This window comes from Nocardioides humilatus (genome assembly GCF_008373755.1).
GTDB lineage: Bacteria > Actinomycetota > Actinomycetes > Propionibacteriales > Nocardioidaceae > Nocardioides > Nocardioides humilatus.
Map to the genome: position 1 here is coordinate 1 of NZ_VUJV01000010.1, position 57300 is coordinate 57300.

Sequence of the window (57300 nt, forward strand, 5' to 3'; positions counted from 1 at the left end):
TGAGTTCTCAAACATCACACGCGCTCGGATCGCGCACCTCTCGGCGGCGCCTCCGGGGCAACCTGTGAAACGTTACCGGTGTCGGTTTGGCCCGTCAACTCCGCGTCACGAGTGTGAGCGGCGGTGTCTCGGGCTGCAGTTGTCAGCCGGTGTCGCTTGCTCGCTTCCCCCTCTCGGGATCCGCTCGCTGCGACGTGGAGAAAGTTAGCAGCACCCCCGGGTCCGCTTGCAAATCGGGGGTGCCCTTTCTGCAAAACCCCAGGTCAGAGGCCACTTGCGTGGGCATGACGACGGTACGGCGAGACAGTGGGGTCCCCCGTCGTCCAGAAGCGCCAGGCCCGCTCGGCCGCGTTGCGCACGCCGGTCCGCGGTCCGGAGGAGATGCGGGCCGGGCTCTCCCCGGGCGTCACGGTGACCTGCCCCGTGGCCAGGTCCGTGCCGTTGAGGTCGAGACGGAGCCCCAACGCACGGCCTAACCGTCCCGGTCCGCGCGCAAGATCGCGATCGGCGACCCCCGGCCGGAGCGCGCGCACCACGTCGATGCCGTCGACCAGCTCGCCGGCCCGCATCAACACACCACTGGCTGACCCCTCGGGCCCGACGCTGACGTTGCCACAGACGTGGATCCCATGGCTCAGGTAGCAGTACAGGTGCCCGGCCGGTCCGAACATGACCCGGTTGCGATCGGTCGGGCCACGAAACGCGTGCGAGGCGGGATCGTTGGCGCCGTCGTAGGCCTCCACCTCGGTGAGTCGTACGGCGACCGGCCCGTGACGCACCACCGCGCCGAGGAGCCGGGGGGCGACCTCCTCGACGGGTCCGTTCAACAGCTCAGCGAGCGCGCTCACGTACTCCCTCCAGCACGCCGCGCGCGCCGGCGACCCGGGAGCGCAGCTCCTGGAGCTGCTCGGCCACGCGGACCGGCGCGGTGCCGCCGCGACCGTCGCGCGAGGAGACCGAGCCCTCGGCTGTCAGCACGGACCTCACCGCGGGCGTCAGCGCCGGTGAGATCGCCGCGAACTGCTCGTCGGTGAGCTCGTGGAGCTCGATGCCGAGCCCCTCGCACTCACGGACACACGCACCCGCCACCTCGTGCGCGATCCGGAACGGCACGCCCTCCCGCACCAACCACTCGGCGATGTCGGTGGCGAGTGAGAAACCCTGAGGAGCCAGCTCCGCCATCCGCTCGGTGTTGAACACCAGCGTCGCGATCTGCCCCGTGAAGGCGGGCAGCAGCACCTCGAGGGTGTCGACGGAGTCGAACACCGGCTCCTTGTCCTCCTGCAGGTCGCGGTTGTAGGCGAGAGGCAACGCCTTCAGCGTGGTCAGCAGTCCGGTCAGGTTGCCGACCAGGCGACCGGCCTTGCCCCGGGCCAGCTCGGAGATGTCGGGGTTCTTCTTCTGCGGCATGATGCTCGACCCCGTCGACCAGGAGTCGTGCAGCGTCACGAATCCGAACTCCTTGGTCGCCCAGAGGATCACCTCCTCGGCGATCCGGCTGATGTCGACACCAGCCTGCGCCGCCACGAAGGCGATCTCGGAGACGAAGTCGCGCGACGCCGTACCGTCGATGGAGTTGGCCGTCGAACCCGTGAAGTTCAGCTCGCGAGCGACGAGCTCGGGGTCGAGCCCCAGGCTCTGACCGGCGAGCGCACCCGAGCCGTACGGCGAGTCGGACTCCACCCGTCGGCGCCAGTCGGCGAGCCGGTCGACGTTGCGCAGCAGCGCCCACGCGTGCGCGAGCAGGTGGTGGGACAGCAGCACCGGTTGGGCGTGCTGGAGATGCGTGCGCCCGGGCATGATCGCCCCGAGGTGGGCTTCGGCCTGGCCGGCGAGCGCGTCGACCAGGTCGAGCAGCAGGTCCGCGACGGTCAAGGAGTGGTCGAGCAGGTAGCAGCGGAAGAGCGTGGCGATCTGGTCGTTGCGTGAGCGTCCCGCCCGCAGCTTGCCGCCCACGTCGGGGCCGACCTCCTCGATGAGAAGCCGTTCGAGGGCGCCGTGGACGTCCTCGTCGCTGGGGTCTGGCAGCACCGTGCCGGCGGCCACGCCGTCGGACAGCACGTCGAGCCCGCGGTGCAGCTCGGCCTCTTCCGCGGCCGTGAGCAGGCCCGCGGCACCGAGTGCCTTGGCGTGCGCGTGCGAGCCGGCGATGTCGTAGTGCGCCAGTCGCCAGTCGAAGTGCGTCGACCGTGAGAGCGCCTCGAGCTCGGGGGAAGGCCCGCCCTCGAACCGCCCACCCCAGAGCTTGCCTGCTCCGGTGGTCCCCGCCGTGGTGCCGCTCATGTCGTTCCTCCCAGGACCGCCTCGATCGCGGTCACCATCATGTCGGGCATGTCGTCGGACGCGGCCGAGCCGTCGGCGCGCAGGTCCTCCGGCGTCCACCAGGCAGCCTGCAGGATGTTGCCGACCTCGGCCGGCTCGAGACCGCCGAAGTGCACCTCGGCGTCGCCGGGCACCGGGATCGCGTAGAAGGTCGAGTGCGACACGTAGTCGGTGCCCGCCCAGGAGAACGGATGGATGCCGGTGCCGATCGGTCCGACCAGGTCGGCGATGTCGCCGACGATCCCCGTCTCCTCGTGGAGCTCACGGACGGCCGCCTGCTCGTGGTTCTCCCCCGGGTCGACCGCTCCGCCGACGCTGACCCAGTGCAGGTCACCGGGGTGCGCAGGGTCCTGACCTTGGAGGAGCAGGACCCGGCCGTCCGGGGACACCGGGAGGAGCCTCACGGCGACCCGGTGGATCGGCTGCGCCGGATCTTGGGCAGTCATCAGTCGGCTCCGAGCTCCATCGCCGCGTCCTCGAGGAGCTCCTCCCCCTCGCCCGTGACGGCCGGGTTGGAGGCGATCTGGTCGAAGCCGCCGGCGGGCAGCTCGCCGAAGAGGGTGCCGTTCTCGACGAGCACCGTGCCCTGGTCGAGCGGCTGGCCGGCGTAGAGCTCGAGCTTGGCGCGCGAGTCGGCGATGTCGAGGTTGCGCATCGTCAGCTGGCCGATCCGGTCGGTGGGACCGAACGCGGCATTGGCGACGCGCTCCATCGAGAGCTTCTCCGGGTGGTAGGAGAACGCCGGGCCCTCGGTGTTGAGGATCGTGTAGTCGTCACCGCGCCGCAGCCGCACCGTCACCGTGCCGGTCACGAGCGACGCGATCCAGCGCTGGATCGACTCCCGCAGCATCAGTGCCTGCGGGTCGAGCCACCGGCCCTCGTAGAGCAGCCGGCCGAGCTTGCGGCCCTCGAGGTGGTAGTTGGCGAGGGTGTCCTCGTTGTGGATCGCGTTGAGCAGCCGCTCGTAGGCGATGAACAGCAGTGCCATGCCGGGGGCCTCGTAGATGCCCCGGGACTTCGCCTCGATGATCCGGTTCTCGATCTGGTCGGACATGCCGAGACCGTGACGCCCACCGACGGTGTTGGCCTCGAGCACGAGGGCGACCGGGTCGTCGTACCGCTTGCCGTTGATCGCGACAGGACGGCCGGCCTCGAACCTGATCGTGACGTCCTCGCTCGCGATCTCGACGGACGGGTCCCAGAACTTCACGCCCATGATCGGCTCGACGGTCTCCAACGAGACGTCGAGGTGCTCGAGCGTCTTCGCCTCGTGCGTCGCGCCCCAGATGTTGGCGTCGGTCGAGTAGGCCTTCTCGGTCGAGTCGCGATAGGGCAGACCGTGCGCGACCAGCCACTCGCTCATCTCGTGCCGACCGCCGAGCTCGTTGACGAAGTCGTTGTCGAGCCACGGCTTGTAGATCCGCAACTCGGGGTTGGCCAGCAGGCCGTAGCGGTAGAACCGCTCGATGTCGTTGCCCTTATAGGTCGAGCCGTCGCCCCAGATGTTGACGTCGTCGGCCTGCATCGCCCGCACCAGCATGGTGCCGGTGACGGCGCGACCCAGCGGGGTCGTGTTGAAGTAGGCCTTCGCCCCCGAACGGATGTGGAAGGCGCCGCACGCGAGGGCCGCAAGACCCTCCTCGACGAGCTGCGGCTTGATGTCGACGGCGCGCGCGATCTCGGCGCCGTACTCCTTCGCGCGCAGCGCGACGCCGGCGATGTCCGGCTCGTCGGGCTGCCCGATGTCGGCGGTGTAGGTGCACGGCACCGCACCCTTGTCGCGCATCCAGGCGACGGCGACCGAGGTGTCGAGACCGCCGGAGAAGGCGATACCGACGCGCTCACCCGTGGGAAGGGAGGTGAGGACCTTGCTCATTCTGCTGCGCTTCTTTCTGCGAGGGCGGTGAACTTCTGGGCGAGGGCTTGGCCCCCGGAGGGATCGCGACCGATCACCAGGACGGTGTCGTCGCCGGCGATGGTGCCGAGTACGTCGGGCAGGTCGACCTTGTCGATCGCGCTGGCCAGGAACTGGGCGGCTCCCGGCGGCGTGCGGAGGACGACCAGGTTGGCGCTGGCCTCAGCGCTGACCAGCAGCTCCGCGCTGAGGCGGGACAGCCGGTGGGAGGCCCCTGCGCTCTCGCCGTGGACGGGGGTCCGGTCGCCACCCTCGGCGGGGACGGCATAGACGAGCGATCCGGACGGGAGCCGGACCTTGACCGCGTCGAGCTCGACGAGGTCGCGGCTCAGCGTCGCCTGGGTGACGTGCACTCCCCTACGACCGAGCAGCTCGGCGAGCTCGGTCTGGGAGCGCACCTCACTGCCGCCGAGCAGGTCGGTGATGAGCTGGAGCCGGGCGCTCTTGGTGAGCGGCGTCAACGCGTGCTCACTCATGGCGGCGTGCCTCGAGCCAGACCAGGATCGCCTTCTGGGCGTGGCGGCGGTTCTCGGCCTCGTCCCACACGACGCTCTGTGGGCCGTCGAGAACCTCCGCGCTGATCTCCGAGCCGCGGTAGGCCGGGAGGCAGTGCAGCACGATCGCGTCAGGCTGGGCGTGGGCCATCAGCTCGGAGGTGACGGCGTAGGGCGCGAAGACCGCTCGACGGGCCTCGGCCTCCTCCTCCTTGCCCATCGAGATCCAGGTGTCGGTGACGACCACGTCGGCACCGGTGACCGCGGCCACCGGGTCGGTGGTCACTGCTGCGTCGCCGTAAGCGGGGGCGTAGCCCTCGGGGCAACCGAACACGACCTCCATGCCGGCGAGGCCGCCGGCCAGCGCCCACGAGTTGCCCATGTTGCAGGCGGCGTCGCCCACGAAGGCGACCTTGAGGCCAGCGAGGGTGCCCTTGTGCTCCTGCACCGTCAGCAGGTCGGCGAGCAGCTGGCAGGGGTGGAAGTCGTCGGTCAGCGCGTTGATGACGGGGACGCCGGCGTAGGCCGCCATCTCGTCGATCCGGCTCTGCTCGAAGGTGCGCCACACGATTGCCGAGGCCTGCCGCCCGAGCACACGGGCGACGTCGGCGACCGACTCGCGGTGGCCGATGCCGGCGAGCTTGCCCTCGACCAGCAGCGGGTGGCCGCCGAGCTCGGCGATGCCGGCCGCGAAGGACGCCTGGGTGCGCAGCGTCGGCTTGTCGAAGATCATCGCCACGGTCTGCGGCCCGGCGAACGGCTGGTGCTCGAACGGCTTGGCCTTGAGCGTCGCAGCGAGCGCCAGCACCTCGGCCTGCTCGGCAGCGGTCAGGTCGTCGTCACGGAGGAAGTGCCTCATCAGGAGTTCGCTCCTTCGGTGACGCCGGCGGCGTCGAGGATGGCTGGCCAGGCCGACAGGAAGGCGTCGACGTCGGCATCGGTCAGGACGAGTGGTGGCGCGAGCCGGATCCGCTCCGGTGTCGGGGCGTTGACGATGAACCCGGCGTCCTGGGCAGCGGCGGCGACATCGGCGGACTTCGGCTGCACGAGGTCGAGGCCGATCAGCAGGCCCTCTCCCCGCACCTCCACGACGCGGGGGTCGGCAGCAAGTCCGGCCTTGATCCGCGCACCGATCGCCGCGGTGTGCTCGAGCAGGCCGTCGGCGACCACGTCGAGGACGGCCAGCGCGGCCGCAGCCGCCACCGGGTTGCCGCCGAAGGTCGTCCCGTGGTTGCCCGGGTCGAAGAGCTTGCCCGACCCGCCCGTCGCGATGCAGGCGCCGATCGGGATGCCACCGGCCAGGCCCTTGGCGAGCGTGACGATGTCGGGCACCACCGAGCCCGACACGAGGGCCGGGTTCTGGTGGGCGAACCAGGCGCCCGTGCGGCCGATGCCGGTCTGGATCTCGTCGAGCCACAGCAACGCGCCGTGCTCGTGAGCGATCCGCTGAGCGGCCGGCAGGTAGTCGGTCGGAGGTACGACGACGCCCGCCTCCCCCTGCACCGGCTCCACCAGGACCGCGGCGGTCGCGTCGTCCACCGCCGCTTCCAGCGCGGCGACGTCTCCGAACGGGACGAAGACGACCTCGCCCGGGAGGGGCTCGAACGGCTCGCGATAGGCGAGCTTGGAGGTCAGCGCGAGGGCGCCCATGGTCCGACCGTGGAAGCCGCCCTCGGTGACGACGATCTTGGTGCGACCGGTCCGCCGGGTCAGCTTGAACGCCGCCTCATTGGCTTCGGCACCGGAGTTGGTGAAGAAGACGTGGGCGTCGGTGCCCAGCAGCGACACCAGCCGTTCGGCGAGCTCGATCTGCGGCGCGCTCGCGAAGAAGTTGGAGATGTGGCCGAGCGTCTGCAACTGCTCGGTGACGGCAGCCACCAACCGGGGGTGGCCGTGCCCGAGGACGTTGACTGCGATGCCGCCGAGCAGGTCGACGTACTCCCTGCCGTCGGCGTCCCAGACGTGCGCGCCCTCGCCCTTCGTCAGCACCAGCTTGGGTGCGCCGAAGGTGTTCATCAGGGCACCGGCGTAGCGCTCGGTCCAGCCAGCCGTGATGCTCATGAGCCGATCTCCCGGGCCTTGCGCGTCTTGGTCGTCACTCCCGGAAGTACCTGGGTGCCGACACCCTCGTCGGTGAACAGCTCGAGGAGCACGGCGTGGGCCTGCCGGCCGTCGACGACGGTGGCCCGCTTGACGCCACCCTTCACGGCCTGGAGGCAGGCGGCCATCTTCGGGATCATGCCGCTGGCCAGGGTCGGGAGGATCGCCTCGAGCGCCTCGGGAGCGATCTCGCCGATGACCTCCTCCGGGTCGGGCCAGTCGAGGTAGAGGCCCTCGACGTCGGTGAGCACGAGCAGCTTCTCCGCGCCGAGCGCAACCGCGAGCGACGCGGCCGCCGAGTCGGCGTTGACGTTGTGGACCACGCCGTCGACGTCGGGCGCGACGCTGGACACGACCGGGATCCGGCCGGCCTCGATGAGGTCGAGGACCGACTCGGGGCGCACCTTCGCCACCTCGCCGACGAGGCCGAGGTCGACCTCCTCGCCATCGACGATCGTGTTCGTCGCCTCCGCGGTGAAGAGACCGGCGTCCTCCCCGGAGAGACCGACCGCCAGCGGGCCGTGCTCGTTGATGAGGCCGACGAGCTCGCGCTGCACCTGGCCGACGAGCACCATCCGCACGACGTCCATCGCCTCGGGGGTGGTGACGCGCAGTCCGCCACGGAACTCCGACTCGATGCCGAGCCGGTCGAGCATCTGCGAGATCTGCGGACCGCCGCCGTGGACGACGACCGGCTTGAAGCCGGCGAACCGCAGGAACGCGATGTCCTCGGCGAACGCCTTCTTCAGCTCGGGGTCGGTCATGGCGTTGCCGCCGTACTTCACCACCACGACCTTGCCGTGGTACTCCTTCAGCCACGGAAGCGCCGCGGCCAGGGTGGTTGCCTTCTCGATGCTCATGAGGAGTACGCGCTGTTCTCGTGGACGTAGGCGTGGGTCAGGTCGTTGGTCCAGACCGTCGCCGAGGCGTCGCCGGACTTGAGGTCGATGGTCACCGACACCTTCCGAGGCGTCAGGTCGATCGCCGCCGGGTCCTCACCGGGACCCGAGTTGCGGCAGACCCACACGCCGTTCATGGCGACGTCGAGATCCGCCGGGTCGAAGGCGGCGTCGGTCGTGCCGATCGAGGCGAGCACCCGGCCCCAGTTGGGGTCCTTGCCGAAGACGGCGGCCTTGAAGAGGTTGCTCCGCGCGACGCTCCGGCCGACCTCGACCGCGTCGTCCTCGGTGGCTGCGTTGAGGGTGGTGATCGCGATCTCGTGGTCGGCGCCCTCGGCGTCAGCGAGCAGCTGCATCGCCAGGCTCGTGCAGACCTCGGTGAGCGCAGTAGTGAAGTCATCAGCAGTCGGCGTGACGCCGCTGGCTCCGCTCGCCATCAGCGTCACGGTGTCGTTGGTCGACATGCAGCCGTCGGAGTCGAGCCGGTCGAAGCTGACCTTGGTCGACGCCCGCAGCGCGAGGTCCAGCGTGGCCGCCGGGACGATCGCATCGGTGGTGATGACGACGAGCATCGTGGCCAGCTGCGGCGCGAGCATGCCCGCACCCTTGGCCATGCCGCCGATCGACCAGCCGTCCCGTTCGACGACGACCGTCTTGTTGACCGAGTCGGTGGTCATGATCGCCTGCGACGCGGCCTCGCCGCCGTCGGCCGAGAGCGCCGCGTGGACGGCGTCGACGCCGGCCAGCAACATCGGCCGGTCGTTCCTCAGGCCGATGAGACCGGTGGAGCAGACGACCACGTCGACGGCGCCGATGCCGAGGTGGGTGGCCACTCGCTCCGCGACCTCGTGGGTGGTCTGGAATCCCTCGGCGCCGGTGTAGCAATTGGCACCGCCGGAGTTGAGGACGACGGCCTTGACGACACCGTCCTTGACGACCTGCTCGCTCCAGAGCACGGGGTTGGCCTTGCACCGGTTAGCGGTGAAGACGGAGGCCGAGTCGTAGTGGGGACCCTGGTTGACGACGAGTGCGAGGTCCTTGTTGCCATTGGCCTTGAGGCCGCAGTGGACACCGCCAGCGACGAAGCCGGCAGGGGTGGTGACAGACATGTTGGTTCCTTGAGAAGTGGTCAGACGGGGACGGCGGGGGCTACGTCGTGCCCCGATCGTCGCCACGCCTCCTCCGCCTTCTCCGCTTGGCCCTTGGGGACCAGCATCCAGTCGGTGTCGAAGGTCGACAGCACGAACACGGGCACGCCCGCCTCGGCCAGCGGCGTCAACAGCGCCACCAGGATCCCGACCGCGCCAGCCGCGAGATCGAAGTCGGTCGAGCCCTCTGCGGGCACCACCGCGAAAGCGGTGTAGGGCGCCTGGTGCCGGGCCTTCTTCGGCACGCTCCGGGCCGCGCAGACCAGCGAGGTCTCGACCGCGGTCGCGGTGATCGAGAAGATCGACGACGACTCGGCCCAGTCGGGGATCTCGGCGCCGGGAGCGAGCCGCACGACAGCGAGGCTCTCGGGGAAACGAGCGATCTGGTAGGTCATGGCGCCACTCCGACTGCGGAAAGGCCCGTGGTCTCGTCGAAACCGAGGGCGAGGTTGAGGCACTGCACGGCGGCGCCGGCAGTGCCCTTGGCGAGGTTGTCGACAGCACCGACGGCGACCAGTCGGCCGGCGGCCTCGTCGACGGTGACCTGGAGGTGGATCGCGTTGGAACCGACGACCGACTTGGTCTGCGGCCACTGGCCGGCCGGGAGCACGTGGACGAACGGCTCGTCGGCGTAGGCCTTCACATAGACGTCGTAGGCCTCGGCCGCGGTGAGCGGCGCGGTCAACGGCGCCGAGCAGGTCGCGAGGATGCCCCGGGGCATCGGCACCAGGAGCGGCGTGAAGCTCACCTTGATCGGGGCGTCGGTGAGCCGGCCCAGGTTCTGGGTGATCTCAGGCGTGTGCCGGTGGACTCCCCCGACCCCGTAAGCCGACACGTTGCCCATGACCTCGCTGCCGAGGAGGTTGGTCTTCGCGGCCTTGCCGGCACCACTGGTGCCGGAGGCAGCGACCACGACCACGTCGGGCTCGATGAGCCCGGCCGCCACCGCCGGGGCGAGGGTCAGTGTCGAGACGGTCGGGTAGCACCCAGGCACCGCGACGCGCTTCGCGCCGGCCAGCACGTCGCGCTGACCGGGCAGCTCCGGGAGACCGTAGGGCCAGGTGCCGGCGTGCGGGCTGCCGTAGAACTTCTCCCACACCGCGGCGTCGTCGAGCCGGAAGTCAGCACCGCAGTCGATGACGACGACATCGTCGCCGAGCTGGGCGGCGAGCGGTCCCGACTGCCCGTGCGGGAGGGCCAGGAACACGACGTCGTGACCCGCGAGGGTCTCGAGGCTCGTCTCGACGAGTACCCGGTCAGCCAACGGGATCAGGTGCGGCTGGAGCGAGCCGAGGGTCTCGCCGGCGTTGCTGCCGGCCGTGAGCGCGCCGATCTCCACGGAGGGGTGCGCGAGCAGCAGCCGCAGCACCTCGCCGCCGGCGTAACCGCTCGCACCTGCGACGGCGACCCTGACCTTGTCCATATGCATGACTATACAGAACTCTGCATGTGTCCTCGCAACCGGGTATTAGTCGGAAAGTCGCTCGCCCTTGTCGGTGACCGGTCGTAGCGTCAAGGGCGTGCCCCGGCTCTCCTTCTCCGACTATCTCACCGCGATCCGACGCGAGTCCGCGCGGTTCCGCGACGTCCTGGCCGACTGCGACCCCGAAGCGCCGGTGGCGTCCTGCCCTGACTGGACGGCCGACGACCTGCTCTGGCACCTGGCCACCGTCCACCACTGGTGGTGCGCGATGGTGACCAACCGACCGCAGTCGCCCGACGCGATGGGCTACGAGGAGCCCCCGCGCCCCGAGGGCCATGCCGCGCTGCTGGCTGCGTTCGACGAGCAGCACGCTGCGTTCGTCGCCGCGATCGAGGAGGCCGACCCGTCCGAGCCGGCCTGGTCGTGGTCGGGCGACCTCGGCAACCACACCGTCGCCTTCACCTACCGTCGCCAGGCCCACGAGGCACTGATCCACCGGCTCGACGCCGAGCTGGCCGCGGGCGAGGTGACGCCGCTCGACCCCGCGCTCGCCGCCGACGGCGTCGACGAGACGCTCGACGTCATGTACGGCAACCTGCCCGCCTGGGGCACGTTCGAGGCACTCCCCCGCTACGTCGAGTTCCGGATGTCCGATGCCGGCACCTCGGTCTGGACCCAGCTCGGGATCTTCGCGGGCGTCGCACCGGACGGCGAGGCGTTCGCCGACGAGAAGGACATGCACGTGGTGCCCGATCCCGGCATCCCGGCCGACACCGTCGTCGAGGGCACCGCGGACGACCTCGACGCCTGGCTGTGGCACCGCCGCGACGACACCGGCATCACGGTGACGGGTGACCGGTCGGCCTACGACCACGCTCGCGTCGTCCTCGACCACCCCATCGACTGACGCTCGCTACCGTCTCCCCGTGATCCAGCGACTCGCGATCTTTCTCGGCTCCCGCGACGGCGCGGAGCCGCGCTTCGGCGAGGAGGCATACGCCGTCGGCACTCAGCTCGCCGAGCGTGAGATCGAGCTGGTCTACGGCGGCGGTGGCGGTGGGCTGATGGGCCAGGTGTCGCAGGGCGTGCTCGACGCCGGCGGCCGCGTCTACGGCGTGATCCCCCGCTTCATGGTCGAGCGCGAGTGGGGCCGGCTGCACGAGCCGGGCGTCCAGATGCACGTCGTCGAGACCATGCACCAGCGCAAGGCGATGATGGCCGAGCGGGCCGACGCCTTCTTGACGCTGCCGGGAGGCCTCGGCACCCTCGAGGAGCTCTTCGAGATCTGGACCTGGCAGACCCTGTCGCTGCACGCGAAGCCGGTCGGACTGCTCAACACCGACGGCTTCTGGGACCCGCTCGTCACGACGCTCGAGCAGATCACCGATGCCGGCTTCATGAGCCGCAGCACCCTCGACGACCTCGTCGTCGCACCCGATCTGGACGGCGCGCTCGCCGGCTTGGACGCCCAGACGTCCTAGCGACTGGCCCAGACCGGGATCGCGACCTCACCCGGCGGTGGGTTCGGGACGACGTGCGGCGTCAGGTTCGGAGCGTCGGAGTCGTCGGCGTCGAGATAACCGAGGACCTCGGTGCCGGAGTCATCGATGAACGTGATGCCGATCTTCGTGCCGTCGACGTTCCACACGGGGTGGGAGTAGTTGCCGTCCGCCAGCTCGTGGCGGTCGGTGCCGGTCGCGTTCATCGTCCACACGTCGCCGCGCTCCTTGGTGCTGCCGGGCTCGCTGACGAGGAAGAGCAGCTTGCGGGCAGCCGGCGACCAGTCGGCGTGCGAGATCTGACCGTCGTCAGCGGTCGGCACCGTGACCGGGTCGCCACCGTTGTCGGCGTCGAGCACCTGGAGCTGCACCGGGCCGTCCTGGAACTCGTAGGAGGCGAAGACGAACTCGCTCGGGGAGATCCACGTCGGTGACCCGCGCAGCTGCGAGCCCTCGAACACGAGCCGCGGGTCCGACCCGTCCGCGTTGGCGACGTAGATGCCGTCGGGCACGTCGTCGTCGCCCGTGCAGACAACGGCGATCCGCTTCCCATCGAGGCTCCAGCCGGCCCGCGCGGAGTACTGGCACTCCGGGAAGTCCTTGAAGACCGGCTCGTAGGAACTGTTCGTCAGGTCCAGCATCGTCAGGACACCGGTGTTCTGACCGTCCGGCACGTCGGTGAAGTCCTGGAACGTGATCGTGCGGCGGTCGGGAGAGATCGAGGGACCGCGGGCGTCGACCCCCTCGGGAGTCAGCCCCTGGAAGGTGCCATCGAAGACGTTGACCTTGTAGACCGTCGACACGTCGTCGACGACGTAGGGCACGACCATCTCGTCGTCGGTGATCAGCGCCGGCTTGTCCTTCGGCCCCTTGCTCTTGCTGGGCCGGTCGGTCGGGCCGGTCGGGCTGTCCGACGTCGTGGGGTCGTCGGTCTTGTCGTCGTCCTGGAGCAGGATCACGCCTGCGGCGATCAGGCCACCGACGATCAGCGCCACGAGCAGGACGAGCAAGACGGTGCCGGCCCGGCTCGACCGCTCCTCCGGGATGACCGGCGGGACCGGCGCGGTGCCGTACGGCTGGGCCGGCAGTTGGGCAGCCTGTTGGGCCGGCTCCGGCTGCGTGGCGGCCGGGACCCCGATCGCGGTGGTCGGCGGCGGGGGCGGCGGAGGCACGACCGACGCGGCGACGATCGGCTCCGGCTCAGGCTCTGCGGGGACCGGCGCCGCGACGGGCGCGGGACCGTTGGGCGCAGCCGGCGGCGTCGCCGCGGGCATGGTGCCGGCGTCGGAGCGGAACATCCGCACCATCGGCTCGTCGACCTTGCCGAGCGCGAAGCCCAGCGCGGCCAGCGCCCAGCACGAGCGGGTCGGGTCGTCGGTGCCGCGGTCGCGCGCGAGCGCCGCGCCCGCTTCCCGTACGGCGGCCTGCGGCTCCGCGCCGTGGGCCATTACGTCCAGGACCCGCCGAAGGGCACCGAGACGGACCGCATCGACGAGCAGGTTCAGCTCGCCGAGGGTCGCTTCGTCCTCAGCCAGGAAGTCGTCGAGCGCACCGCGCAGCTCGTCGGCGTCCTCGACCACGGCGGCACCGCGCACCGAGACCAGCTCGCGCAGTGAGTCGTGGAGCGCCATGCGCACATCCTGTCAGGTCGAGGGCGGAGCGAAAGGGTGGTGAAAGCGCCGTGAAACCGACGCGGTGGACATTCTTCCCATGAACACCACACCCACTCCCCCTCTGACCGCGACAGATCTCGCGGTCGACGCCTCCGGGCTGGTGAAGGACTTTGGAAGCTTCCGCGCGGTCGACGGCATCGACCTGCAGGTCCGCCGCGGCGAGGTCTTCGGCGTGCTCGGCCCCAACGGCGCCGGAAAGACCACGATGCTCTCGATGCTGGCGACCCTGCTCCCGATCGACGGCGGCAGCGCCCGGATCTTCGGCGTGGACGTCGCCTCGTCCCCTCACCAGGTGCGGCAGCTGGTCGGCGTCACCGGGCAGTACGCCTCGGTCGACGAGAACCTCACCGCCTTCGAGAACCTCTACCTGTTCGGACGGCTGCTCGGACTGCCCAAGGCGAAGGCCAAGTCGACCGGCAGCGACCTGCTCGACCGGTTCGACCTCACCGACGCCGCCGACCGCAGGATCTCCAACTTCTCCGGCGGCATGCGCCGGCGCCTCGACCTGGCGGCCTCGCTCATCGCGCGTCCGCCGCTCACCTTCCTCGACGAGCCGACCACCGGGCTCGACCCGCGCACCCGCGGCCAGATGTGGGACACGATCCGCGAGCTGGTCGCGCAGGGATCGACGATCCTGCTCACGACCCAGTACCTCGACGAGGCCGACCAGCTCGCCGACCGCATCGCCGTCATCGATCGGGGACGCAAGGTCGCCGAGGGTACGGCGGACGAGCTGAAGGCGAGCGTCGGCAACTCGACGCTCCAGCTCCGCCTCGAGGACCGCGACGACACCACCCGCGCGGCGGCCGTCGTCGCGCGCGTCCTTGGAGAGCACCCCGTGCTCACCCCGGAGTCGGGCGGGCTCAACATCGCCCTCGCGGACGCCAACCGGGCTGCCGACGTACTCATCGCGCTCCGCGAGTCCGCGATCTCCATCAGCACGGCCGCGGTCCAGCAGCCCACCCTCGACGAGGTCTTCCTCGCGATCACCGGACACCACTCCGACAACGAGACCGAGGAGGTCGCATGAGCACCCAGACCCTGCTCCCTGACACCACCGCCAGCCACGCCCTCCCCGTCGACCGCGAGCTGAGCTCCCGGCCGAGCCTGGCCGAGACCTGGCAGCAGACCACAGCGATGGCCTGGCGGTCGGTGAAGAAGATGTTCCGCAACCCGGAGCAGTTCTTCGACGTGACGCTCCAGCCGCTGCTCTTCACCGCGATGTTCACCTACATCTTCGGCGGGGCGATCTCCGGCAGCGTCGCCGACTACATGCCGATCATCATCCCGGGCATCCTGGCCCAGACCGCGATCACGACCTGCATGGCCATGGGCACACAGCTCCGCGAGGACATGGACAAGGGCGTCTTCGACCGGTTCCGATCGCTGCCGATCGCCCGGATCGCGCCCCTGGCCGGCCCCGCGCTCGCCGACGTGATCCGCTACGTCATCGCGTCGACGTTGACCATCATGGTCGGCCTGGCGATGGGCTACCGCCCCGGCGGCGGCTTCTTCGGCACCCTCGCGGCGTGGGCGCTCACCATCTTCGCTGCGTGGTCGCTGGCCTGGATCTTCACCTGGCTCGGCACCGTGATGCGGACGGCCCAGGCTGTCCAGGGCACCGCGATGCTGATCATGTTCCCGCTGACGTTCCTGTCCAACGCGTTCGTCCCGGAGGACACCCTCCCCGGCTGGCTGCACGCCTTCGTCCAGGTCAACCCGGTCTCCCACGTGGTCACTGCGGTGCGCGACCTGATGAACGACGGTTCCTTCACCGCCGAGGTCGGCTGGGCCCTGCTCGGCTGCACCGCCGTGGTCGCGATCTTCGCGCCGCTCGCGGTCCGGTCGTACAGCAAGAAGATCTGAGGACTCAGACGTAGAGCCGCGCCAACAGCGCCCGGGCCTCCTCCAGGAGGTCCGGGCCGCGGCGCGGGCCGTAGTCGCCCTGCAGCCGAGCCAGCTCGCCCGGCGCCGCGGCCTCGGCAGCGGCGACCGCCGCGTCCCAGGACACGGTCGGGTTGAACCGGTTGTAGGCGAACCGCTCGGCCAGCACCAGCAGGTGGACCGCGTCGGTGGCCGGGAGCGTCCCGCGATGGAGCCCCCACGTGCCGAGCGCGAAGAGCAGGGTGCCGAGGACCGGGAAATCGAGGTCGCCGCCGGCCTCGATCACCTTCGGCGCCTTCGTCAGCAGGCTGTCGTAGTAGGCCGACCCCGCGTCACCGCTGTCGAACCGAGCGTGGGTCACCACCGCGATCGACTCACCGAAGACGACCCACGGAGCCAGGTCGGACGTGGCCACCCCGGGGAAACGCAGGGCGATCAGCTCGTCGGCGGCAGCACGCGACAGTCGCAGGCCCGCCTCGATGTCACCCCGAGCGATCATCAGCTCGGCACGGGCGGACAGCACGGTGCCGGCGGTGCCATAGCCGAAGGTACGGCGCGGGTGCGCCTCCACGCGCTCGATGATCCGCTCTGCCTCGGCCAGATCACCATCACGTACGGCGACCATGGCGAGCAGCGACTCCGCCTGCAGCGCGTCGTCCTCAGCCCCGAGCCGCCACAGCACCGGAAGGGCTTCGCGCAGGTGCGCGGCCGTCTCCTCGGCGCGACCGAACTGGGCGTAGAGGCCGGCGAGCTGGGTGTGGCCGATGGCCCGGGTCCACGGGCCGAGGCTGTCGTCGGCGAGCGCCAGGCCACGCTCGGAGAAGTCGATGGCACTCTCGGGGTCACCGGAGTTCTCGCACTCATGGCTCAACCACTGCAGGGCGACCGCCTGCACCCGCGGGTCGGGGTCGTCGACCAACAGGCGGGCCTCGCCACGGTCCTGGCCGGGCCCGACGGCGAGGACGACGACCAGCATCGCCCGGAGAGCCGGCGATGCCGCGTCGGGTCCGAGGACGCCGAGCATCCGGTGCAGCTCGGCGGCGCTGTCGAGACTGGCGATCGTCGAGTTGATCAGCGTCATCGCCAAGGTGGCGCGGGCGTCATCGAGCCGTTCGGGCGGCGGCGTCCAGTCGCGGAGGGCGTCGGCGATCGCCTCAGCCAGGAGTACGACGCGCGGGTGGTCGCCCCGGATCGACCAGTAGCTGCCGAGGCCCGAGAAGATCGCGACCACGGCCGACCGGTCCGGCCCGGCCAGCGCCTGCCGGAGAGCGTCGGCGAGGTTGTTCTCCTCGGCTTCGAGGGCGTCCACGGCGTCGTACTGCTCGAGGCTGAAGAGCCGCCCGCCGTGCTGCTGGGCGAAATCCACGGCCCACTGACGGTGGTCGGCCAGCGTCGCTGCCTCCTCGCCCGCCTCGACTAGGCGCATCCGGCCGAACTCACGCACGGTCTCGAGCATCCGGAAGCGCGCACCCGTCGGGGTGTCGGCCACGGTGAGCAGCGACTGGGTCACCAGCCGCTCGAGGGATCCGACCCCACCCCTACCGAGCATCGAGACGGCAGCGTCGGCCGAGAAGCCGTCGTGGAAGACCGACAACCGCTGCAGCGCCCGCTGGTCGGCGACGTCGAGGAGGACCCAGGACCACTTGATGACCGCGAGGAGGGTCTGGTGCCGGTCGGGCGCGGTGCGGTCACCGCCCTGGAGCAGCGCGAAGCGGTCCTCGAGTCGTCGGTCGATGTCGGCGACGCTCATCGCGCGGACCTTGACCGCCGCGAGCTCGATCGCGAGGGGCAGACCGTCGAGCCGGGTGACGATGCTGGCGACCGCGTCGTCAGGGGTCGCAACGCCGGGACGCGCTGCCTCGGCTCGATCCCGGAACAGCCGCGCTCCGTCGATGGCGTCGAGACGGCCGAGCGGGAAGACCTGCTCGGCACCGATCTCGAGCGGCGCGCGCGTCGTCGTGAGCACCCGCAGGGTCGGCACGCTGGCGACCAGGAAGGCGACCAGGTCGGCGACCGCCTCGACGACGTGTTCGCAGTTGTCGATGACGAGCAGGGTCGGGGCCGACTCGAGGGACTGGGCAATGCGGGTGCGCACGTCACGCAGCTGGGCGGTCGTCAACACCCGGCGGCCCGTCACCGAGTCGCGCACGCCGAGGACCGACCCGACCTCGGCGACCACGTCGGCCGCGTCGGCGACGCCGACCAGCTCGACCACGTGCACCACCGGCTGGTCGGCTTGAGCCGCCACCAGCTGCGCCAGCCGGGTCTTGCCGAGGCCGCCCGGTCCGAGGATCGACACGACCCGGTGTCGCTCGAGGCTGGCTCGTAGCGCGCGCACGTCGTCGTCGCGCCCGACCAGCGTGGAGGCGTAGTGCCGGATGCCGGACCGCACCGGACGGTCACGAGCGAGCAGTTCCAGGTGGAGCGCCTGCATCTCGGGGCTCGGGTCTACGCCGAGCCGCTGGCGCAGGTGCTCGCGGTAGCGCTCGTAGCGGTCCAGGGCAGCAGGTACGCCGTGCACCGCCGCCACGGCGCGCAGCAGCGCTGCCGCGACCTGGTCGTCGGAGCCCTCGGCGTCGGCGCGGAGGAGCAGGGGCAGGGCTTCGTCGTACTGACCCTCGGCGGCCAGCCGCAGGCCCAGCGGCCGCACCGCCCAGGCGTCGACGTCCTCCTCGGCCAGGTCGAGGCGATAGCCACCGGGCGTGCGGACGATCGCCTCGCTGGACGTCGCCGTGCGGGCCCGCGACACGACGACCTGGAGCGCCTTGGCCGGGTGAGCAGGCGCCTCGTCGATCCCCCAGACCTCGTCGGCGAGGCGGGCGTCGGACACCGGACGTCCCGCCGCCTCGACCAACGCCCGGAGGAGGGCGTGCGTCCGCTCCCCCGGAATCGCTGCGCCGTCCCAGGTGACCTCGTCGAGGACCGTGAGTCTCACCGCCGAGCGCGGCCCGTCACTAGCGCTGCACCGCTCCGGCGACCTCTGCGGCGCGAGCGACCGCCGCGTCACGTGCGGCGCTCGTCTCGGCTTCGGTGAGCGTGCGGTCGGGAGCGCGGAAGCGCAGCGCGAACGCCAGCGACTTCTTGCCTTCCCCGACCTGCTCGCCGGTGTAGACGTCGAAGAGCCGCACCGACTCCAACAGGTCTCCGGCACCTTCCCGCAGGGCGGCCTCGACCGTCGACGAGGGCACGTCGTGGGCGACGACCAGTGCGACATCTTCCTTGGCCACCGGGAGCGACGAGAACGCCGGACCCGGGGTGACCGCGGTGGCGTGGGCCATGAGGACGTCGAGGTCGATCTCGACGGCCGCGCTCCGCGCGGGCAGGCCGTAATGGGCGCAGACCTGCGGGTGCAGCTCGCCGGCGTGGCCCAGCTGGACGCCGGCGACCGAGAAGGACGCGCAACGTCCGGGGTGCCACGGCATCAGCTGGGTCTGGCTGGTCTCGATCGCCACCCCGAGCTCGGTCGCGAGGATGCGGACGATCTCGATCGCGTCGGCCCAGCCCGCGTCACGGCCGGCGCCCCACCAACCGCCGCGTTCGCGCTCACCGGCGAGGACGACCGCCAGGTGCAGGGGCTGCAGGGGCAGCGCCTCGATGAGCTTGTCGAGCTCGGCCGGGTCGGGGCGACGGTCGACGCCGTAGATCGGCGCCGGACCACGGTCGACCGGGAAGGCGACGGTCGCGGTCTCGAAGAGAGCGACGCCCGGGGCGCCGCGGCCGACGTTGCGACCGGCAGCCTTGAGGACGCCGGGCAGCAGCGTGGTCGTGAAGGCCGGCTCCTCCGCGGAGAGCGGGTTGGCCAGCGGGACCGTGTGGCGGCGGGCGTCGTCGGCAGGCAGGCCGAGACCGTCGAACGTCGCAGCGCCCACGAAGGGGAAGCTCACGACCTCGACGCAGCCAGCGCCGGCCAGCGTGCGGCCGATGCGGCGGCGCAGGTGCTGGTTGCGGGTCAGGCCACGACCGGCGGCCTCCCGCGGCAGGACCGAGGGCACCTGGTCGTAGCCGACGATCCGGACGACCTCCTCGACCAGGTCGAACGGGTCGGTGATGTCGGGCCGCCACGGCGGCGGGGTCACGGTCACGCCGTCAGCGTCGGCGTCGACTGTCGCGCCGATCGCCTGCAGGTGAGCGACGACCGTCTCGGAGTCGATGTCGATGCCGCTGACCCGCGCGGGAAGGTCGTAGCCGATGCGCACCTGGGGCGATGCCGGTGGCGTGCCGACGACGGTGACGCCCGGCTGTGCCGTGCCGCCTCCGAGCTCCACGAGGAGCTCGACGACCCGGTCGGCCGCGGCCTCGCAGATGGTCGGGTCGACGCCGCGCTCGTTGCGCTTGCCGGCCTCCGAGCTGATCTTGTGGCGCTTGCCGGTGCGGAACATCGAGACCGCGTCCCAGTGCGCCGCCTCGACCAGCACGTTGGTCGTCGTCGCCGACATCTCGGTGGTCTCGCCACCCATGACACCGCCGAGGCCGATGATCCCGGAGTCGTCGGTCACGACGAGATCCTCCGGCGAGAGGACGCGCTTCGCGCCGTCGAGCGTCGTCATCTGCTCGCCCTCGGCCGCACGCCTGACCCGGATCGGCCCCTGCAGCTTGTCGAGGTCGTAGCCGTGGATCGGCCGGCCGGTCTCGAGCATCACGTAGTTGGTGATGTCGACTGCCAGGGAGATCGGACGCATGCCGGCGTGGGTGATGCGCTCGGCCAGCCACGCCGGGGTGGTCGCCGACGGATCGAAGCCGGTGACCGTGCGGGCGACGAAGACCGGGCAGCCGGCCGGGTCGTCGACGACGACCTCGTAGCCCTCGCCGTTGGCGGCAGGGGTCGAGCGGAGCGCCGGGTCACGGTAGGTGCCGTCGAAGGCGAGTGCCGCCTCCCGGGCGACGCCACGGAGGGACAGGCCGTAGGCGCGGTCGGGGTTGATCTCGAACTCGATGACCTCTTCGTCGAGGCCGAGCACCCCGAATGCGTCGGTGCCGGGCTGCCCCGCGTCGGCCGGCAGCACGATGATGCCGTCGTGGTCGTCGCCCAGACCCAGCTCGCGGGCCGAGCAGATCATCCCGGACGACAGGTGGCCATAGGTCTTGCGCGCGGAGATCTCGAAGTTCCCCGGCAGCACGCCGCCCGGAAGGATCACGACGACCAGGTCGCCCGGCGCGAAGTTGTGGGCGCCGCACACGATGCCCTGGGGCTCCCCCGTGCCGTTGGCGTCACCCACGTCGACGGTGCACCAGTTGATGGTCTTGCCGTTCTTCTGCGGCTCGGGCTCCATCGTCAGCACCTTGCCGACGACGAGCGGACCGGTGATGCCGTCAGCCGCGCTGTGGATCGCTTCGAGCTTGAGCCCGAGGTCGGTCAGCCTGTCGGTGAGCTGCTCGGTCGTCACCGTGGCCGGCAGGTCGACGTAGTCCCTGATCCAGGAGAGGGGGGCCTTCACAGTTCACTCCCGAATGCCGTGGTGAAGCGGATGTCGCCCTCGAAGAGCGCGCGCAGGTCGGACAGGCCGTGCCGGAACATCAGCGTCCGGTCGATGCCCATGCCGAAGGCGAAGCCGGTGTAGCGCTCCGGGTCGACCCCGCAGGCGGTCAGGACGCGCGGGTTGACCACGCCGCAGCCGCCCCACTCGATCCAACCCTCGCCCCGGCAGGTCCGGCACGACGCCGCGTCGACGCCCTTGCAGACGAAGCAACGCAGGTCGACCTCGGCCGAGGGCTCGGTGAAGGGGAAGTACGACGGCCGGAACCGGGTCGTGATGCCCTCGCCGAACAGCTGGGTGGCGAAGTGGTCAAGGGTGCCCTTGAGGTGGGCCATCGAGATGCCCTCGTCGATGGCGAGGCCCTCGACCTGGTGGAACATCGGGCTGTGAGTGGCGTCGTACTCGTCGGTGCGGAAGACGCGCCCCGGGCAGACGACGTAGATCGGCGGGGTGCGGGTGAGCATGGTGCGCGCCTGCACGGGTGAGGTGTGGGTGCGGAGCACGACGCCGCTGCCCTCGGGCGCGGTCCAGAACGTGTCCTGCATGGTGCGGGCCGGGTGGTCGGCCCCCAGGTTGAGGGCGTCGAAGTTGAGCCACTCGGCCTCGATCACGGGACCCTCGGCGACCTCCCAGCCCATCGCGACGAAGATGTCGGCGATCAGCTCGGAGCCGGTGGTGATCGGGTGGCGCGCACCGGCCGGACGACGGTCCGTCGGGAGGGTGACGTCGACCGTCTCCTCGACCAGGATCCGCTCCTCGTGCTCGGCCTCGAGCACCTCCTGCCGGGCAGCCAACGCCTGGTTGACGGCACCGCGCGCCTGGCCGACGCGCTGGCCGGCCTCCTTGCGCGCCTGCGGCGGCAACGCGCCGATCTCCCGGTTGGCCAAGGCGAGCGGCGAGCGGTCGCCCGCGTGCTCGGTCCGGACGCGCTTCAGGTCCTCCAGGTCGCTGGCCGCGGCAATCGCGGCGAGCGCCGCGTCACGGGCCGCGTCGACCTCTTCGGGCTGCACGGCAGCAACCTCCACGGGGTCGTAATCGGTATTGGGTCCGGACACGGGCGCCAGTCTAGGAAGCAGCGAACCCGCGCCGCTAACCGGTTACCTCGGTACCGTTCCGGCAGGCGTCACGAGACGGGGGACAGAAATGACCAGAGACGACGAGATCACTGAACTGCGCGCGGCGCTGAGCGAGCTCCAGGAGGAGGTCGCACGTCTGCGGGCCGACGCGCGACGGCGTGAGGACGGCCGAGGTGCCCACCTCGACGATCCTCTCGCGGCGACCGCTCCCGTCGGACGGGAGCCGAATCGCCGCGGTCTGATCAAGTACGCGGCGGCCGGGACCTTCGGGGTGGCCGCGTCCCTCGCCGCAGGTTCGTCGAGCCCTGCCGCGGCGGCGGACGGCACTTTCGACCGGCTCACCGTCAATGACCGCTCCGAGTTCAATCAGCTCGTCTTCGTCAGCCACGGCCACCAGGTCGGCACCAGCAGCGGGAGCTTCGGCTGGGGAGCCCGCTCCATGTCCACCGTCGGCGTCGACTCCCACACGCTCAACGACCAGGCAGCCTTCTCCGGCAACGCCTTCTCCCACGACGGCGAGGACGCCGGGACCGGTGTCGTGGGCCAGTCCAGCACCCGCAACGGCGGTGGCGGATCGGCCACCATCGGAGTGCACGGCCTTGCCGACGGCGGAGGCGTGGGAGTTTTCGGCGAGGGCTTGTTCAACGGAGCCACGGGCGTTCGGGGCGAGTCCAACACCGGCATCGGGGTCGAAGGCAGTTCGGCCGCGACGACCGGGGTGTTCGGCTACTCCGAGTCGCCCACCGGCGGTGGCGTCAGCGGGCTCGGGGCACGAGTCGGCGTCGAAGGCGAGACCGAGGCGGGTGTCGGGGTGAAGGGCTTCTCCCAGACCGGCAACGGAGTCGAAGGCCGCTCCCAGGCGCTCTACGGGGTCCGAGGCGACAGTCGCGACAGCTACGGGGTCTACGGCCGCTCCACCACCGGCACCGGCGTGTTCGGCGCGGGCGTGCGCGGTGCCCAGTTCGACGGTACGGCGGCAGCCCTGCGCCTGGCCCCCAAGGCTGCCGCGACGCATCCGACCAGCGGCCTCGCCGGCGATCTCTACGTCGACGGGTCCAAGCGGCTCTGGTTCTGCAAGGGCGGGAGGGCCTGGGTCCAGCTCGCCTGAGCCCGACCTCAGTGGGCGCCCGTTGCGGGGAACGTCACCCGGACCCTGGCGCCACCGCCTGGCCGGTCGTCGATGCAGACGCTCCCTCCGTGGGCGCGGACCAGCCCGTTGACGATGTAGAGCCCGAGCCCCGACCCGCCGCCTGCGCTCGCGGTCCAGAACTTCGTGAACACCCGCGCGCGGAGCTCGGCCGGGATGCCGTCGCCGCCGTCGGTGACCCGGACCGCGACGAACGCCGGATCTTCGGGGTCGACGGCAACCGCCACTTCCACGTCACCTTCGCCGTGCTTGACCGCATTCTCGACGAGATTGGTGATGACCTGGATGACCTTGTCGGGGTCGGCGGCGACCTGCGGGACGTCGCTCGCGATCAAGGTGATCCGACGTGAGGTCGCGTGCTGGACCGAGGCCACCACGCGCTCGGAGAGGACGACCAGGTCGCACGGACGCGGGTGGATCTGGAGCCTGCCGGTGTCGATCCGTGCGACGTCGAGGAGCTCGGCGATCAGGCGGGTCAGACGGTCCGCATCGGAGGCGACGGTCGTGAGCATGAGCTTCTTCTGCTCGTCGTTGAGCTTGTCCCACCGGTTCAGAAGCGCGTGCACGAACCCGCGCACTCCCGTCAGTGGCGAGCGCAGCTCGTGCGCGACGGTGGCGACGAGGTCGGACCGCTCCCGGTCCAGCCGGGCTCGCCCGCGCCCCGACCGAAGGCTGACCGCGACCGTGTCGACCGGGCCGGTCCCGTTGCGGTGCAATCGAGCGGCCACCAGCACTTCCGAGCCGTCCGGCAGCAACCACTCCTGCTCCGGCACCCCGGTCCGACTGGGCAGGCCTTCGTAGGGCAGGTTGCAGGCGACCCAGCCGTTGCCGTCGTGGTCGCTCAGCGCGAGCACCACCTCGAGCGGCTGACCGATCACGTCGTCGGGCAGGCCAAGCATCCGTCGCGCCATCTGATTGACCGTGACGACCCGTCCCTCGGCATCAGCCAGGACGACTCCGTCAGGGAGTGCGTCCAGGTGGTCGTGGCCCATGCACCGACCCTAGATGACCGTGGTCACGCCGGCGGCCCGGCTTCGGCCGCGACCTCCTCTGCCAGCGGGTTGCGGGGCACCGCCAGCACGTTCTCGAGCAGCAGCGCGACCAGCACGCCGCCGAGGAGCAAGAGCGCGACCGCGACCCGCCAGCCGAGGGCGAAGCCGTCGGTGAACGCCTCTGGCGGCAGCACCCCGTCCTCGATCTGGTGCTGGGCGTGGGTCAGCGCGATCGTCACGATCGTGGCGAGGCCGAGGGCACCACCGACCTGCTGCATGGCATTTTGCACACCGGATGCGAGCGAGGAGTCCTGACCGGTGACCTCGTGGAGCGAGGCGTTGCCGTAGGCCGGGAAGCTGATGCCCGAACCGAAGGCGAGCAGCAACATGCCCGGCAGGATCCCCGACACGTATTCGGTGTCGGTCGACACCATGCTGGTGAGCGCCAACCCGGCCGCGCAGAGCAGGAACCCGGCGGTGAGGATCGTGCGCACGCCGAGGCGCGGCATCATCGCCGTGCTGAAGCCGATGCCGGCACCGATCGTCAGACCCAGCGGGAGGTAGGACAGGCCCCCCTCGATCGGTGAGTAGCCGAGCACCTGCTGCTCGAACAGCGTCAGCAGGAAGAAGTAGGAGAAGAATCCGGCCGCGAAGAAGAGGGTCACGAAGTTGGTCACGACCCGGGTGCGGTTGCGGAAGAACGAGAGCGGGATCAACGGGTCGGTGGCCCGCGACTCGATGAACACCATCAGCGCGATGAGGACGAGGCCACCGAGGAGCGGGACGAGAACGTTGCTCGACCCCCAGCCGTGGTCGACCGCCTCGAGCAGGCCGTAGACGATCGCGATCAGACCGGCCGTGCCGGTGAAGGCGCCCGCGACATCGGGACGGTGCTGCGACTCGCGCTCCATCCGGCTCTCGGAGACCAAGCGGGGCACGACGATCAGCGCGAACGCCGCAACGGGCAGGTTGATGTAGAAGATCCACCGCCAGTCGGCCAGCTCGGTGAGGAACCCGGAGATCACGGTGCCGCTGGTGCCGCCGAGCCCGGCGATCCCGCCCCAGATGCCGAGCGCCTTGATGCGCTCCTGGGGGTCGGGGAACATCAACGCGATGAGGCCCAGCGACGCCGGTGCGGCGAGCGCCTCTCCCATGCCCTGGGCGAAGCGGGCGAACACGAGCATCTCCGCGTTGACCGCGGCGCCACAGGCGGCGGACGCGGCACCGAAGAGGATCACGCCGAGGAGGAACACCTTCTTGCGGCCGATCATGTCGGCGAGACGGCCACCGAGCAGGAGCAGGCCGCCGGCCATCAGGACGTAGCCGTTGACGACCCAGGCCAGGCCCGTCTCGGAGAAGTGCAGGTCCTTCTGGATGTCGGGGAGCGCGACGTTGACCACCGTCACGTCGAGGATGAGCATGAACTGGATGAGCCCGAGGACACCGAGCGCCTTCCAGCGGCGGGGGTCCGAGGCCGTCGTCTCGACGGGGTCTGTCGTCATGGCTCCAGCCTTGCAGCGGCCACCGACAGTGGGTCTCGAATCGACCTACTTCCGGTGAACCTTTGCACTGGCGTAGAGACACAGCGCCGCTGCGGTCGCCAGGTTGAGGCTCTCGGCGCGTCCGTAGATCGGGATCCGCACCCGGTGGTCGGCGAGCTCCAGCAGTTCGTCCGGCAGTCCGCGCGCCTCATTTCCGAACAACCAGGCGACCCGCTGTCGGAGTACGTCGTCGGCTGTGAAGAGGTCGAGTTCTCCCCCACCGTCTGCGGCGAGGACGACCCACCCGGCTTCCTGGAGACCGCGGACCGTCGCTGCGGGATCCGGATCGACGGCGAACGGGACGTGGAACAGGCTCCCCACACTTGCCCGGACGGCCTTGGGATTGTAGGGATCGACCGAGTCGCTCGTGAAGATCACGCCATGCGCTCCGGCAGCGTCTGCGGTTCGCAGGATCGTGCCCGCGTTTCCGGGATCGCGGATCTCGTCACAGATCACGATGGGGCCGTTGGCGTCGGCGAGGTCGTCGAAGGCCTGGTCGAACATTCGGCAGACGGCCACGACCCCCGCCGGGCTGACCGCCTCGGACAGGGACGCCAGGGCCCGCTCGTCGACGAGGGTCACGTCGACGGCAGCCAGCAGGCCGGCGTACTGCTCGGCGCCGGCGGGCGTGGCGAAAACCTCGACCACGCGATCAGGTGCCTCGAGAGCACCCTCGACGGCCTTGGGGCCGTCAGCAAGAAAGAGCCGCCGCTCGGTGCGGACCGAGCGGCGGCTCAACTTCCTTGCCTCTTTCACACGGGTGTTGCCCGCGGTCAGAGGGGTCATGCCAGGGTTGATCAGCGGATCAGGCCGAAGCCTCGGCCGGGGCGTTGACGTCCTCCGGCAGGGCGGCCTTGGCCTGGGCGACGATCGCCGAGAAGGCGGCCGGGTCGTTGACGGCGAGGTCGGCGAGGATCTTGCGGTCGACCTCGATGCCGGCCAGGTTGAGGCCCTGGATGAAGCGGTTGTAGGTCAGGCCCTCCGCGCGAGCGGCGGCGTTGATCCGCTGGATCCACAGACGGCGGAAGTTGCCCTTGTTCTTCTTCCGGTCGTTGTAGCTGTAGACCAGCGAGTGGGTGACCTGCTCCTTGGCCTTGCGGTAGAGGCGCGAGCGCTGGCCGCGGTAGCCGCTGGCGCGCTCGAGGGTGGTCCGGCGCTTCTTCTGCGCGTTTACCGCGCGCTTGACGCGTGCCATCTTCTAACTCCTTGTTTCAGTGCTCAGTGCTCAGTGGCGAGTGCCGGTCAGAGACCGAGCATCTTCTTCGCGCGCGGGACGTCGTTCTTGGCGACCTCGACGGTGCCGGTCAGGCGGCGGGTGACCTTCGAGGCCTTCTTCTCCAGGTTGTGGCGCTTGCCGGCCTTCTCCCGCAGGATCTTGCCGCTGCCGGTCACCTTGAACCGCTTGCTGGCACCGGAGTGCGTCTTGTTCTTCGGCATCTCTTCGCTATCTCTCTACTTACAGGTCGATGTCGGGGTCGAGCGCCTCGTTGGCGCGCTTCGGCTTCTTCTGGTCCGGCGAAGCCGGCTGGTGGGCGACGCGCTCGGCGTGCTCGGCTGCCTTCTCGGCATCCCGCTCGGCGGCGGCCTCCTGCTTGGCGGCCTTCACCTCCAGCTTGGCGTCAGCCTTCTTCTTGTTCGGGCCCAGCACCATGATCATGTTGCGGCCGTCCTGCTTGGGCGAGGACTCCACGAAGCCCAGCTCCGAGACGTCCTCGGCCAGCTTCTGCAGCAGGCGGAAACCCAGCTCGGGGCGGTGCTGCTCGCGACCGCGGAACATGATCGTGATCTTGACCTTGTCGCCGGCCTTGAGGAACCGCACGACGTGACCCTTCTTGGTCTCGTAGTCGTGCTGGTCGATCTTCGGCCGCAGCTTCATCTCTTTGATGATGACGTTGGTCTGGTTCCGTCGTGCCTCACGGGCCTTCTGGGCGTTCTCGTACTTGAACTTCCCGTAGTCCATGAGCTTGCAGACGGGCGGCTTGCCCATCGGAGCGATCTCGACGAGGTCCAAGTCGGCTTCTTGCGCCAGCTTGAGAGCCTGGTCCGTCGGGACGATGCCCACGGTCTCGCCGTTGGGTCCCACGAGTCGGACCTCGGGTACCCGGATCCGCTCGTTGATACGCAGCTCGGTGCTGATGTGTCCTCCAGTGTCGTTGGTGTCAGTCGCTGTTGTGCTTCTCGGGATCTGTCCTGAAAAGCACGAACGGCTCCCGCTCATCAAGCGGAAGCCAGTCACGACACCTTCACCGCACGCTCACGCGCACGACCTGGTCTCTGGAACCGGACCCGACGATCTTCTCCCCAAAATCTGGCGGGGCTTGGGCGATCGATGCGGGTGGGAGAAGATGTCTTGCCTGATCTCCGCTTGTGGACCTGTCACCCCATTGCTGTGATGACAGATCGGTCAACGGGGAATGCTACCCGAATCATTCCGGGACCGCAGAATCCTCAGCCGCCCAAGAGCTCGCGCTTGGCGATGGCGAACTCCTCGTCGGTCAGCTGGCCCTTCTCATGGAGGTCGGCGAGCTGCTGGAGCGCCGCCGTCACGTCGCGCCCGCCTGCGGACGTCGAGGTCGAGGCCGGGCGCGACGGCTCCGGTCGATAGGGCGCGTACGACGGTCGGGAGCCGGTGCCCTTCCAGCTGGTGAACCGCCAGGTGGTCCGGCCCGACGCCGACCCCCGCCCCGTCGCGGGCGCGGCCACGGGCGCGACCTGCGGCGTGGGCCCCCGTCCACGTCCGGCCTCGGCAGCCTCCATCCGTTGCGGCTTCGCCGGATCGACGACGACGCGGAACGACTCACCCGGGTCGGGGACGTCCCCGATCATGAAGAGATCGGAGTAGGAGGCCTCGTAGGGCGCCGCCCCGTCGTCCCGTTCGATCCGGACCCGGAGCTTGCGCTTGATGTAGACGTTGTTGACGACCACGTTCATCAGCGGCTTCTTGACCTCGAGCACCACAGCGGTGGCCCGGATTCCGTCACGCTGGAGACCGGCGGAGCTGGTCACCTTGTAGTCGATAACGAGCGCGATGAGGACCGCCGTCAGCACCAGGGCGATCTCCGCCGCGACATTCTCGAACGCCCAGTCGATGCCGAAGGGCAGCAGCGACACGGCGAACCACAGGACCATCGAGAGCGTCACGCCCTTCAGCTGGCGCGACAGGACCATGAAGAGGAGGAGCTGGACGACGAAGCCGACGATCCAGAGCGCGAGGACAGCGCCACTCGGCTCGCGCGCCTGGTCAGGCAGGAAGATCGCGACGGTGACGCCAGGGACGACCGTCGCGCACCACCAGCCGATCAGCAGCAGGCGCATCCTGGTCGGGTCCATAGCGGGATCGTGCCGTTGTTCAGCCGCCGCTGCCAGACCCTGCCGGAGGGTTTCCGAGCCAGGCCCAACCCCCGTCGGCCACCTGCACCGGCTGCCAGCCGGCAGCCAGTCGCTGGAGATCGTCCCCCGCCACCGTCAGCGAGTGGGGGCTGCCGACGTCGACCACGAGTGCGTCGGCGCCTTCTTGCACAGCGGTCGCCGCGGCCAGGGCGGTCGCGACCGGCACCGGGCGCGCCTCGGCGTCCCACGCGCGCATTGCGTCGGTCCCGGAGAAAGCGAGCAGTGCCTGGCGACCGTCGGGCGCCGTCAGCAGCACGGTCGCCATGTCGCTGGCCTTGTCGTGGGCCAGCCCGGCCTCGTCGTAGTCGACCTCGCCGAGGAGAGCGACCACCGGCACCAGCAACCGGGCCGCCGCCAGCGACGCGAGCACCGCCGGGTAGACGACCGCCCCGTCGGCGTACTGCTGGAGGGCGGCGAGCAACGCGGCGTCGGCCGCGCCGTCGTCATCGACGTACGGCGATCCCTGGATCAGGCGTTGCTGGGGGTGCTCCTCGGTCACGTGCCCATTGTCGCCGTGGCCGTGTCGCGAACCGACATCGACGTCACCTGCGTGAAACGATGACCGGATGTCGACCGACTCGATCTCTCGGAACCGCCTGGCGGCGCGCCTGGACGCCGCCGTGCGGTCGCACGGCGAGTCGCTGTCGACACCGGTCTTCGTCGTCGACGTCGACGCGTTCGACGCCAACGCCACCGACCTCGTGAAGCGCGCCGCAGGCAAACCCGTCCGCGTGGCGTCGAAGTCAGTCCGGGTGCCGGAGCTGATCAAGCGCGCCCTCAGCCACGACGGCTTCCGAGGCGTGCACGCCTACACGCTCGCCGAGGCGCTGTGGCTCGAGGAGAACGGCGTCGTCGACGGTGAGGTCGACGACATCCTCGTCGCCTACCCGAGCGTCGACCGCGCGGCGTTGAGCCGGTTGGTCGCCTCGCCCCGCGCTGCCTCGCGCATCACCTTGATGATCGACGACGTCGCCCATCTCGACGTCGTCGACTCCGTGCGCGCCTCGACAGCAGTGCCGGTCCGGGTCGCCATCGACGTGGATGCGGGCCTGGTCGTCGGCGGTCGCCACGTCGGACCGAAGCGCTCGCCGCTCTACGACGCCGCTGACGTGGTGGCCCTCGCGCGCACGGTCATCGCCCGTCCGGGCTTCCAGCTCGCCGGGGTCATGACCTACGAGGGTCAGGTCGCCGGGGTGCCCGACGCGGTGCCGCACCAGCGCGCGAAGTCGATGGTCGTCCGCCGGCTGAAGGACGCCTCGGTCGCCCAGCTCCGGGCCCGTCGCGCCGAGATCGCGGCGGCCCTTCGCGAGGTCACCGACCTTGCCCTGTGGAACGCCGGCGGCTCGGGCTCGCTGGAGTCGTCCGCGGCCGACCCCGAGGTCACCGAGGTGACCGCCGGCTCGGGGCTGCTCGTCCCCACGCTGTTCGACCACTACCAGGCGTTCCAGCCTCGTCCTGCCTCGTTCTTCGGGCTCCCTGTGACCCGGCGCCCCTCCGCGGACATCGCTACGGTGCACGGCGGCGGCTTCGTCGCGAGCGGTACTGCGGGCAGCGACCGGCTCCCCTCGCCGTGGGCGCCGGCCGGGCTCCACGTGACCGGCATGGAAGGCGCGGGCGAGGTCCAGACACCCCTGACCGGCCACCCCGCCGCACTCCTGCGCGTCGGCGACCTGGTGTGGTTCCGGCACGCCAAGTCGGGCGAGCCCTTCGAGCACACCGACCGCGTGCACCTGCTGTCGGGCGACACCTTCGTCGACACCGTGGCGACCTACCGGGGACATGGTCTCGTCTTCTGAGGCGGCGCCGGGCTCCCCGGAGGAGGCGGCCCGACTGGTCCTCGCCCTGGCTGCCGAACGTGGTCCGACGCTCGGGGCGACCCGCCTGATCTCGGTCGACGGCCCCGCCGGATCGGGCAAGTCGACGCTCGCAGCAACCCTGTCCGCGCTCGACCCCGCGTCGCACGTCGTCCACATGGACGAGCTCTACGACGGCTGGACCGGTCTCGGCTCGGTCTCACGTCAGCTCAGCACGCTCGTCCGGCCGCTGGCCCTCGGCCGGCCGGGCTTCTACCGGCGCTACGACTGGTTGAAGGGGCAGTTCACGGAGACCGTCGACGTCGAGCCACCGCCGCTGCTCGTGCTCGAGGGCGTGGGATCCGGGGCAGCAGAGCTGTCGACGATGATCACCGTGCTCGTCTGGGTGAGCGCGCCGCGCGACCTTCGTCGGGAGCGGGGTCTGGCGCGCGACGGCGAGGCGATCGCGCCCCAGTGGGACGGCTGGATGCGGCAGGAGGACGTCCACTTCGCCGACCAGCGCACAGCCGAACGGGCCGATGTGCTCGTGGACGGCACGGGCACCCGATCAGCCGAACGGATGATCCGCGACTGAGCCTGCGCCATTTCCCGCGCCGCGCCACTAGCCTTTCCCTGTGGGCGACGCAGGCTCCGCGGCGCTCCCGACCGGGCGGGTTGCACTGCTGTTCTCCGACATCGAGCGGTCGACCGCGCTCCTGAACCGTCTCGGACCGGCCTACGGCGACCTCCTCGACCAGCACGACGAGATCCTGCGACGCACCTTCGCGCAGCGCGGCGGCCACGAGTTCTCCAACGAGGGCGACTCGTTCGGGGCCGCCTTCGCCGACCCGGCTGACGCAGCGCAGGCGGCCCTGGAGGTCCAGGAACGGGTCGCCCGCCACGCCTGGCCGAGCGGCGAGCAGGTCCGGGTCCGGATGGGCCTGCATTACGGCGAGCCGAAAGTCCGCGGCAACGACTACTGGGGCGAGGACGTCCACTTCGCCGCCCGAATCTGCTCCGCCGCCCACGGCGGACAGGTGGTGGTGAGTGCCGCCATGCGCGCTGGCCTGGGCGCTGACGCGGCCGTCAGCCTCGGACACCACGGGCTCAAGGACTTCCCCACACCGCGCGAGCTCTTCCAACTGGTCTCCCCCGGCCACCCGCCCGAGCACTTCCCGGCGCCGACCACGCTGTCGACCTTCCACAACAACCTGCCCTCGATCGCAGCGCCGCTCATCGGCCGCGACGGCGTCGTGGCCGAGCTGTCGGAAATGCTGACCACGGGCCGCCGGCTCGTCACGGTCATCGGGCCGGGCGGCATGGGCAAGACCCGCCTCGCGGTCGCCGTCGGTGAGCGGCTGGCCACCGAGTTCGCCGATGGGGTTGCCTACGTGGCGCTCTCCCCCGTCGATGCCGACCACGCGCCGGCTGCGCTCGCCGAGGCGACCGGCGCGCCACTGGGTGGCGACCCGCTGCTCGCCGCGCGGGAGCACCTGCGCCATCGCCGGATGCTCGTCGTGCTCGACAACTGCGAACATCTCGTCGACGCCGCGGCGACCCTGGCACTCGACCTGCTCGAGCACTGCCCTGACGTCGCCGTCCTCGCGACCGCTCAGGTGCCGCTGGGGCTCTTCGAAGAGACCCTCCACCGGCTCGAACCTCTGACCTCGGGCGGCGGCAGCGACGGCGCCGGCGGCTCCGCGATCGAGATGCTGGTGGCCAGGTCGCAGGCCAGGGACAGCGCCTTCAGCGTCGGGGCGCACGGGGCCGACCGGGCGAGCGTGGAGCGGCTCTGCGCGCTGCTCGAAGGCCTTCCGCTCGCCATCGAGCTCGCCTCGGCCCGGATCCGCGTCTTCGGCGTCGAGCGGCTGGTCGCGGCGCTCGAGCGCGACGTCGACGCGCTCGGCAGCGCCGGGCGGGACATGCCCGCGCGACAGCAGTCGCTGCGGGCCGCGTTGGACTGGACCCTGTCCCTCCTCACGACCACCGAGCAGGACGTCTTCGCCGCCTTCGCCGCTTTCGCGGAGTCGTGGTCGATCGAGCAGGCTGAGGGGCTCTTCGACGGCGAGCTCGACGAGCTGGCCGTCTGGGACGCGCTCAGCCGGCTCATCGACGCATCCCTGGTCCTCGTCAAGGGAGATGGGCGCTTCGCGATGCCCGAGCGCGTACGACGGCACGCCGTCGAGCTCCTCGCCGCGTCACCGCTCGAAGATCGCCGACGCCGACGCCATGCGGAGGTCGTCGGCCAGGAGATGCGCGAGCTCACCCTGACCGCGCACGTCGACTACCGCAGGATGCTGGCCAACATCGCCGACCTCCTGCCCGAGGTCCTGCAGGCACTGCACTGGACCCGGGACACCGGCGACCATCGGCACCTCATCGGCCTCACCGCGCCCGGGCTGGCGAAGCTGGGCCGCCTGGCCGTAGTCGCCGAAGCGATCCCCGACCTCGTCATCGATGACGAGGCCCGGGGCTACGACGACGCAGCCGTGGCCTTCGCCGAGGGACTCCTCCACGGCATGCGCTGGTCGACCGACTCCGACGCCGAGGTGACCACGTTCGAGCGTGCGGCGCGCGGATATCTCGCGTTCGGCGACGTCCGCGAGGCGGTGATCGCCGGACATCGCGCCGCCGGGGCGCTGGAGGCGGCCGACCAGGTCGGCGCCGCCCTCGACCGGATGGACGAGATGGAACCGCTCGTCGACCTCATCGCGGACCCGCGCTGGCGCGAGGAGTGGGAGCGCCGGGGCGCGACCTTCTTCGAGCTCGACGCTGCTGGCCTGGAACACCGACGGCGGGTGCTCGCGCGGTGGGGCGTCGGCACCGGCACCTACTCCGTCGGCCACTCCTACAACGAGGCGATGATCGCGGGACTGAGCGGAGACCCGACGGCGGCGCTGGCTCTCAGCGAGCAGGCACTGCGCGAGGTCCCCCGCCAGCAGCTGAACCTCACCCTCGACCACGTGAAGTGCGTCGCTTGGCTGCTCGCCGAGACCGGACGTGGCGAACCGGCCGTCGAGCTGCACGCCGCGATCGATGCGGTCTACCGCGCTCGGACGGGCGCTGGGCACGGCGACGTCATGCCGGAGTTCACCCGGGCCTTTGCCGAGGCCGAGCAGCGCCTGGGCGACGAGGCAGCAGCCGCGGCGCAGGCCCGCGGAGCCGCGCTCTCCTACAGCGACCTCGTCGACCGTGCCCTGCAGTACGCCACCGGTGGTGTGAAGGCCTGAGCCTGGCTCAGCGTGCGGCGAGGAGCGCGCGCAGCTCGCCGACCTGGGTCTTTGCGCGCGGACCGTCGGAGGCGTGGATGCCCATCGCGGACATCGAGCTGCCGTCGTCGAGGTCGAGGGTCGGCCACGGTGCTCCCGGCGGCAGGTGGACCGCGACGACCTGTGCCCACGCGAGCTCGCGCTTGCGGTAGCCGTTGACCACCACCAGCCCGGTGTCGCTCGCGGTGATGCGTGAGCGGGCAAGGCCGTTGAGCAGCGCCACGCCGAGACCGATGAAGAAGATCACTGTGGCGCGCTGCAACGGGCTGACGGCGTCCTTGGTCTGCTGCGGGAAGGTCACCCACAACATCGCGAACGCGCCGATCAGCACGACGCTGAAGGCGAAGGCCGCGATCCGCGGGCCCAGCGGTCGCCAGGTCCGGGGCAGGCCCGGCTCCGGCGCGGCAGGCTCGGTCACAGGCGGCAGGCGTGGATGTCGGTGAGCAGGATCGCGCGGGCGCCGAGGTCCCAGAGCTCGTCCATCAGACGCTGGGCGCCGGCACGGGGCACCATCGCGCGGACCGCGACCCACCCCTCGCGATGCAACGGCGACATCGTCGGACCTTCGAGACCGGGCGTGAGAGCGACCGCGGCGTCGACCTTCGACGCCTCGATGTCGTAGTCCATCATCACGTAGCCGCGCGCCACCAAGACGCCGTCGACCCGGCGCTTGAAGATCTCGAACGCGGGCGAGCCGTTGCCGGCACGGGTGACCAGCACGGCCTCGGAGTCCAGGAGCGCCTCACCGAAGACAGCGAGCCCGGCCGCGCGCAGCGTGCTGCCCGTCTCGACCACGTCGGCGATCACGTCGGCGACGCCGAGCTGGATGCTGGTCTCGACCGCACCGTCCAGGCGCACCACGTGGGCCTCGATTCCCCGGGTGTCGAGGAAGCTCTGCACGATCCCCGTGTAGGAGGTCGCGATCCGCTTGCCCGCCAAGACGGCGAGGTCGGCGTCGGCCTCGAAGGCGCCCTGCGGGCCCGCGAAGCGGAAGGTGCTCCGCCCGAAACCGAGCGACATGACCTCCTCGGCCTTCGCGCCCGAGTCGAGCAGCAGGTCGCGACCGGTGATGCCGACGTCAAGGGTGCCCTCTCCGACGTAGAGCGCGATGTCGCGCGGACGCAGGTAGAAGAACTCGACGTCGTTCTCGGTGTCGAGGAGCCGCAGCTCCTTGGTGTCGGTGCGCTGCCGGTAGCCCGACTCCTTGAGGATGTCGGTGGCGGCCGCGGAGAGCGCCCCCTTGTTGGGGATCGCGATCTTGAGGCGGGTCATGGTGAAGTCCTAGAGGTGTGCGTAGACGTCGGCCGGCTCGAGGCCGAGGGCGAGCATGAGGACCTGGACGTGGTAGATCAGCTGGCTGATCTCCTCGGCCGCCCGGTCCTTGCCTTCATGCTCCGCGGCCATCCACGACTCAGCCGCTTCCTCGACCAGCTTCTTGCCGATCTGATGCACGCCGGCGTCGAGCGCCGCGACCGTGCCGGAACCGGCAGGGCGGGTCTGCGCCTTCTCGCTCAGCTCGGACCAGAGCTCGTCGAACGTCTTCACAGGGCTCAATGCTACGGCTGGTGCCGCTTGACCTTGCGCAGGGTCTGGGCGGTGAGAAGAGCGGCGGACGCTGCCTCGTAGCCCTTGTCCTCCACGGACCCCTCGATTCCGGCCCGGTCGAGCGCCTGCTGCTCGGTGTCGGTGGTCAGCACACCGAAGCCGATCGCCACCGTGTGGTCGAGCGCGACCCGGGTCAGACCGTCGGTCGCGGCGTTGCAGACGTAGTCGAAATGCGGCGTGCCGCCGCGGATGACCACGCCCAGCGCGATGACGGCGTCGTAGCCCTGGGCGGCGAGCGCCGAGGCAACGACGGGCAGCTCGAAGGCTCCCGGCACGCGTACGACGACCGGCGCCTCGACCTGGTGGTCCTTGAAGGCGCGCTGGGCGCCCGCGATGAGGCCATCCATCACCTGGGTGTGCCAGCTCGCGGCGACGACCGCGACGCGCAGGTCGTGGCAGTCGGTCGGCTGGGCGGTCGGGGCTCCGTGTCCGGCCATGTCAGTTGGCTCCTGCTTCTGCATCCAGGTCGAGGTCGGTCTCGAGGTCGGGGAGGTGGTGGCCCATCCGGTCACGCTTGGTCAGCAGGTAGGCCAGGTTGTGGTCGTTGGGGTGCGGGGTCAGCGGCACCCGCTCGGCGACCTTGATGCCGTAGTCCTCGAGGTTGCTGACCTTGTCGGGGTTGTTGGTCAGCAGCCGCACCTCGCCGATGCCGAGGTCCTTGAGGATCTGGGTCGCGGCGCCGTAGTGGCGCGCATCGGCGGGCAGGCCGAGGTCGAGGTTGGCGTCGACGGTGTCGCGACCGCCGTCCTGGAGCTGGTAGGCCTGCAGCTTGGCGACCAGGCCGATGCCACGACCCTCGTGACCGCGCAGGTAGACGACGACGCCGCGACCCTCCGCGACGATGCGGTCCATGGCCTCGTTGAGCTGGGGACCGCAGTCGCATCGGCTGCTGCCGAAGACGTCGCCGGTGAGGCACTCCGAGTGCACCCGGGTCAGGACGGGCTCCCCGTCGGACAGCTCGGCCGGGTCGCCGTACACCAGAGCGACGTGCTCGCTGCCGTCGACGGTGATCGTGTAGCCGTAGGCCGTGAAGTCACCATGGCTCGTGGGAAGACGGGTCTCGGCCTCGCGGATGACGTGGACCTCGGTGCGCCGGCGGTACTTCACCAGCTCCTCGATCGAGATCATCGCGAGGTCGTGCTCGTCGGCGAACGCACGCAGCTCCGGGGCCCGCTTCATGGTGCCGTCGTCGTTGACGACCTCGACCAGCACACCGGCCGGCGTGAGCCCGGCCAGCTTGGCCAGGTCGACGGCGGCCTCGGTGTGACCGCGACGGACGAGCACCCCGCCCTCGCGGTAGCGCAGCGGGAAGACGTGGCCCGGACGGGTGATCTCCCACGGCTCGGTGGCGGAGTCAGCCAGGACGCGCGCCGTGTGAGCCCGGTCGGCAGCCGAGATGCCGGTGGAGACGCCGTCGCGGGCATCGACCGAGATCGTGTAGGCCGTCCGCATCTTGTCCTTGTTGTGCGGCGTCATCAGCGGGATCTCGAGCCGGTCGAGCATGGCGCCGGGCATCGGCAGGCAGATGACACCGCTGCTGTAGCGGATCGTCCACGCCATCAGCTCCGGGGTCGCCTTCGCGGCGGCGAAGATGATGTCGCCCTCGTTCTCGCGCTCCTCGTCGTCGACGACGATGACGGCCTTGCCGGCAGCGATGTCGGCGATCGCGCGCTCGACGGGGTCGAGCCGGACCTTGCTGGACACCTTGCTGGACTCAGTCATTCTTGATCAGCCTTTCGACGTGCTTGGCGATGATGTCCGCCTCGAGGTTCACCGGGTCGCCGGGCTGCTTGAAGCCGAGCGTGGTGCGGGCGAGCGTTTCGGGGATGAGGGAGACGACGAGGCTCTCGTCGTGGAGCTCCGCGACGGTCAGCGAGATGCCGTCGACGGTGATCGAGCCGTGCAGGACGACGTAGCGCCGGATCTGCTCGGGGAGGGCGATCTCGACCAGCTCCCAGTGCTCGCCGGGCTCCCGCCGCAGGATCGTGCCGGTCGTGTCGACGTGCCCCTGCACGATGTGTCCGCCGAGGCGCGTGGTGGGCGTGCAGGCCCGCTCCAGGTTGACCCGGTGACCGACCTCCAGGGCGCCCAGCGAGGTCTTGTCGAGCGTCATCTTCATGACGTCGGCCGTGAACGAGCCCTCGCCACGGGTGGCGACGGTGAGGCAGCAGCCGTTGACGGCGATGGAGTCGCCGAGAGCGGCGTCGGTGGTGACGCTGCCCTCGACCGTCAGTCGTACGGCGTCGCTCTGCTCCTCGAGAGCCAGGACGGTGCCGAGCTCCTCGACGATGCCCGTGAACATGTCAGCTCTCCTTCGCAGGGGTGGGGCGCAGCGTGAGCCGCAGGTTGATCGCGCTGTCGTCGGCGTCGTCGCTGTCGGGCAGCAGGACCAGGGTGTCGACCAGGTCGAACTGCAGCGCCTTGGTGATGGTGCGGATGCCGAGCGAGCCGACCGCCGACTTGCCGCCGCCGAGGAGCAGTGGCGCGACGTAGACCAGCACCTCGTCGACCACGCCGGCCTTGAGGAATGCGGCCGCGAGCTTGGGGCCACCCTCGAAGAACACGTGGTGGCGGCCGTGATCGCGGTAAAGGGTCTCGAGCGCCTCCACCGGGTCGTGGGTGCGCAGCTGCACGGTCTCGGCCTGGTCGTCGAAGACCCGGCTCTCGGGCGGGAGGTCGCGCTCCCCCATCACTACGCGCAGCGGCTGGTGCGGGCGGGGCTCGCCGTCGGCGTCGCGGACGGTCAGCTGCGGGTCGTCGACGACGACGGTGTTGGTGCCGACGAGCATCGTGTCGCACAGGGCGCGCAGGACGTGGGTGTCGCGACGGGCCGCCGGCGACGACACCCAGTGCGAGCTGCCGTCGGTCGCGGCGCTGCGTCCATCCAGCGTGGTGGCGAACTTCCACGTCACGAACGGGCGTCCGTGCTCGTGGGCGAAGGTCCAGGCCGGGTTGAGGGCCCGCGCGTCGTCGAGGAGGAGACCGTGCTCGACCTCGATGCCCGCGGCGGCGAGCATCTCCAGGCCGCCCTCAGCGATCGGGTTGGGGTCGCGCTGGGCGACGACCACCTTCGTGACGCCGGCCTCGATGAGCGCCTGCGAGCAGGGACCGGTGCGGCCGGTGTGGTTGCACGGCTCGAGGGTCACCACCGCCGTCGTGCCGCGGGCGAGGTCGCCCGCCGCGCGCAGCGCCTCGACCTCGGCGTGCGGGGAACCCGCGCCGTGGTGGTAGCCCTCGCCGACGATCGAGCCGTCAGGGGCGAGGAGCACGCAGCCGACCCGCGGGTTGGGGCCGAGGGGGACGCCGGGCGACGCCGCGAGGTGCAGCGCGCGCTGCATCGCGTCGTACTCCTGGGCGAAGGTCTCCGCCACCTGTGTCCTCTCGGTCGTCCTGTGCTCGGACTCCGGGGTATCAGGGGCGAGGGACGTCGTGGCGCGACCAGCGCTGACCACTCACGTCCATCACTCGTGCGTGCACTTCCCATCCGGACTTTGACCGTCGGTCCAGGAATTTCACCTGGTCAACCGATCGCTGGCTGCGATCGGGTCGCGGACTGTCACCGCCGGCTCGGATTTTCACCGACCCCAGAGCACGCGAGCTCTTGAGGTCAATCGTTGCACAGGGCCTGGGTATTCCCGCAACGTGTCCCTCGACACGGACCCCAGGACCCGCCGACGGCGCGATCACCGACCCCGATCAGCGCCGTTCAGCCCGCCGCCCGGAACCGGAACACCCGGTGGTGGGTGTCGAGGTCGCGGAGGGTGTCGCGGCCGTCGAAGTTCCAAAAGTAGAGCTGGACCTCGTCGCGGAAGGCCCGGCGCCCGTGGCGGAGGACGATCTCCTGGTCGTCGTCGCCGACGAACCGGTAGCGCCCCGACCAGTCGACCTCCCCGTCGCCCTCCGGGTGGAGTCCTTCGTAGTGGTAGGTGCCGTCGCGGCGCAGGACGAGGCTCCCTGACCGGCTCTTGCCCCGGTAGGCGAAGCGCTGGTCGGACCGCGCCGGCTCGACGACCTGGTAGTCGCGGTACTGCGCGTAGCTGCCGGAGAAGCCCGGGAGCTGGTAGCCGCCGTTGGCGTAGCTGGCCCGCCGGTCGTCGATCTGGAGCCGCCCGGTCTCGTCGTCGTAGAAGTAGCGGTGGCAGCCGTCGGGCCAGTCGTGGTCGACCTCGGTGCAGGGTTCGGTGTGCGGGCCGTCGTACTCGTCGTCGACGTAGACCCAGGTGTCGTCGAGGAACTCGTAGGTGCGATGCACGCCGTAGGTGCCGATCCCCCCGTTGAAGTCAGTGTCCCGCTTCCACCACAGGGTTCCCTCCAGCGAGCCGACCCAGCCGGTCGGCGCCGGCACAGAGACCGGGACCCTGCCGCACGTCCAGTCCACCGCCGCACCGTCGCGGACCACTGTGCCGCCGATCCGGATGGTGAGGAACTGGTCGTCCGCCGGGTCGATGGCCAGGTCGCCGGGATTCGGCGGAGCAGTCCAGAGATCCAGGTCGGCGGGCAGGTCGGGCATCGACGTCACGGTGAAGGGCCCCGGGTCGAGGGTGACCTCGGCGCTGTCGAGGTGGCTGGGGTGCGGGATCACCCCGGCACCGGGATAGCTGCCGGGATCCGACAGCAGGGTCACGCCGATCCCCGCCTCGGAGGCCCACGGGATCCAGCGTGGGCAGGAGATCGCGATCGGGAAGGTGCTCGGAATGTCGGCGTAGCCGGTCTCGGACAGCAGGACGACCCCTCCCCGCCAGATCCTCGGACCGTGGTCGACGGGGTCCGGTGAGTCGTAGCTGATGGCACGCGCGCAGTCGACCGGGTCGAACGGCGCGATGCCGATGCGCGCGACCAGCTCGCTCCAGTCGTCGGAGACGGTGAACTGCTCGGTCTCGGGAAGGGGATCGCCAGCGGCGTCGTACGCCGACGCAGCGGTCAGGTCGTCGGTATCCACCACGATTCGGCGCGCCACCTGGCAGGCCCCGCCGTCGGAGGTGCCGAGAGCGACATGCACGTAGCGGCCGGCGTCAGGGGCGAACCAGTAGTAGGGGCTGACCTCGATCCGACCGAGGCCGGGCTCCACCGAAACGGTGACGTCGTTGCTGCCGCCTTCGCCGTGGAGCTCCAGGGTCGCGGTGAGAACCACCGGGGTCGGGTCGGCCGCGGGGGCGGCGGTGCCGTCCGGGACGAGGAGCGCAACCGGGAGGGCTGCCGCGAGGGCGACAGCGCCGAAGGTCCGAGAAGCGGCCATGTCCCCATTGGACTCCTGGCGCACCCGGGCCGGCGACGGCCAGAAGGATGAAATCCGGGACCGTCAGGGAGCGACGGCGTCGGCGGCCTTCGCTCGCAGGGCGGAGATCATCGCGTCCGGGTCATCGGCGGAGTAGACCGCGCTTCCGGCGACGAAGACGTCAGCACCTGCCTCAGCGCAGCGCTCGATCGTCTCGAGAGAGACGCCACCGTCGACCTGGAGCCAGGTCTCGATGCCGTGCTTGTCCATCATCGCCCGCGCGCGGCGGATCTTCGGCAGGCAGAGGTCGAGGAACTTCTGGCCGCCGAAGCCGGGCTCGACCGTCATGATGAGGAGCATGTCGAGCTCGGGGAGCAGGTCCTCGTAAGGCTCGATCGGTGTGGCCGGCTTGAGCGCCATCGAGGCCCGTGCGCCCGCCGCGCGGATCTCGCGCGCCAGCCGCACCGGAGCTTTCGTGGCCTCGACGTGGAACGTCACCGAGCCGCACCCGGCCTCGACGTAGGCCGGGGCGTTGCGATCGGCGTCGGCGATCATCAGGTGCGCATCGAGCGGGACGTCGGTCGACCGTGCGAGCGCCTCGACCATGGTCGGCCCGAAGGTCAGGTTGGGGACGAAGTGGTTGTCCATCACGTCGACGTGGATCCAGTCGGCCCCGGGGATGCGGGCGACCTCCTCGCCGAGACGTGCGAAGTCGGCGTTGAGGATCGACGGCGTGATCTGGATATGCCCCACGGACGGTGATTCTAGTGAGGGTCCTCCCCCTCGTCGGCGCTGCCCTGGTCGACGGCACCTTCGGCATCGTCACGGTCGGCCCACTCGAGCAGCGCAGCGATGTCGAAGACGTGGTCGTCGATGTCGGCGTGCAGGTCGCCGATCTGGGCGAATCGCTTCGGCACGGTGTGGATCGTGAAGTCGCGGGGATCGGCGTCGTCGATCTCGTCCCACCGGATCGGGGTCGACACCCGCGCGTCCGGCAGACCCCGCAGGGAGTAGGCCGCGGCGATCGTGTGGTCCCGGGCGTTCTGGTTGTAGTCGACGAAGACGTGCGCCGGGTCGCGGTCCTTCTTCCACCACGTCGTGGTGACCCGGTCGGGGGCGCGTCGCTCGACCTCGCGAGCGAAGGCGAGGGCGGCTCGCCGTACGACCTTGTGGTCACCGTCGGGCCGGATCCGCACGTAGATGTGCAGCCCCTTGCTGCCACTGGTCTTGGGGAAGCCGACCGCACCGAGCTCGTCGAGGACCTCCCGCGCCACGTGGGCGACCTTCCGCACGTCGTCGTAGGTCGACTCCGGGCCCGGGTCGAGGTCGATCCGCCACTCGTCGGGCTGCTCGGTCTGGCCGCGACGGCTGTTCCAGGGGTGGAACTCGACCGTCGACATCTGCACCGCCCAGAGGACCGCACCCAGCTCCGTCACGCAGAGCTCGTCGGCCGTCCGGCTCCATCGCGGGAAGAAGAGCTGCACCGTCTCCACCCACGGCGGCGCCCCGGCAGGAAGCCGTTTCTGGTGCACCTTCGGGCCCGCCAACCCCTTCGGGAACCGGTGCAGCATGCACGGGCGCTCCCAGAGAGCATTCACGATCCCGGGGCCGACAGCCCGGTAGTACTCGACGACGTCGAGCTTCGTCACCCCGGCTTCGGGGAAGTAGAGGCGATCGGGGTTGCTGACCCGCACCACGCGGTCGTCGACCTCGATCTCCACCGCCGGGCTCGCCATGGCGCCGAGCCTAGCGACGGGTGGCGAGGGTCAGCGCCAGCCGAGCTCGGGAGCGACGTGGGTGAGGATCGACTCGAGCACGTGGGCGTTGTAGTCGACGCCGAGCTGGTTGGGCACGGTCAGCAGCAAGGTGTCGGCTGCGGCGATGGCCTCGTCCTCGCGCAGCTGCTCGACCAGCACGTCGGGCTCGGCGGCGTAGGAGCGACCGAACACCGCGCGCATGTTGTCGATGTTGCCGACCTGGTCGGTCGATGCTCGGTCGGCGCCGAAGTAGGCGTGGTCCAGCTCGTCGGTCAGGGCGAAAATGCTGCGGCTGACTGACACGCGCGGCTCACGCTCGTGACCGGCCTCCCGCCACGCCTCGCGGAACGCGTCGATCTGCTTGCGCTGCTGCACGTGGAAGGGCTCGCCGGACTCGTCGGCCTTGAGCGTGGAGCTCATCAGGTTCATGCCCATCTCGCCGGTCCACCGTGCGGTCGCCTCGGAAGCGGCGCCCCACCAGATCCGGTCGCGCAGTCCCTCGGAGTGCGGCTCGACGCGGAGCAGCCCGGGCGGATTGGCGAACATCGGACGCGGGTTGGGCTGGGCGAACCCCTCGCCCTTGAGCACCTCGAGGAGGACCTCGGTGTGTCGGCGGGCCATGTCGGCCTCGGTCTCGCCCTCGGCGGGCGCGAAGCCGAAGTAGCGCCATCCGTCGATGACCTGCTCCGGTGAACCGCGGCTGATGCCGAGCTGCAGCCGGCCGTCGGCGATCAGGTCGGCGGCGCCCGCGTCCTCGGCCATGTAGAGGGGGTTCTCGTAGCGCATGTCGATCACGCCGGTGCCGATCTCGATCCGGCTGGTGCGTGCGCCGATCGCCGCGAGCAGCGGGAACGGGCTCGCGAGCTGGCGCGCGAAGTGGTGCACCCGGAAGTAGGCGCCGTCCGCGCCGAGCTCCTCGGCCGCGACGGCGAGGTCGATCGACTGGTGGAGCACGTCCGAGGCGGTCCGCGCCTGCGACGGCCCGGGCGACCAGTGGCCGAACGACAGGAACCCGATCTTCTTCATGATTGGTTCAACGTTCAACCACTCCTGGCATTCCCACGGCCTACGAGCGCCGCAGCAGCGCGAGGAACATCGCGTCGGTGCCGTGGACGTGCGGCCACAGCTGGGCGGTGCCGGGCAGCGGTCCGTCGGCCCGGGTCACGCCGGGCAGCAGCGGGCGGACGTCCTCGAGCGTCACGTCATCGCGCCCGCCGATCGTCGAGGCGACGACCTCGCCCGTCTCGGCGCGGACCGGCGAGCAGGTCGCGTAGAGCACCACTCCCCCGGGCCGCACCAGGTCCAGCGCGCTCGCCAGCAGACGGCGCTGCAGCAGCACCAGGGTCAGCAGGTCGTCGGGGCTGCGACGCCAGCGCGCCTCGGGACGCCGCCGCAGCGCACCGAGTCCGGTGCACGGGGCGTCGACGAGGACCCGGTCGACGGATCCTGCTGCGATCGGCGGCTGGGTGCCGTCAGCGGTGAGGACACCGATGACGCCCGGGGTCGCGCCATCGAGGTCGGTCACCGCCCGTCGTACGAGCCCGGCACGGTGGACGTGCTGCTCCACAGCGAGTACGCCGGCACCCCGCTGCGCCGCCAAAGCAGCCAGCAGCGCGGCCTTCCCGCCCGGGCCGGCGCAGAGGTCGACCCAACGCTCGTCGCGCCCCTCGAGCGGCGCCGAGGCCAGCGCGAGCGCGACCAGCTGAGAACCCTCGTCCTGGACGCCCGCGCGTCCTTCCGCCACGGCGGGGATGCGGGACGGGTCGCCGCCCTCGAGCACGACCCCGTAGGGCGAGAAGGTGGTCGGCGTGCCGGGAAGCTCGGAGACCTCGCACCGACCGGGGCGGGCCACGAGGGTCACCTTCGGCGGCACGTTGTCAGCGGCCAGCAGGGCATCGATGTCGTCGTCGGGCGCGGCGACGTCGAGCAGGTCGACGACCCATCGCGGATGGCTGTGCTTGATGGCGAGGTGATCCATCCGGGCGTCCCGGGACGCCGACGGGTCGGGTGCGACCTCGGCGACCCACGCGTCGAGGTCGCGACGGGCGACCGAGCGCAGGACGGCGTTGACGAAGCCAGCGCCACCTTGACCGGACTTGGCCCGGGCCAGGTCGACCGTGCTCGAGATCGCTGCGTGCGTCGGCACCCGCATCGCCAGCAGCTGGTGACAGCCGAGTCGCAACAGGTCGAGGATCGCGAGCTCGACCTTCCGCAGCGGCCGGTCGATGCAGGCGGCGAGGATCGCGTCGTAGGTGCCCTGGCGGCGGATCGTGCCGGCGGCGAGCTCGGTGGCGAACCCCGCGTCGCGGGTGTCGAGCCCGTGCCGCGCGACCACGGCGGGCAGGGCGAGGTTGGTGTAGGCATCCTCGGTGCGGACCAGCCGCAGCACCTCGAGGGCCGCGCTGCGCGCCGGGTCGGCCGGGCGGGCGGCGGGTGGTCGGCGGCGGTTCCGTTGGTCGGGCATCGAGCGCGGCCGGCTCACACGAACGTCGCGCCGTCGGCGAGGCGGGCGCCACGCGCCCAGTCGGCGGCCGCCATCTGCTTCTTGCCGAACGCCTTCACCTCGCCCAGCCGCACGGGCAGCGTCCCGGTGCCGACGAGCACGTCGTTCTTGCCGACGGCGAGCACTCCGGGAGCGAGCGCGGGGCCGTTGCCGACGATCTGGACGGGGCCGAGCTTGACCCGCTCGTCCTCGAACGTCGTCCACGCGCCGGGCCCGGGGGTGCAGGCGCGGATCCGACGGTCGCTCGCGACCGCCGACTGGGTCCAGTCGACCCGGGCGTCGTCGACGGAGATCTTCGGCGCCAGGCTCACACCCTCGCTCGGCTGCTCCCGCGCGAAGAGCGAGCCGTCAGCGATGCCGTCGAGCGTGGCGACGAGCAGGCCGGCACCGCCTTCGGCGAGCCGCCCGAGCAGATCACCGGCGGTGTCGGTGGGACGCACGGTCTCCGTCATCACGCCGTAGACCGGTCCGGCGTCGAGGGCCTCGACGATGCGGAAGGTCGCCGCACCGGTGATCTCGTCGCCCGCCCAGATGGAGTGCTGGACCGGAGCCGCGCCGCGCCAGGCCGGCAGCAGGGAGAAGTGCAGGTTGACCCAGCCGTGCTCGGGGATGTCGAGCGCGCTGCGCGGGATGAGCGCGCCGTAGGCGACGACCGGGCAGCAGTCGGGCGCGAGCTCGCGCAACGCGGTCTGGAACTCGGGGTCGCGCGGGTGGTCGGGCTTGAGCACGGGCACGCCGAGTTCGGCCGCCCGGACCGCGACCGGGCTCTCGGCGAGCTTGCGTCCACGTCCCGACGGGGCGTCGGGGCGGGTGACGACGCCGACGAGCTCGTGCGGTGACGCGGCGATGGCGTCGAGCGCGGGGACGGCGACCTCCGGCGTGCCGGCGAACACCACCCTCATCGGCCGAACCCACCAGTGGCGTGCGGCGAGATCTTCACGGCCGGCTGCTCGAGGCCGAACCACTCCGACTCCCGGATCTCCTTCATGGCCGCCTTGCGCGCTGCGTCGTCGAGCCGATCGATGAAGAGCACCCCGTCGAGGTGGTCGGTCTCGTGCTGGATCGCCCGAGCGAGCAGCTCGGAGCCCTCAATCCTGACCGGGTCGCCGTACATGTTGAAGCCGGAGGCCACCAAGGACAGCGCGCGCAGGCAGTCGTAGGTCAGCTCGGGCAGCGAGAGACAGCCCTCGGGCCCGTCCTGCGTCTCCGCGGAGAGGTCGAGGACCGGGTTGATCAGGTGACCGACCTCGCCGTCGACGTACCAGGTGAAGACGCGGAGGCCGACCCCGATCTGGGGCGCGGCGAGACCGGCACCGGGCGCGTCGAGCATCGTGTCGGTGAGGTCGGTGACGAGCTGGCGGAGCTCGACGTCGAAGTCGACCACCTCGATCGCCCGCCGGCGAAGCACAGGGTCGCCGAACAGTCGGATAGGTCGGATGGCCACCCCGGAAGTCTAGGGGCCCGTCGCCTAGGTCAGATTTCTAGGGGATCGACCTGGATGCGCACGGGATCCAGCTTGCGGGCCGACCGGAGCCGCTGGAGCTCCCCGAGCATGGTCGACAGCGACGCGCCCTCGGCCATCGGCACCCGCAGCACCGCACGCTCGGTGTCGTCGTCTCCCTCAGGAGATGCGAGTGGACCGAGCACCTCGGCGTGATCGGGCAGGGCGAGGAGCGTGAGTGCGTCGTCGAGCGCACCCGGCCCGGCCGTCAGCGTGGCGACCCGGGTGGCGGGCGGCAGGTGCGCGTCTCGACGGTCGGCGGCCTCACGGCCGGCGAAGCCGGACTGGTCCCACCGCACCAGCGCCTGGAGCGCCGGGGTCGCGGGGTCGCCGATGATGAGCGCCCGACCGCCAGGCCCCAGCAGGCCGATCGCGTTGGACCAGCGGCGGACGGCCTCTTCGGCGGCGCGCATGCTGTCGCGGGCGAGGAGCATCCAGGCGTCGAGGAGCACGACGACGGCGTAGCCCTCGGCCGCCACCGGTTCGGCGCCGGGGGTCGCCACCACGATGCGGCGCTCGCCGTCGACCTCCGCGCGGATCCGGTCGCCGCTCGAGGTCACCACGGCCACGGGCGCGAACGCCCGCCCCAGCTCGTCGGCGGTCCGGGCGTCACCGATCACGGGTGCCCGAAGACCCCGCCCGCCGCACTCGCGACACGCCCAGTCGGGTGCCTCCGTGGCGCACCAGCGGCACCGCGGCGGGGTCGTCGGCCCGGTCAGCTGGAGCGGTCCGGCACAGGCCTCACAGCGCGCGGGCGTGCGGCACCGCTCGCAGGTCAGGCGCAGGGCGTAGCCGGCCCGCGGGGTCTGCACGAGCACCGGCCCCCGCTCCAGCCCCCACCGCACTGCGTCGTGGGCCTCCTTGGGCAGTCGCCGCGCACCCGCGAACGGGTCACGGTCGCTGTCGACCCCCGCCACGCCGATCAAGGCCCGCTCCCGCAGCGTCTCGCGCGGCACGGCGAGCTCGTGCGCCCAGCCGGTGTGGAGCAGGTGGTCCGCCTCGACACTGCGCGCGAATCCCCCGACCAACGCAGCGCAGCCCTCGATCTCCGCCCTCTCGAGGAGCACCTCGCGGGTGTGGGGGTAGGGAGCGCGCGGCTCGGCATAGAGGTCGTCGCCGTCGTCCCAGATCGCGACGAGACCGAGGTCGTGGACGGGGGCGAACGCCGCCGAGCGGGTCCCGACGACGATCCGGCGCGCGCCCCGGCTCACCTGGAGGAAGTCGCGGTAGCGCGGGCCAGGACCGACGTCGGCCTGGAGCGTGACGTGCTGGTCGTCGCCGAGCACGCTGCGCAAGGCCGCGTCGACGCGGGCGACGTCGCGGTGGTCGGGAACGCAGATGAGCGAGCCGCGACCGCCGGCGAGCGTCGCGGCGGCGAGGTGGGCGAGCAGGGACGGCCAGTCGTCGCCCGGAGCCGCACCCCACACCGCGCGGGGTGCTCCCCCGCGACGGAGGTGGTGGAGGAAGGCGGGAGCAGCGGGGTAGGCCGCCCAGGCCTCGTCTCCCCCGGTCACCTCACCGACCGACGGAGCGGGCGCCGAGGCCTCCTTCTCGACCGTCGCGTGGCGCGGCGGGACCGCAAGCCGTCGTAGGTCGGAGCTGACGCCGGCGTAGCGCTCCGCGACGCGCCGGCAGAGCTCGGCGACCGCGGGGGTCAGCACGGGCTCGGCACTCACCAGTCGTCGCAGCGGCGCCAGGCGACCGTCGTGGTCACTGGCCTCGGTCCGCTCGATGACGAAACCATCGACGTCCTGGCCCGCGAAACGGACCTTCACCCGCACCCCGGGCACCGCCTGCTCGGCCATCGCGGCAGGCACCAGGTAGTCGAAGGTGCGGTCGAGGTGGGCCAGCGGCAGGTCGACCACGACCCGAGCAACCGGAAGATGCTCTGCAGCCTCGACCGGAGCGGCCTGCTGGGCCCGACGCGCCCGAGCCGCTGCGCCCGACTTCCGCGCGGCGGCGCGCGCCAACCCGGGCAGGGCGGCGTCGGGCTCGTCGGTCACGAGGGTTGTCTACCAGTCACGTCACACGAAAACGACGTCGCGGCCGCCCCATCGGGACGACCGCGACGACGAAGAAGTGGATCAGACGCCCGCGGCAGCCTTGAGCGCCTCGGCGCGGTCGGTCCGCTCCCAGGTGAACTCGGGAAGCTCCCGGCCGAAGTGGCCGTAGGCGGCCGTCTTGGCGTAGATCGGGCGACGCAGGTCGAGGTCGCGCAGGATGGCGGCCGGGCGCAGGTCGAACACCTCGAGCACAGCCTCCTGGATCTTCTCGTCCGCGACGACGCCGGTGCCGAAGGTCTCCACGAAGACACCGACGGGCTTGGCGACACCGATCGCGTAGGCGACCTGGACCTCGGCGCGGCGAGCCAGGCCCGCGGCGACGATGTTCTTGGCGACCCAACGCATCGCGTAGGCGGCCGAGCGGTCGACCTTCGAGGGGTCCTTGCCCGAGAAGGCGCCGCCACCGTGGCGAGCCATGCCGCCGTAGGTGTCGACGATGATCTTGCGACCGGTCAGGCCGGCGTCACCCATCGGACCGCCGACGACGAAGCGACCGGTCGGGTTGATGTAGAGCTTGTGACCCTCAGAGGGGACCACGGACTTGAACTGCTCGAGCACGGGCTCGATGACGTTGACCAGGATGTCCTTGGCCAGCGTGTCCTGGTCGACCTCCTCGGCGTGCTGCGAGGAGACCACGATCGCGTCGATGCGGACCGGGGTGTCGTTCTCGTCGTACTCGATGGTGACCTGGGTCTTGCCGTCGGGACGGAGGTAGGGCAGCGTGCCGTCCTTGCGCACCTCGGTGAGGCGCTCGGCGAGCGTCTGAGCGATCTTGATCGGGAGCGGGAAGAGCTCGGGCGTGTCGTCGCACGCGTAGCCGAACATCAGGCCCTGGTCGCCGGCGCCCTGCTTGTCGAGCTCGTCGCCGGAGCCGTCGACGCGCTCCTCGAAGGCGTCGTCCACACCCTGGGCGATGTCAGCCGACTGCGCACCGATGGCGAACTGCACGGCGCACGAGTCGCCGTCGAAGCCCTTCTCGGAGGAGTCGTAGCCGATCTCGATGATCTTGTCGCGCACGAGGCGTGCCATCGGCAGCTGGCCGGCGGTGGTCACCTCACCCGCGACGACCACGAGACCCGTGGTCAGCAGCGTCTCGCACGCCACCCGGCTCATCGGGTCCTGCGCGAGCAGGTAGTCGAGCACCGTGTCGCTGATCGCGTCGGCGATCTTGTCGGGGTGCCCCTCCGTCACAGACTCGGAGGTGAAGAGGCGTCCAGCCACGTTGGTTCTCCCATTCGAATGGTCACAGCCGCATCGGGCATTAGTAGGGGGCGTATAAGTCCGATTCGCCGATCCAACGATACGAGGACCGGGAGGTGATGCGGGACAGTCTCACGCAGAGGGCAGGCGAGTGGTCACCTGGTCCCAGATCACGTGGGCGAGAGCGCCTTTGCTCCCCCGCGGTACGTCCACCGCGGTGCCGTCGGCGGCCAGGATAACCGCCTCGTTGTCGTCTGCCCCGAAAACCGCTCCACCGCTCACGTCGTTGACGACGAGCAGGTCGCAGCCCTTCCGAGCGAGCTTGGCGCGGGCGAGGTCGAGGACCGACCCGTTGTCGTCGCCCGTCTCGGCCGCGAAACCCACTACGACCGTGCCCGGAGCCGGTCGGTGCGACGCGAGCTCCTTGAGGATGTCGGGGTTCTGCTCCAGCGTGATGGCCGGCGCTGAGCCGTCCTCGGCCTTCTTGATCTTGGTGTCGGAGCGGTGCACAGGCCGGAAGTCAGCAGGCGCTGCGGCCATGACGACAGCGTCGGCACCCGCCGAAGCAGTCAGTACGGCGTCGCGCAGCTCGGCCGTCGACTCGACCCGCACGACCTTCACCCCAGCGGGGTCGGGCAGCGTCACGTTGGCGGCGACGAGGGTGACCTCGGCACCGCGGGCGGCCGCCGCGCGGGCGAGGGCGTAGCCCTGGCGACCCGAGGAACGGTTGCCGAGGAACCGCACCGGGTCGAGCTTCTCCCGGGTGCCGCCGGCGGAGACGACGACGCGGCGACCGGCGAGGTCGAGCACGCCGGTCGTCGAACCGGTCGCTGCGCGCTCGAGCACGTCGCGGCAGAGCTCGAAGATCTCTTCAGGTTCGGGGAGCCGCCCCTTGCCGGTATCGGCGCCGGTGAGCCGGCCCTCGGCCGGCTCGACGACCAAGACCCCGCGCGAGCGCAGCGTCGCGACGTTGGCCGCCGTCGCGGCGTGCTCCCACATCTCGGTGTGCATGGCCGGAGCCATCACGACCGGGCAGCGCGCCGTCAGCAGGGTGTTGGTGAGCAGGTCGTCGGCGAGGCCGTGCGCGGCCTTGGCCATCAGGTCGGCCGTCGCCGGGGCGACCACGACGAGGTCAGCTGACTGGCCGATCCGCACGTGGGGCACCTCGTGGACGCTCGACCAGACGTCGGTCGAGACGGGCTTGCCCGACAGCGCGGCCCAGGTCGGGGCGCCCACGAACTCCAGGGCGGCTGCCGTCGGCACGACGGTGACGTCGTGACCGGACTCCGTGAACCGCCGCAGCAGCTCACAGGCCTTGTAGGCGGCGATGCCGCCCGAGACCCCGAGCACTACGCGCGGCCGCGTCACGCCAGGCTCAGATCACTCGGCGGCGCTGGCGGGAGCGGTGGGCGCACCGCCAGCGAGCTCCTGGGCGGCGAACTCGGCCGGGTCGATGTCCTCGCAGGTCAGCAGGTCCTCGTTGATCTCGCGGAGCGCGATCGACAGCGGCTTCTCCTGGACGTGCGTGTCGACGAGCGGGCCGACGTACTCGAGCAGGCCCTCGCCTAGTTGCGAGTAGTAGGCGTTGATCTGCCGGGCGCGCTTGGCGCTGTAGAGGACCAGCTTGTACTTGCTGTCGGTCTTGCTGAGCAGGTCGTCGATCGGGGGGTTGGTCACGCCCTCGGCGGCGATGTTCGGGGCAGACACAGGCTTTGCCTCACAGGTAGATCGGGGATGGGGTCGACCGGGGCGACGTCAACAGACGCAATGAGCGCGCGTCAAGATCGGCCGAGCGTCATCAAGGTTACCAACTCGGTGGCTGCATCGTGAACTTCATGGTTGACGATCGTCACATCGAACTCCGCCTCAGCCGCGAGCTCCTCGACCGCCGTCGCCAGCCGGCGCTCCCGCTCCTCGTCGCTCTCGGTGCCGCGACCGACCAGTCGGCGTACGAGCTCGTCCCACGACGGCGGCTTGAGGAACACGAAAAGGGCCTCCGGCATCGTCTGCCGCACCTGCCGCGCACCCTGGAGATCGATCTCCAGCATCGCCGGCCGGCCGGCGGCCAGGGCATCCTCGACGGGCCCGCGCGGAGTGCCGTAGCGGTGGCGTCCGTGGACCACGGCCCACTCGAGCAGCTGCTCCTCGTCGACCAGCCGGTCGAACTCGGCGTCGTCGACGAAGAGGTAGTGCACGCCGTCGACCTCGCCGGGCCGCGGCGCGCGCGTCGTCGCCGACACGGAGATCCACACGTCGGGGTGGTCCTCGCGGACCGCAGCCGCGACGGTGCCCTTGCCGACGGCCGTCGGGCCGGCGAGCACGACGAGTCGGCTCGGAGCGCTCCGGGGGGTGCTGGCGTCAGTCACCCGGCGCGAACTCGCGCTCGAGGGCGGCGACCTGCTTCGCCCCGAGCCCACGGACCCGGCGCGACTCGGCGATGCCGAGGCGCTCCATCAACTGGCCGGCCCGGACCTTGCCGAGGCCGGGGACGGCCTGCAGCAGGTCGATGACCTTCATCTTGCCGACGACCTCGTTGGTCTGCCCCTCGGCGAGGACCTCGGCGATCGAGGCGCCGGAGTTCTTCAGCCGGTTCTTCACCTCGGCCCGCTCGCGACGGGCGGCAGCCGCCTTCGCGAGCGCAGCTTGGCGCTGTTCGGGGGTCAGAGGAGGCAGAGCCACTTACACGGATCCTTCTGTTCAACTTCTCGCAGCGCAGACGCTGACACCGAGCGGACGTCCAACGGATGGCGGGGGCAGCCACCAAGCGGCCACCCTAGTCAGGTCCGTCGCGGTGCGGCAATGCGGGGCGGCTGACGCGATGCTGGCGTGATGCTGATGATGGGCTCACAGAGCGAGCGGGGTCTTGCAGACGTCACGAGCCTGCTGCTGCACGCTGCTCATGGCCTGGGACGTCGCGGTCGACACCAGCGCGAGGGCTGCCGCGTCGATCGTCCCGCGCTGGGCCTCGGTGAGTCCCTGCGGCGGGTGCTTGCGGTCGTAGGTCTCCGGGTCGATCCCGGCCCCGTCAAGGGCGTCGACGAGATCTTCGATCCGCTCGATGACCAGGTCCCAGTCCTCGGAAATGTCGCCCGGAGCCTCGGCGGCCAAGATCTTGAAGCTCGGGAGCGCCTTGATCAGCCCGGTCGTGTCGCCCCCGGTGGACAGTGCGTCGCCGATCGCCGCCTGCAATGACGTGACCTCGTCGCAGTAGTCCTGGAACCGCTCCGGGATCGCGTAGGGATCGTCGTCGTCCTTGCCGCCACAGCCGGCGAGGCCGAGGGTCGTGGCCGCGACAGCAACCACCACGACACCACGTAGCCACAGGCGCGGGCTCACCCGAGCAGGCTCCGGAGCTCGTCGTTGGCACGCTCGACCGCACCACGCATGGCGCCGGCATCGGGACCGAGCCGGAGCACGCCGCGCGAGGAGCTGGCCACGACGTGGTGCGCCGAGGCGCCGAAGATCCGGACGATGTCGGCGGCCGTGCCGCCCTGCTCGCCGTAGCCGGGCGCCAGGATCGGGCCGTTGATCGCGAAGTCGTAGCCCGAACCGTCGATGGTCGCGCCCACGACGGCCCCGAAGGAGCCGACCGGGTGAGCACCGTGGTTGAGCTCGCGGAGGTGGTCGAGCATCGCCGAGCCGACGGTGCGGCCGCCGAACTCGTCGTTGGTCATCGCCTCCTGGACCTCCGGGCCCTCCTTGTTGGAGGTCGCCGCGAGCACGAAGAGGCCGCCTCCGTTGATGCGGGCGACCTCGACGAAGGGCAGGAGCGAGCCGAAGCCCAGGTAGGGGCTGATGGTGATCGCGTCGGACGCCAGCGGCGACCGTGGGTCGAGGTAGGCCTCGGCGTAGGCCTGGGAGGTCGAGCCGATGTCGCCGCGCTTCACGTCGAGCAGCACCAGCGCCCCGGCCGCCCGCGACTCGGCGATCACCCGTTCGAGCACGGCGATCCCCTGGCTGCCGAAGCGCTCGTAGAAGGCCGACTGCGGCTTCACCACCGAGCAGTACGGCGCCACGGCCTCCACCGCGGTCAGCGCGAACTTCTCCAGCCCCGCCACCGTGTCGTCGAGGCCCCACTCGTGCAGCATGCCCGCATGCGGGTCGATGCCCACGCAGAACTGGCCGCGCTCCGCGATCGCCGCGGCGAACCTCTCTCCGAACGGTGCGGTCATGCGAGTCCCTTCAGGATCCTTCTCGGCCACAACGGGCCACCGTAGACGAGCCCTGTGTAGGCCTGGACCAGGTCGGCACCGGCATCGAGACGTTCCTGCGCGTCGGCGGCGGAGGAGATGCCACCCACGCCGATCAGGCTCAACCGGTCCCCCACGCGCCCGCGCAGCAGCCGGACGACCTCGGTCGAGCGCTCACGCAGCGGCGCGCCGGACAGTCCACCGGCACCAGCAGCCTCGACGACCTCCGGCTTCGACCGCAGTCCGTCACGGCTGATCGTCGTGTTGGTCGCGATGATCCCTGAGAGACCTTGCGCCAGCGCGAGGTCGGCGACGTCGAGGACGTCGTCGTCGGCGAGATCGGGAGCGATCTTCACCAGCAACGGCACCTGGTCGCGCCCGGCGTCGGCCGCGGCCCGATCGGCGATCGTGCGCACGTGCGCGAGCAGCGGCGCGAGCTTCTCCACGGCCTGCAGGTTGCGCAGGCCCGGGGTGTTGGGCGAGCTGACGTTGACGACCAGGTAGTCGGCGTAGGGGGCGAGCAGGCGGGTCGACGTCTCGTAGTCGGCCTCGACCGCGGCCTGGTCGTCGTCGGGGACGACCTTCGACTTGCCGATGTTGATGCCGAGCACCGGGCCTCCCGGGCGGCGCGGGCGCTTGCCGAGGCGCTGCGCGACGGCGGCGGCCCCGTCGTTGTTGAAGCCCATCCGGTTGACCACCGCGCGGTCATCGGGCAACCGCATCAGCCGCGGCTTCGGATTGCCCGGCTGAGCCAGCGCCGTCACCGTGCCGACCTCGACGTGACCGAAGCCGAAGGCACCGAGCTCCTCGTAGGCCTCCGCGGTCTTGTCGAAGCCCGCCGCCATCCCGAGCGGGTTGGGGAAGGCGAGCCCCATCGCCTGAACCGCGCGCCCGCTCGGCCGCTTGGCCCGCCGCAGCAGGGGTCCGGTCGCCTTCAGCGCGTCGAACGTGCGGTGGTGGGCGACCTCGGCGTCGATCCGTGACAACCCGTGCTTGTAGAGGACGTCATAGACCCCCGTCACCGAGGCGCCCATTCCTGCAGCGGCTTCACGCCGACGTCGCCGCGGTGCATCGCCTCGATGCCGTGGACGGCAGCGCCGAGCCCCTGCACCGTGGTGATGCACGGGATGTTGGCGCGGACCGCCGCCGTACGGATCTCGTAGCCGTCGAGACGCGCGGAACCGCCGCTGGTGGCGCCGTGGGGCGTGTTGATGACCAGGTCGATCTCGCCGTCGAGGATGAGCTGGACGGTGGTCTTCTCCCCTGCCGGGCCCTCTCCCTCGAAGTGCTTGCGGACCACGGTGGCCGCGACGCCATTGCGACGCAGCACCTCCGCGGTGCCCTTGGTCGCGAGGATCTCGAACCCGTGGTCGGCGAGGACCTTGATCGGGAAGATCATGTGGCGCTTGTCGCGGTTGGCCATGCTCACGAAGACCTTGCCGCTGGTCGGCAGCGGGCCGAACGCGCCGGCCTGGGCCTTCGCGAAGGCGGTGCCGAAGTCGGCGTCGAGGCCCATGACCTCACCGGTCGACTTCATCTCCGGGCCGAGCACGGTGTCGACCTGGCGGCCGTCGGGCGTGCGGAACCGGTTGAACGGCATGACCGCTTCCTTGACCGCGATCGGCTGGTCGGGCGGCAGGGAGCCGCCGTCGCCCTCGGCCGGCAGGACTCCGTCCTTGCGCAGCTCGGCGATCGTCGTGCCCATCATCACCCGGGCGCAGGCCTTGGCCAGCGGGGTTCCGGTCGCCTTGGAGACGAACGGGACGGTGCGGCTCGCGCGCGGGTTGGCCTCCAGGACGTAGAGCACGTCGGAGCCCAGCGCGAACTGGATGTTGATCAGGCCGCGCACCCCGACGCCCTTGGCGATCGCCAGCGTGGCCTCACGGATCCGCTGGATCTCGGCATCGCCGAGGGTGATCGGCGGCAGCGCGCAGGAGGAGTCACCCGAGTGGATGCCGGCCTCCTCGATGTGCTCCATCACGCCACCGAGAAAGAGCTCCTCGCCGTCGTAGAGCGCATCGACATCGATCTCCACCGCGTCGTCGATGAAGCGGTCGACCAGCACCGGGTGCTCCGGGGTGACCTCGGTCGCCCGGGAGATGTAGCCGGAGAGCGAGTCCTCGTCGTAGACGATCTCCATGCCTCGCCCACCCAGGACGTAGGACGGTCGCACGAGCACCGGGTAGCCGATGCGGTCGGCGATCTCTCGCGCCTCCTCGAAGGAGGTCGCCATGCCGTGCTGCGGTGCGACCAGGCGGGCCTCGGCGAGCACGCGGCCGAAGGCCCCGCGCTCCTCGGCGAGGTGGATCGCCTCAGGGCTGGTGCCGACGATGGTGACGCCGTTGTCCTTGAGCCCCTGCGCCAGTCCGAGCGGCGTCTGGCCGCCGAGCTGGCAGATCACGCCCGCGACCGGCCCGGCCTGCTCCTCGGCGTGCGCGATCTCGAGCACGTCCTCGAGCGTCAGCGGCTCGAAGTAGAGGCGGTCGGAGGTGTCGTAGTCGGTCGACACCGTCTCGGGGTTGCAGTTGACCATCACGGTCTCGTAGCCCGCCGCGCTGAGCGCGAGGCTGGCGTGGACGCACGAGTAGTCGAACTCGATGCCCTGCCCGATCCGGTTGGGACCGCTGCCGAGGATGATCACGGCCGGCTTCTCGCGCGGCGCGACCTCGGTCTCCTCGTCGTAGGACGAGTAGTGGTACGGCGTCTTGGCGGCGAACTCCGCCGCGCAGGTGTCGACGGTCTTGTAGACCGGCCGGATGCCCAGCGCGTGACGCACCCCGCGTACGACGTCGGGCGTCATACCGCGGATCTTGCCGATCTGGACGTCGGAGAAACCGTGCCGCTTGGCGTTGCGGAGCAGGGCCGGCGTGAGCTCCTCGGCCTCGATCAGCTCCTGCGCGGTCTCGTTGATCAGCATCAGTTGGTCGACGAACCACGGGTCGATGCCGGTGGCGTCGAAGATCTCCTCGGGTGTGGCCTCGGCGCGGATCGCGTCCATGACCTTCCGCAGACGCCCGTCGTGCGGCACCGCGATCTCCTCGAGGAGCGCGGTCTTGTCGAGCTCGACGATCTCCTTGTGCCAGTCGAAGGGGGCCTTCTTGTCCTCCAACGACCGGAGCGCCTTCTGCAGCGCCTCGGTGAAGTTGCGACCGATCGCCATCGCCTCGCCGACCGACTTCATGTGGGTCGTCAGGCGCGGGTCGGCGCCGGGGAACTTCTCGAACGCG

55 protein-coding genes and 1 riboswitch (1 of these 56 only partly in view) are annotated in these 57300 nt (G+C 70.7%); of the genes, 8 read left to right on the plus strand and 47 right to left on the minus strand.

Annotated features, from left to right (window positions below; genetic code table 11):
• Positions 1-263: 263 nt before the first annotated feature.
• From F0U44_RS21365 to argC, 11 genes are read right to left on the minus strand one after another with little or no spacing between them, the layout of a single operon-like run.
• Positions 264-848, minus strand: a complete 585-nt coding sequence (locus F0U44_RS21365) for a DNA-3-methyladenine glycosylase (RefSeq protein ID WP_149730428.1) — start codon at positions 846-848, stop codon at positions 264-266.
• Positions 832-2283: an argininosuccinate lyase gene (argH, locus tag F0U44_RS21370; protein WP_149730429.1), complete on the minus strand. Its 1452-nt coding sequence runs from the start codon at positions 2281-2283 to the stop codon at positions 832-834. The genes F0U44_RS21365 and argH overlap by 17 nt, the downstream gene beginning before the upstream one ends.
• Positions 2280-2768, minus strand: a complete 489-nt coding sequence (locus F0U44_RS21375; protein WP_149730430.1) for an NUDIX hydrolase — start codon at positions 2766-2768, stop codon at positions 2280-2282. The genes argH and F0U44_RS21375 overlap by 4 nt, the downstream gene beginning before the upstream one ends.
• Complete coding sequence (gene argG / locus F0U44_RS21380) at positions 2768-4198, minus strand: argininosuccinate synthase (protein ID WP_149730431.1); 1431 nt, start codon at positions 4196-4198, stop codon at positions 2768-2770. Before argG ends, F0U44_RS21375 begins: the two co-directional genes overlap by 1 nt.
• Complete coding sequence (locus F0U44_RS21385) at positions 4195-4713, minus strand: arginine repressor (RefSeq protein ID WP_149730432.1); 519 nt, start codon at positions 4711-4713, stop codon at positions 4195-4197. Before F0U44_RS21385 ends, argG begins: the two co-directional genes overlap by 4 nt.
• The gene (gene argF / locus F0U44_RS21390) at positions 4706-5593 is read right to left on the minus strand and encodes an ornithine carbamoyltransferase (protein WP_149730536.1); all 888 of its coding nucleotides are present in this window, start codon (positions 5591-5593) and stop codon (positions 4706-4708) included. Before argF ends, F0U44_RS21385 begins: the two co-directional genes overlap by 8 nt.
• The gene (locus tag F0U44_RS21395; protein ID WP_149730433.1) at positions 5590-6792 is read right to left on the minus strand and encodes an acetylornithine transaminase; all 1203 of its coding nucleotides are present in this window, start codon (positions 6790-6792) and stop codon (positions 5590-5592) included. Before F0U44_RS21395 ends, argF begins: the two co-directional genes overlap by 4 nt.
• Positions 6789-7691, minus strand: a complete 903-nt coding sequence (gene argB, locus F0U44_RS21400; protein ID WP_149730434.1) for an acetylglutamate kinase — start codon at positions 7689-7691, stop codon at positions 6789-6791. Before argB ends, F0U44_RS21395 begins: the two co-directional genes overlap by 4 nt.
• On the minus strand, positions 7688-8839 hold the full coding sequence (gene argJ / locus F0U44_RS21405; RefSeq protein ID WP_149730435.1) for a bifunctional glutamate N-acetyltransferase/amino-acid acetyltransferase ArgJ: 1152 nt from the start codon (positions 8837-8839) through the stop codon (positions 7688-7690). Before argJ ends, argB begins: the two co-directional genes overlap by 4 nt.
• 20 nt (positions 8840-8859) lie before the next feature.
• The gene (locus F0U44_RS21410) at positions 8860-9273 is read right to left on the minus strand and encodes an ACT domain-containing protein (protein WP_149730436.1); all 414 of its coding nucleotides are present in this window, start codon (positions 9271-9273) and stop codon (positions 8860-8862) included.
• Positions 9270-10307: an N-acetyl-gamma-glutamyl-phosphate reductase gene (argC, locus tag F0U44_RS21415; protein ID WP_149730437.1), complete on the minus strand. Its 1038-nt coding sequence runs from the start codon at positions 10305-10307 to the stop codon at positions 9270-9272. The genes F0U44_RS21410 and argC overlap by 4 nt, the downstream gene beginning before the upstream one ends.
• Before the next feature lie 91 nt (positions 10308-10398).
• Between argC and F0U44_RS21420 the strand changes: the two genes are divergently transcribed.
• Positions 10399-11208 (plus strand): maleylpyruvate isomerase N-terminal domain-containing protein, encoded by an 810-nt coding sequence (locus F0U44_RS21420; RefSeq protein WP_149730438.1) that lies wholly within the window; start codon positions 10399-10401, stop codon positions 11206-11208.
• A 19-nt stretch (positions 11209-11227) separates the two neighbouring features.
• Positions 11228-11782 (plus strand): LOG family protein, encoded by a 555-nt coding sequence (locus F0U44_RS21425; protein ID WP_149730439.1) that lies wholly within the window; start codon positions 11228-11230, stop codon positions 11780-11782.
• On the opposite strand, the gene F0U44_RS23135 is transcribed toward F0U44_RS21425, so the two are convergent.
• Positions 11779-13431 carry a hypothetical protein gene (locus F0U44_RS23135; protein WP_188113616.1) on the minus strand — a complete coding sequence of 551 codons (1653 nt, stop codon included), beginning with the start codon at positions 13429-13431 and terminating at the stop codon, positions 11779-11781. The two genes, F0U44_RS21425 and F0U44_RS23135, sit on opposite strands and share 4 nt — an antisense overlap.
• A gap of 79 nt (positions 13432-13510) precedes the next feature.
• On the opposite strand from F0U44_RS23135, the gene F0U44_RS21435 reads away from it, so the two are divergent.
• Together F0U44_RS21435 and F0U44_RS21440 are read left to right on the plus strand one after the other, a co-directional pair.
• A complete protein-coding gene (locus tag F0U44_RS21435) occupies positions 13511-14503 on the plus strand; it encodes an ATP-binding cassette domain-containing protein (protein WP_149730440.1) in 993 nt (330 codons plus the stop codon).
• Positions 14500-15339, plus strand: a complete 840-nt coding sequence (locus F0U44_RS21440; protein WP_149730441.1) for an ABC transporter permease — start codon at positions 14500-14502, stop codon at positions 15337-15339. The genes F0U44_RS21435 and F0U44_RS21440 overlap by 4 nt, the downstream gene beginning before the upstream one ends.
• A 4-nt stretch (positions 15340-15343) precedes the next feature.
• Here the strand turns inward: F0U44_RS21440 and F0U44_RS21445 are convergent, their stop codons facing one another.
• The 3 genes from F0U44_RS21445 to pheS are packed head-to-tail and all read right to left on the minus strand — an operon-like array spanning position 15344 to position 21886.
• A complete protein-coding gene (locus F0U44_RS21445) occupies positions 15344-18292 on the minus strand; it encodes an ATP-binding protein (protein WP_149730442.1) in 2949 nt (982 codons plus the stop codon).
• A gap of 19 nt (positions 18293-18311) precedes the next feature.
• On the minus strand, positions 18312-20792 hold the full coding sequence (gene pheT / locus F0U44_RS21450) for a phenylalanine--tRNA ligase subunit beta (RefSeq protein WP_149730443.1): 2481 nt from the start codon (positions 20790-20792) through the stop codon (positions 18312-18314).
• Complete coding sequence (pheS, locus tag F0U44_RS21455; protein ID WP_149730444.1) at positions 20789-21886, minus strand: phenylalanine--tRNA ligase subunit alpha; 1098 nt, start codon at positions 21884-21886, stop codon at positions 20789-20791. Before pheS ends, pheT begins: the two co-directional genes overlap by 4 nt.
• Positions 21887-21974: 88 nt before the next feature.
• On the opposite strand from pheS, the gene F0U44_RS21460 reads away from it, so the two are divergent.
• On the plus strand, positions 21975-23015 hold the full coding sequence (locus tag F0U44_RS21460; RefSeq protein ID WP_149730445.1) for a hypothetical protein: 1041 nt from the start codon (positions 21975-21977) through the stop codon (positions 23013-23015).
• Positions 23016-23023: 8 nt separating this feature from the next.
• Here the strand turns inward: F0U44_RS21460 and F0U44_RS21465 are convergent, their stop codons facing one another.
• The 8 genes from F0U44_RS21465 to F0U44_RS21500 all read right to left on the minus strand — a co-directional run bounded on the left by F0U44_RS21465 (position 23024) and on the right by F0U44_RS21500 (position 29476).
• Entirely contained in the window at positions 23024-24046 is a 1023-nt protein-coding gene (locus F0U44_RS21465; protein WP_149730446.1) for a sensor histidine kinase, read from the minus strand.
• 23 nt (positions 24047-24069) lie between these two features.
• A complete protein-coding gene (locus tag F0U44_RS21470; protein ID WP_149730447.1) occupies positions 24070-25548 on the minus strand; it encodes an MFS transporter in 1479 nt (492 codons plus the stop codon).
• A 45-nt stretch (positions 25549-25593) separates the two neighbouring features.
• Entirely contained in the window at positions 25594-26373 is a 780-nt protein-coding gene (locus F0U44_RS21475; RefSeq protein ID WP_149730448.1) for a TrmH family RNA methyltransferase, read from the minus strand.
• Between the two features lie 19 nt (positions 26374-26392).
• The gene (gene rplT / locus F0U44_RS21480; RefSeq protein WP_149730449.1) at positions 26393-26782 is read right to left on the minus strand and encodes a 50S ribosomal protein L20; all 390 of its coding nucleotides are present in this window, start codon (positions 26780-26782) and stop codon (positions 26393-26395) included.
• 47 nt (positions 26783-26829) lie between these two features.
• Positions 26830-27024 (minus strand): 50S ribosomal protein L35, encoded by a 195-nt coding sequence (gene rpmI, locus F0U44_RS21485; protein ID WP_028654205.1) that lies wholly within the window; start codon positions 27022-27024, stop codon positions 26830-26832.
• 19 nt (positions 27025-27043) lie between these two features.
• Positions 27044-27670, minus strand: a complete 627-nt coding sequence (infC, locus tag F0U44_RS21490; protein ID WP_246160746.1) for a translation initiation factor IF-3 — start codon at positions 27668-27670, stop codon at positions 27044-27046.
• A gap of 365 nt (positions 27671-28035) precedes the next feature.
• Positions 28036-28917, minus strand: a complete 882-nt coding sequence (locus tag F0U44_RS21495; protein WP_223163793.1) for an SHOCT domain-containing protein — start codon at positions 28915-28917, stop codon at positions 28036-28038.
• A gap of 19 nt (positions 28918-28936) precedes the next feature.
• Complete coding sequence (locus F0U44_RS21500) at positions 28937-29476, minus strand: SseB family protein (RefSeq protein ID WP_149730451.1); 540 nt, start codon at positions 29474-29476, stop codon at positions 28937-28939.
• Between the two features lie 67 nt (positions 29477-29543).
• Here F0U44_RS21500 and F0U44_RS21505 point away from each other — a divergent pair, with 67 nt between their 5' ends.
• The 3 genes from F0U44_RS21505 to F0U44_RS21515 are packed head-to-tail and all read left to right on the plus strand — an operon-like array spanning position 29544 to position 34000.
• On the plus strand, positions 29544-30773 hold the full coding sequence (locus F0U44_RS21505; protein WP_149730452.1) for an amino acid deaminase/aldolase: 1230 nt from the start codon (positions 29544-29546) through the stop codon (positions 30771-30773).
• Entirely contained in the window at positions 30757-31365 is a 609-nt protein-coding gene (locus tag F0U44_RS21510) for a nucleoside/nucleotide kinase family protein (RefSeq protein WP_149730453.1), read from the plus strand. The genes F0U44_RS21505 and F0U44_RS21510 overlap by 17 nt, the downstream gene beginning before the upstream one ends.
• Positions 31366-31405: 40 nt before the next feature.
• Positions 31406-34000, plus strand: coding sequence for an adenylate/guanylate cyclase domain-containing protein (locus tag F0U44_RS21515; RefSeq protein ID WP_149730454.1), 2595 nt, complete (start codon positions 31406-31408; stop codon positions 33998-34000).
• A gap of 7 nt (positions 34001-34007) precedes the next feature.
• Here the strand turns inward: F0U44_RS21515 and F0U44_RS21520 are convergent, their stop codons facing one another.
• The 24 genes from F0U44_RS21520 to carB all read right to left on the minus strand — a co-directional run.
• On the minus strand, positions 34008-34457 hold the full coding sequence (locus F0U44_RS21520) for a PH domain-containing protein (RefSeq protein WP_246160747.1): 450 nt from the start codon (positions 34455-34457) through the stop codon (positions 34008-34010).
• Positions 34454-35311, minus strand: a complete 858-nt coding sequence (gene hisG / locus F0U44_RS21525; RefSeq protein WP_149730455.1) for an ATP phosphoribosyltransferase — start codon at positions 35309-35311, stop codon at positions 34454-34456. Before hisG ends, F0U44_RS21520 begins: the two co-directional genes overlap by 4 nt.
• Positions 35312-35320: 9 nt before the next feature.
• Positions 35321-35584, minus strand: coding sequence for a phosphoribosyl-ATP diphosphatase (locus tag F0U44_RS21530; RefSeq protein ID WP_149730456.1), 264 nt, complete (start codon positions 35582-35584; stop codon positions 35321-35323).
• Positions 35585-35595: 11 nt separating this feature from the next.
• Positions 35596-36081 (minus strand): 6,7-dimethyl-8-ribityllumazine synthase, encoded by a 486-nt coding sequence (gene ribH, locus F0U44_RS21535; RefSeq protein ID WP_149730457.1) that lies wholly within the window; start codon positions 36079-36081, stop codon positions 35596-35598.
• A gap of 1 nt (position 36082) precedes the next feature.
• Entirely contained in the window at positions 36083-37366 is a 1284-nt protein-coding gene (locus F0U44_RS21540; RefSeq protein ID WP_188113617.1) for a bifunctional 3,4-dihydroxy-2-butanone-4-phosphate synthase/GTP cyclohydrolase II, read from the minus strand.
• Positions 37359-37946 carry a riboflavin synthase gene (locus F0U44_RS21545; protein WP_149730458.1) on the minus strand — a complete coding sequence of 196 codons (588 nt, stop codon included), beginning with the start codon at positions 37944-37946 and terminating at the stop codon, positions 37359-37361. The genes F0U44_RS21540 and F0U44_RS21545 overlap by 8 nt, the downstream gene beginning before the upstream one ends.
• Position 37947: 1 nt before the next feature.
• Entirely contained in the window at positions 37948-38982 is a 1035-nt protein-coding gene (gene ribD, locus F0U44_RS21550; RefSeq protein ID WP_149730541.1) for a bifunctional diaminohydroxyphosphoribosylaminopyrimidine deaminase/5-amino-6-(5-phosphoribosylamino)uracil reductase RibD, read from the minus strand.
• Positions 38983-39111: 129 nt separating this feature from the next.
• A riboswitch (FMN riboswitch) is annotated at positions 39112-39241 on the minus strand.
• Between the two features lie 109 nt (positions 39242-39350).
• Positions 39351-40880: a hypothetical protein gene (locus F0U44_RS21555; RefSeq protein WP_149730459.1), complete on the minus strand. Its 1530-nt coding sequence runs from the start codon at positions 40878-40880 to the stop codon at positions 39351-39353.
• A gap of 63 nt (positions 40881-40943) precedes the next feature.
• The gene (gene rpe / locus F0U44_RS21560; protein ID WP_188113618.1) at positions 40944-41612 is read right to left on the minus strand and encodes a ribulose-phosphate 3-epimerase; all 669 of its coding nucleotides are present in this window, start codon (positions 41610-41612) and stop codon (positions 40944-40946) included.
• Between the two features lie 11 nt (positions 41613-41623).
• On the minus strand, positions 41624-42595 hold the full coding sequence (gene ligD / locus F0U44_RS21565; RefSeq protein WP_149730460.1) for a non-homologous end-joining DNA ligase: 972 nt from the start codon (positions 42593-42595) through the stop codon (positions 41624-41626).
• Positions 42596-42625: 30 nt separating this feature from the next.
• The gene (locus tag F0U44_RS21570) at positions 42626-43642 is read right to left on the minus strand and encodes an LLM class flavin-dependent oxidoreductase (RefSeq protein WP_149730461.1); all 1017 of its coding nucleotides are present in this window, start codon (positions 43640-43642) and stop codon (positions 42626-42628) included.
• A 40-nt stretch (positions 43643-43682) separates the two neighbouring features.
• Positions 43683-45080: an RsmB/NOP family class I SAM-dependent RNA methyltransferase gene (locus tag F0U44_RS21575; protein ID WP_149730462.1), complete on the minus strand. Its 1398-nt coding sequence runs from the start codon at positions 45078-45080 to the stop codon at positions 43683-43685.
• 14 nt (positions 45081-45094) lie between these two features.
• Entirely contained in the window at positions 45095-46021 is a 927-nt protein-coding gene (gene fmt / locus F0U44_RS21580) for a methionyl-tRNA formyltransferase (protein ID WP_149730463.1), read from the minus strand.
• Positions 46018-46563 (minus strand): peptide deformylase, encoded by a 546-nt coding sequence (gene def / locus F0U44_RS21585; protein WP_149730464.1) that lies wholly within the window; start codon positions 46561-46563, stop codon positions 46018-46020. Before def ends, fmt begins: the two co-directional genes overlap by 4 nt.
• Positions 46564-46592: 29 nt before the next feature.
• Complete coding sequence (locus F0U44_RS21590; protein WP_149730465.1) at positions 46593-48623, minus strand: primosomal protein N'; 2031 nt, start codon at positions 48621-48623, stop codon at positions 46593-46595.
• Positions 48624-48704: 81 nt separating this feature from the next.
• Positions 48705-49904, minus strand: coding sequence for a methionine adenosyltransferase (gene metK / locus F0U44_RS21595; RefSeq protein ID WP_149730466.1), 1200 nt, complete (start codon positions 49902-49904; stop codon positions 48705-48707).
• 111 nt (positions 49905-50015) lie between these two features.
• Positions 50016-51251, minus strand: coding sequence for a bifunctional phosphopantothenoylcysteine decarboxylase/phosphopantothenate--cysteine ligase CoaBC (gene coaBC, locus F0U44_RS21600; RefSeq protein WP_149730467.1), 1236 nt, complete (start codon positions 51249-51251; stop codon positions 50016-50018).
• A 12-nt stretch (positions 51252-51263) separates the two neighbouring features.
• Positions 51264-51590, minus strand: a complete 327-nt coding sequence (gene rpoZ, locus F0U44_RS21605; RefSeq protein WP_149730468.1) for a DNA-directed RNA polymerase subunit omega — start codon at positions 51588-51590, stop codon at positions 51264-51266.
• 71 nt (positions 51591-51661) lie between these two features.
• On the minus strand, positions 51662-52249 hold the full coding sequence (gene gmk, locus F0U44_RS21610; protein WP_149730469.1) for a guanylate kinase: 588 nt from the start codon (positions 52247-52249) through the stop codon (positions 51662-51664).
• Positions 52242-52562 (minus strand): integration host factor, actinobacterial type, encoded by a 321-nt coding sequence (mihF, locus tag F0U44_RS21615; RefSeq protein ID WP_149730470.1) that lies wholly within the window; start codon positions 52560-52562, stop codon positions 52242-52244. The genes gmk and mihF overlap by 8 nt, the downstream gene beginning before the upstream one ends.
• Before the next feature lie 165 nt (positions 52563-52727).
• Positions 52728-53219, minus strand: coding sequence for a hypothetical protein (locus F0U44_RS21620; protein WP_149730471.1), 492 nt, complete (start codon positions 53217-53219; stop codon positions 52728-52730).
• Positions 53216-54055 (minus strand): orotidine-5'-phosphate decarboxylase, encoded by an 840-nt coding sequence (gene pyrF / locus F0U44_RS21625; protein ID WP_149730472.1) that lies wholly within the window; start codon positions 54053-54055, stop codon positions 53216-53218. The genes F0U44_RS21620 and pyrF overlap by 4 nt, the downstream gene beginning before the upstream one ends.
• Entirely contained in the window at positions 54052-55095 is a 1044-nt protein-coding gene (locus F0U44_RS21630; RefSeq protein WP_246160749.1) for a quinone-dependent dihydroorotate dehydrogenase, read from the minus strand. The genes pyrF and F0U44_RS21630 overlap by 4 nt, the downstream gene beginning before the upstream one ends.
• Positions 55092-57300 carry the 3' portion of a carbamoyl-phosphate synthase large subunit gene (gene carB / locus F0U44_RS21635; RefSeq protein WP_149730474.1) on the minus strand. The gene runs 1097 nt beyond the window's last position, so 2209 of the gene's 3306 nt are visible here — the last part of the coding sequence; its start codon lies beyond the right edge, outside the window — the gene reads right to left on this strand; it ends in the stop codon at positions 55092-55094. Before carB ends, F0U44_RS21630 begins: the two co-directional genes overlap by 4 nt.

Coding starts and splice junctions, on each gene's coding strand:
- argH (WP_149730429.1), bottom strand. CDS start 2,283: ATGAGCGGCACCACGGCGGGGACCACCGGAGCAGGCAAGCTCTGGGGT.
- F0U44_RS21375 (WP_149730430.1), bottom strand. CDS start 2,768: ATGACTGCCCAAGATCCGGCGCAGCCGATCCACCGGGTCGCCGTGAGG.
- argG (WP_149730431.1), bottom strand. CDS start 4,198: ATGAGCAAGGTCCTCACCTCCCTTCCCACGGGTGAGCGCGTCGGTATC.
- F0U44_RS21385 (WP_149730432.1), bottom strand. CDS start 4,713: ATGAGTGAGCACGCGTTGACGCCGCTCACCAAGAGCGCCCGGCTCCAG.
- F0U44_RS21395 (WP_149730433.1), bottom strand. CDS start 6,792: ATGAGCATCACGGCTGGCTGGACCGAGCGCTACGCCGGTGCCCTGATG.
- argB (WP_149730434.1), bottom strand. CDS start 7,691: ATGAGCATCGAGAAGGCAACCACCCTGGCCGCGGCGCTTCCGTGGCTG.
- argJ (WP_149730435.1), bottom strand. CDS start 8,839: ATGTCTGTCACCACCCCTGCCGGCTTCGTCGCTGGCGGTGTCCACTGC.
- F0U44_RS21410 (WP_149730436.1), bottom strand. CDS start 9,273: ATGACCTACCAGATCGCTCGTTTCCCCGAGAGCCTCGCTGTCGTGCGG.
- argC (WP_149730437.1), bottom strand. CDS start 10,307: ATGCATATGGACAAGGTCAGGGTCGCCGTCGCAGGTGCGAGCGGTTAC.
- F0U44_RS23135 (WP_188113616.1), bottom strand. CDS start 13,431: ATGGCGCTCCACGACTCACTGCGCGAGCTGGTCTCGGTGCGCGGTGCC.
- F0U44_RS21435 (WP_149730440.1), top strand. CDS start 13,511: ATGAACACCACACCCACTCCCCCTCTGACCGCGACAGATCTCGCGGTC.
- F0U44_RS21440 (WP_149730441.1), top strand. CDS start 14,500: ATGAGCACCCAGACCCTGCTCCCTGACACCACCGCCAGCCACGCCCTC.
- F0U44_RS21460 (WP_149730445.1), top strand. CDS start 21,975: ATGACCAGAGACGACGAGATCACTGAACTGCGCGCGGCGCTGAGCGAG.
- F0U44_RS21465 (WP_149730446.1), bottom strand. CDS start 24,046: ATGGGCCACGACCACCTGGACGCACTCCCTGACGGAGTCGTCCTGGCT.
- F0U44_RS21470 (WP_149730447.1), bottom strand. CDS start 25,548: ATGACGACAGACCCCGTCGAGACGACGGCCTCGGACCCCCGCCGCTGG.
- F0U44_RS21475 (WP_149730448.1), bottom strand. CDS start 26,373: ATGACCCCTCTGACCGCGGGCAACACCCGTGTGAAAGAGGCAAGGAAG.
- rplT (WP_149730449.1), bottom strand. CDS start 26,782: ATGGCACGCGTCAAGCGCGCGGTAAACGCGCAGAAGAAGCGCCGGACC.
- rpmI (WP_028654205.1), bottom strand. CDS start 27,024: ATGCCGAAGAACAAGACGCACTCCGGTGCCAGCAAGCGGTTCAAGGTG.
- F0U44_RS21495 (WP_223163793.1), bottom strand. CDS start 28,917: ATGGACCCGACCAGGATGCGCCTGCTGCTGATCGGCTGGTGGTGCGCG.
- F0U44_RS21505 (WP_149730452.1), top strand. CDS start 29,544: ATGTCGACCGACTCGATCTCTCGGAACCGCCTGGCGGCGCGCCTGGAC.
- F0U44_RS21510 (WP_149730453.1), top strand. CDS start 30,757: ATGGTCTCGTCTTCTGAGGCGGCGCCGGGCTCCCCGGAGGAGGCGGCC.
- hisG (WP_149730455.1), bottom strand. CDS start 35,311: ATGACCCGCCTCAAGATCGCGATCCCCAACAAGGGGGCGCTCTCCGCG.
- ribH (WP_149730457.1), bottom strand. CDS start 36,081: ATGGCCGGACACGGAGCCCCGACCGCCCAGCCGACCGACTGCCACGAC.
- F0U44_RS21540 (WP_188113617.1), bottom strand. CDS start 37,366: ATGACTGAGTCCAGCAAGGTGTCCAGCAAGGTCCGGCTCGACCCCGTC.
- F0U44_RS21545 (WP_149730458.1), bottom strand. CDS start 37,946: ATGTTCACGGGCATCGTCGAGGAGCTCGGCACCGTCCTGGCTCTCGAG.
- ribD (WP_149730541.1), bottom strand. CDS start 38,982: ATGCAGCGCGCGCTGCACCTCGCGGCGTCGCCCGGCGTCCCCCTCGGC.
- F0U44_RS21555 (WP_149730459.1), bottom strand. CDS start 40,880: ATGGCCGCTTCTCGGACCTTCGGCGCTGTCGCCCTCGCGGCAGCCCTC.
- ligD (WP_149730460.1), bottom strand. CDS start 42,595: ATGGCGAGCCCGGCGGTGGAGATCGAGGTCGACGACCGCGTGGTGCGG.
- F0U44_RS21570 (WP_149730461.1), bottom strand. CDS start 43,642: ATGAAGAAGATCGGGTTCCTGTCGTTCGGCCACTGGTCGCCCGGGCCG.
- F0U44_RS21575 (WP_149730462.1), bottom strand. CDS start 45,080: ATGCCCGACCAACGGAACCGCCGCCGACCACCCGCCGCCCGCCCGGCC.
- fmt (WP_149730463.1), bottom strand. CDS start 46,021: ATGAGGGTGGTGTTCGCCGGCACGCCGGAGGTCGCCGTCCCCGCGCTC.
- pyrF (WP_149730472.1), bottom strand. CDS start 54,055: ATGACCGCACCGTTCGGAGAGAGGTTCGCCGCGGCGATCGCGGAGCGC.